Annotated in this window: 31 protein-coding genes; 14 read left to right on the top strand and 17 right to left on the bottom strand. The window is 70.8% G+C overall.

The features are described from left to right. Nucleotides 1-324 precede the first annotated feature (324 nt). The gene (locus AB0M28_RS24425; protein ID WP_365408707.1) at nucleotides 325-1,797 is read right to left on the bottom strand and encodes an ISL3 family transposase; all 1,473 of its coding nucleotides are present in this window, start codon (nucleotides 1,795-1,797) and stop codon (nucleotides 325-327) included. Nucleotides 1,798-1,882: 85 nt separating this feature from the next. Beyond that, nucleotides 1,883-2,437, bottom strand: a complete 555-nt coding sequence (locus AB0M28_RS24420) for a transposase (protein ID WP_365408704.1) — start codon at nucleotides 2,435-2,437, stop codon at nucleotides 1,883-1,885. A 122-nt stretch (nucleotides 2,438-2,559) separates the two neighbouring features. Between AB0M28_RS24420 and AB0M28_RS24415 the strand changes: the two genes are divergently transcribed. From AB0M28_RS24415 to AB0M28_RS24370, 10 genes are all read left to right on the top strand, one after another. Then, entirely contained in the window at nucleotides 2,560-3,777 is a 1,218-nt protein-coding gene (locus AB0M28_RS24415; protein WP_365408701.1) for a protein kinase, read from the top strand. An 82-nt stretch (nucleotides 3,778-3,859) separates the two neighbouring features. Beyond that, nucleotides 3,860-6,703, top strand: coding sequence for an SNF2-related protein (locus AB0M28_RS24410; protein ID WP_365408698.1), 2,844 nt, complete (start codon nucleotides 3,860-3,862; stop codon nucleotides 6,701-6,703). A gap of 66 nt (nucleotides 6,704-6,769) precedes the next feature. Beyond that, nucleotides 6,770-11,920 carry a class I SAM-dependent DNA methyltransferase gene (locus AB0M28_RS24405; RefSeq protein ID WP_365408695.1) on the top strand — a complete coding sequence of 1,717 codons (5,151 nt, stop codon included), beginning with the start codon at nucleotides 6,770-6,772 and terminating at the stop codon, nucleotides 11,918-11,920. Nucleotides 11,921-11,958: 38 nt separating this feature from the next. Further along, complete coding sequence (locus AB0M28_RS24400) at nucleotides 11,959-13,143, top strand: DUF262 domain-containing protein (RefSeq protein ID WP_365408692.1); 1,185 nt, start codon at nucleotides 11,959-11,961, stop codon at nucleotides 13,141-13,143. Continuing rightward, complete coding sequence (locus tag AB0M28_RS24395) at nucleotides 13,136-14,260, top strand: DUF3696 domain-containing protein (protein WP_365408690.1); 1,125 nt, start codon at nucleotides 13,136-13,138, stop codon at nucleotides 14,258-14,260. The genes AB0M28_RS24400 and AB0M28_RS24395 overlap by 8 nt, the downstream gene beginning before the upstream one ends. Before the next feature lie 150 nt (nucleotides 14,261-14,410). Beyond that, nucleotides 14,411-15,265 (top strand): hypothetical protein, encoded by an 855-nt coding sequence (locus AB0M28_RS24390; RefSeq protein ID WP_365408687.1) that lies wholly within the window; start codon nucleotides 14,411-14,413, stop codon nucleotides 15,263-15,265. A gap of 109 nt (nucleotides 15,266-15,374) precedes the next feature. Continuing rightward, nucleotides 15,375-22,226, top strand: coding sequence for a DEAD/DEAH box helicase (locus AB0M28_RS24385; RefSeq protein ID WP_365408684.1), 6,852 nt, complete (start codon nucleotides 15,375-15,377; stop codon nucleotides 22,224-22,226). Next, the gene (locus AB0M28_RS24380; RefSeq protein WP_365408681.1) at nucleotides 22,223-24,454 is read left to right on the top strand and encodes a UvrD-helicase domain-containing protein; all 2,232 of its coding nucleotides are present in this window, start codon (nucleotides 22,223-22,225) and stop codon (nucleotides 24,452-24,454) included. The genes AB0M28_RS24385 and AB0M28_RS24380 overlap by 4 nt, the downstream gene beginning before the upstream one ends. 522 nt (nucleotides 24,455-24,976) lie before the next feature. After that, nucleotides 24,977-25,522 (top strand): winged helix-turn-helix domain-containing protein, encoded by a 546-nt coding sequence (locus tag AB0M28_RS24375; RefSeq protein ID WP_365408678.1) that lies wholly within the window; start codon nucleotides 24,977-24,979, stop codon nucleotides 25,520-25,522. Continuing rightward, nucleotides 25,477-26,079, top strand: a complete 603-nt coding sequence (locus tag AB0M28_RS24370) for a transposase (RefSeq protein WP_365408713.1) — start codon at nucleotides 25,477-25,479, stop codon at nucleotides 26,077-26,079. The genes AB0M28_RS24375 and AB0M28_RS24370 overlap by 46 nt, the downstream gene beginning before the upstream one ends. 606 nt (nucleotides 26,080-26,685) lie before the next feature. Here the strand turns inward: AB0M28_RS24370 and AB0M28_RS24365 are convergent. Continuing rightward, complete coding sequence (locus tag AB0M28_RS24365) at nucleotides 26,686-26,832, bottom strand: hypothetical protein (protein ID WP_365408675.1); 147 nt, start codon at nucleotides 26,830-26,832, stop codon at nucleotides 26,686-26,688. Further along, nucleotides 26,829-27,116 carry a hypothetical protein gene (locus AB0M28_RS24360; protein WP_365408672.1) on the bottom strand — a complete coding sequence of 96 codons (288 nt, stop codon included), beginning with the start codon at nucleotides 27,114-27,116 and terminating at the stop codon, nucleotides 26,829-26,831. The genes AB0M28_RS24365 and AB0M28_RS24360 overlap by 4 nt, the downstream gene beginning before the upstream one ends. 821 nt (nucleotides 27,117-27,937) lie before the next feature. On the opposite strand from AB0M28_RS24360, the gene AB0M28_RS24355 reads away from it, so the two are divergent. The 3 genes from AB0M28_RS24355 (at nucleotide 27,938) to AB0M28_RS24345 (ending at nucleotide 31,257) form a co-directional block, all read left to right on the top strand. Continuing rightward, complete coding sequence (locus AB0M28_RS24355) at nucleotides 27,938-28,639, top strand: LppX_LprAFG lipoprotein (protein ID WP_365408669.1); 702 nt, start codon at nucleotides 27,938-27,940, stop codon at nucleotides 28,637-28,639. Next, nucleotides 28,636-30,180 carry an MFS transporter gene (locus AB0M28_RS24350; protein ID WP_365408667.1) on the top strand — a complete coding sequence of 515 codons (1,545 nt, stop codon included), beginning with the start codon at nucleotides 28,636-28,638 and terminating at the stop codon, nucleotides 30,178-30,180. The genes AB0M28_RS24355 and AB0M28_RS24350 overlap by 4 nt, the downstream gene beginning before the upstream one ends. A gap of 423 nt (nucleotides 30,181-30,603) precedes the next feature. After that, nucleotides 30,604-31,257 (top strand): response regulator, encoded by a 654-nt coding sequence (locus tag AB0M28_RS24345; protein WP_365408665.1) that lies wholly within the window; start codon nucleotides 30,604-30,606, stop codon nucleotides 31,255-31,257. On the opposite strand, the gene AB0M28_RS24340 is transcribed toward AB0M28_RS24345, so the two are convergent. From AB0M28_RS24340 to fdhD, 13 genes are all read right to left on the bottom strand, one after another. After that, the gene (locus AB0M28_RS24340) at nucleotides 31,252-32,040 is read right to left on the bottom strand and encodes a DUF3050 domain-containing protein (RefSeq protein ID WP_365408662.1); all 789 of its coding nucleotides are present in this window, start codon (nucleotides 32,038-32,040) and stop codon (nucleotides 31,252-31,254) included. The two genes, AB0M28_RS24345 and AB0M28_RS24340, sit on opposite strands and share 6 nt — an antisense overlap. A gap of 17 nt (nucleotides 32,041-32,057) precedes the next feature. Beyond that, nucleotides 32,058-33,305 carry an AMP-binding protein gene (locus tag AB0M28_RS24335; protein WP_365408659.1) on the bottom strand — a complete coding sequence of 416 codons (1,248 nt, stop codon included), beginning with the start codon at nucleotides 33,303-33,305 and terminating at the stop codon, nucleotides 32,058-32,060. After that, on the bottom strand, nucleotides 33,295-33,720 hold the full coding sequence (gene paaI, locus AB0M28_RS24330; protein ID WP_365408656.1) for a hydroxyphenylacetyl-CoA thioesterase PaaI: 426 nt from the start codon (nucleotides 33,718-33,720) through the stop codon (nucleotides 33,295-33,297). Before paaI ends, AB0M28_RS24335 begins: the two co-directional genes overlap by 11 nt. Before the next feature lie 50 nt (nucleotides 33,721-33,770). Next, complete coding sequence (locus AB0M28_RS24325) at nucleotides 33,771-34,619, bottom strand: SDR family NAD(P)-dependent oxidoreductase (protein WP_365408653.1); 849 nt, start codon at nucleotides 34,617-34,619, stop codon at nucleotides 33,771-33,773. Further along, nucleotides 34,616-35,875 (bottom strand): MFS transporter, encoded by a 1,260-nt coding sequence (locus AB0M28_RS24320; protein ID WP_365408650.1) that lies wholly within the window; start codon nucleotides 35,873-35,875, stop codon nucleotides 34,616-34,618. Before AB0M28_RS24320 ends, AB0M28_RS24325 begins: the two co-directional genes overlap by 4 nt. Then, nucleotides 35,872-37,092 (bottom strand): AMP-binding protein, encoded by a 1,221-nt coding sequence (locus tag AB0M28_RS24315; protein ID WP_365408647.1) that lies wholly within the window; start codon nucleotides 37,090-37,092, stop codon nucleotides 35,872-35,874. Before AB0M28_RS24315 ends, AB0M28_RS24320 begins: the two co-directional genes overlap by 4 nt. Before the next feature lie 25 nt (nucleotides 37,093-37,117). Beyond that, nucleotides 37,118-38,098, bottom strand: a complete 981-nt coding sequence (locus AB0M28_RS24310; RefSeq protein ID WP_365408644.1) for a hypothetical protein — start codon at nucleotides 38,096-38,098, stop codon at nucleotides 37,118-37,120. After that, nucleotides 38,095-39,456: a lysine 2,3-aminomutase gene (locus AB0M28_RS24305; RefSeq protein WP_365408642.1), complete on the bottom strand. Its 1,362-nt coding sequence runs from the start codon at nucleotides 39,454-39,456 to the stop codon at nucleotides 38,095-38,097. Before AB0M28_RS24305 ends, AB0M28_RS24310 begins: the two co-directional genes overlap by 4 nt. Next, on the bottom strand, nucleotides 39,453-41,153 hold the full coding sequence (locus AB0M28_RS24300; protein ID WP_365408640.1) for a class I adenylate-forming enzyme family protein: 1,701 nt from the start codon (nucleotides 41,151-41,153) through the stop codon (nucleotides 39,453-39,455). Before AB0M28_RS24300 ends, AB0M28_RS24305 begins: the two co-directional genes overlap by 4 nt. After that, entirely contained in the window at nucleotides 41,146-42,591 is a 1,446-nt protein-coding gene (locus AB0M28_RS24295; protein ID WP_365408710.1) for an FAD-dependent oxidoreductase, read from the bottom strand. Before AB0M28_RS24295 ends, AB0M28_RS24300 begins: the two co-directional genes overlap by 8 nt. After that, on the bottom strand, nucleotides 42,507-42,743 hold the full coding sequence (locus AB0M28_RS24290) for an acyl carrier protein (protein ID WP_365408637.1): 237 nt from the start codon (nucleotides 42,741-42,743) through the stop codon (nucleotides 42,507-42,509). The genes AB0M28_RS24295 and AB0M28_RS24290 overlap by 85 nt, the downstream gene beginning before the upstream one ends. Nucleotides 42,744-42,771: 28 nt before the next feature. Then, a complete protein-coding gene (locus AB0M28_RS24285; RefSeq protein ID WP_365408634.1) occupies nucleotides 42,772-44,208 on the bottom strand; it encodes an amino acid adenylation domain-containing protein in 1,437 nt (478 codons plus the stop codon). A 478-nt stretch (nucleotides 44,209-44,686) separates the two neighbouring features. Next, nucleotides 44,687-45,547, bottom strand: a complete 861-nt coding sequence (fdhD, locus tag AB0M28_RS24280) for a formate dehydrogenase accessory sulfurtransferase FdhD (protein WP_365408631.1) — start codon at nucleotides 45,545-45,547, stop codon at nucleotides 44,687-44,689. A 204-nt stretch (nucleotides 45,548-45,751) separates the two neighbouring features. Between fdhD and AB0M28_RS24275 the strand changes: the two genes are divergently transcribed. Continuing rightward, nucleotides 45,752-46,450: a GntR family transcriptional regulator gene (locus tag AB0M28_RS24275; RefSeq protein WP_365408628.1), complete on the top strand. Its 699-nt coding sequence runs from the start codon at nucleotides 45,752-45,754 to the stop codon at nucleotides 46,448-46,450. Nucleotides 46,451-46,552 lie beyond the last annotated feature (102 nt).

Below are 46,552 nucleotides of genomic sequence, written 5' to 3'. Positions count from 1 at the left end.
GAGAGCATGGCCGCGGTCTACACCACCACGGACACCGCAGCCCTACCCGCCACCACCGAGGATTGATCCCCTACACCACGAGAAGGGACACGACCGGGTTGGGCGGAGGCGGTGCCGAACAAGGGGTCGAGCGGATCGCCCTCGTACCCGACTACGAGGCAGGCCGCAGCGACCGGTCCTCGGGAGAGCTCTGCGAGCCGGGCCAGGGAAGCCGCTTCGGACTGTAGACCAGCCGGATCGAGCCCAAGCGCCCAGGCCGGGGACTGTCCTAGATTTGGGTCTTCCAAGATTTTCGTAGGTGTTGATCGGCTTGGTCTGACGGTTTCAGCTGAGCAGGATGCGCTGGCGGAGAAGGGCGTGTCTGGCGCGTCCGTAAGTCTGCCGCTTCAGGAGCTTGATTTTGTTGTTGACGCCCTCGGTGCGGCCGTTGTGCCAGGGCAGGGTGAGCGCGGCGTCGACGGCGGCGCGGTCGCGCTCCAGGCCGTTGGCGAAGGAGTGCAGGAAAGGCAGGTCAGCGGCACGGGTGTCGGTGATCCAGTCGGTCAGGAGCAGATCGTTGCCTGCTCGCGGGTTGAGCAGGATCGCGAAGGCGCGGACCTGAGCGGCAAGGTCCTTCATCTCCTGGCAGGCGCCGGCAAGTTGCCCGAGCAGGGTGTGCTGGACGGCGTCCAGGTGATCGGGGCGGGTGGCCAGCAGCCGGGTGACGCGGCGTGGGGACAAGCTGGCGTGGTCGGCCTCGACGCGGCCGGAGTTGATGTAGCGGACCAGGAGGTTGGCGCTGCCGGGGTAGCCCATGGCGCGGATCTCGGCGAGCAGGCGGGTGGTGGCCACCGACGGATCCGCCGCGCGGCGGGCGCGCAGGTGGTCGCGGTAGGGATCCACCAGGCCGGGACGGTAGGTCGGGGCGCGCACGAGACGGTCCGGCTCGCTGAGGCGGGCATAGCGTTTGACGGTGTTCAGGCCCAGACCGAGCCGGCGGGCGTACTCCATGGTGCTCACCCCGGCGTCGAGGAGCTGGTGGATCTGCTGCCATCGCTCCCGTGTGGTGGCCGCCCGCTTGCCCTCGCGCAGTGGCGGGCCGAACTTCCCCCAGCACGAGGCGTGGGCACCCACCTCCTTCACCGCCGCTTCGATGAGGCCGTGCCAGAGGTGCCACCGGTCCATGACCTGCACGATCGTAGGGTCGGCGTCCGCAATCGCCTGGGCGAAGGAGCCGGAGCCGTCCCGGCAGATCACCCGGATCGCCGGACGGTCCCGCAGCCAGGCGGTCACCGCCGGGGCCCGCCGGTCACACAGCACCTCGATCGCCTCGCCGGTGGCCGCGTTGGTGATGATGACGGCGTAGCGGTGCCCCTTGAGCAGGGCGAACTCGTCGATCCCGGCCACCCGCGGAGTGCGGCGCTCGGGCAGCGCGATCCGCATCAGGCAGTTCAGCACCGTCGCCCCGGCCAGCACCTGGTGCAGCACGGCCAGCAGCCGGGAGCCCGCCGAGCCGGCCAACGCCACCGCGACCGCCTCGACCACCCGGCGCAACATCGGCGTCCGTCGCTGATAGCGCTCCGTCAACCCGTCCACCTGCTCCACGAAGGTCACCTTCGGGCAGGCCGGGTTCTCGCAGTACAACCGACGCACCGACAGCTCGATCACCACCGGCCGTCCGCCCACCGCCTCGTCCGCGACCCGGCGCACATACCGCGAGTGCGTCCACTCCGACGCCTGCCCGCACCCCGGACACAAGCGGGACTCGCCCTCCCCGGTCAGCGCTGTGATCCGCAGCACCCCACCGCTCGCGTCCACCCCACGGATCCGTAAGCCCGCCAGCTGCGGCAGCAGTTCCTTAACCACAACGACACACACCGCCAGCCTGCCAGGAACAAGCAGATCACCACGACCGATCACCAGAACGATCAACGCCTACGAAAATCTTGGAAGACCCAAGATCCAGACACTCCCGGGTCAGGGTGAGGCCGGTCTCGGCGATGAAGCCGTCGAGCAGGTCGGGTCGGTATTGCATCGTCTTCAGCCGGGTGCGGGCCAGGTCGGCGAGGGTGTCGATGGTGCAGGCGGCGAGGTGGCCCAGGTCGTTCTTCAGGTGCGCCCAGATCCCTACGGCTGGGTTGAGGTCCGGTGCGTACGGCGGGAGTCGGAAGACCGTCAGCCACCGCTCGCGGCCACCAGAAGCTCGCGCATCCACGTGCTGGGTGGCATTGTCCCACACCAGCACGATGTTCCCGCCGAGCTGGACGCGGGCGGCATCCAGCAAGTCGGCGAAGTCCTGCAGGGCGCACAGCGCAGGCCGCCGCAGGTGCGGGCGACACCGGCCGGGCGCGGGGCGGGCGGGGGCGCCCGGTCTTGATTCGGGCGGGGCGGGGCAGGCGGAATCCGGCCGGCTGGCGTGGATGAGGTGGATGAGGTGGCGGCTGGCTTGGCCGGCCACACTCGCCCCTCACCGGCCACGAGGCCAGGTCGCAGCGCACCAAGGACGCCCAGCCGTGCGGTGGACTACCTTTGGGGACGAGCGCGCATATCGACTGACCTGGCCGAAGGGACACCACTCACGTGAACGTGGCGCCGCTGAGCCCCGAGGATCCCACCGAGCTCGGCGGATTCGAGCTGCTTGGCCGGATCGGCCACGGCGGCATGGGGCAGGTCTACCTCGGCGAGTCGCCGGGTGGCGAGCCGGCGGCTGTCAAGGTCATCAAACCGACGCTGGTCGACACCGAGACCCGCAGGCGTTTCGCGCAGGAGACCGAGGTCCTCAAGACGATCTGGGGTCCGCGCATCGCCGCCTTCCTGGACGCGGACCCGGAGGCCGAGCGCCCATGGCTGGCCACGGAGTACGTCGACGGGCCGGATCTGCGCAAGCACATCCACACCCACGGCCCGCTCCCACTCCCGCTGGCTGCATCGCTGGGCGCGACGCTCGCCGAGGCGCTCATCGGGGTGCACAAGCAGGGGCTGCTCCACCGCGACCTGAAGCCGGCCAACATCCTCCTCGGGCCGAACGGGCCGAAGATCATCGACTTCGGCCTTGCGGTCTTCACCGAGTCGAGCGCCTCACTCACGGCCCCGCACACGGTGATGGGCACGCCCGCTTGCATGGCCCCTGAGCAGGCGAACAACGTCAAGCCGCTCGGGGGTCCGGTGGACGTGTACGCGCTGGGCGCATGCCTCCTCTTCGCGGCGACCGGCCACTACCCCTTCGCCGCCGACAACATCCACGTGCTCTTTCACCAGCTCACCGACGACTCCAAGGAGCCGAACCTCTCCGACGCCCCCGCTGAGCTCGTCCCCCTGCTCACCTCGATGCTGCGGCACGCCCCCGCCGACCGGCCGACGCTGCCCCAGATGGTGGCGGCCTGCCGGGGCGTCATCGAAGGGCAGGGCCTGACGGTGGCCCAGGCGCGGCGCCGGCTCACGGCGCAGACGGCGGCGCAGGGAACGCCGACCGGTCCGGCCGAGGAGAACCCGGCACCGGCGCCCCCGCTCTCCCCGGCCGAGCTGCCGACCGTCCCGGCCGGGAACCCCGCGACCGCGCCGACCGTCCCGCTTCCCGCGGACCACCCCGCCACCGCACCGACCGTCCCACTGCCGGCGCCCGCCCCCGCCCCCTACACCCCGACGCTCCGCACCGAGCCCGCACCGCAGGACCGCCCCCCGGACCGCCCGCAGCGCACACCCGCGCCCGCCGGCAGGCCCGCCGTACGCCACTCCCCGCAGGCCCGCAGGGTGGCCCAGCAGCTGCGCGAGGTTTACGCCCAGCGCGCGGCATTCTGAGGCTCCACCGGCCGACAGCAGGCACCGACAGCGTGCACCGACAGCAGAACAGCAGCGATTCAGGACCCAGGAGGTACCCCGCGTGACCGTCAAGGCCGACACCCGGGCCACCGCGTCCGACGAGGCGGCAGCCCAGTACCCGCCGGGCGCGCAGATCGTGGTGCGGGACGAGGAGTGGCTCGTACGCAACGTCACGCGCAGCGCCAACGACGGGGACCGTATCGAAGCCGTCGGTATCGGCGAGTTCGTACGCGATCAGGAAGCGGTGTTCTTCACCGAGCTCGACGACGTGGAGCTGATGGATCCGCGGCGCACGAAGTTGATCGCCGACGACTCCCCGAACTTCCGCCGCAGCCGCCTCTTCCTCGAAGCGGTGCTGCGCAAGACTCCGCTCCCACAGTCGGAACGCGGCCTCGCCCTGGCAGACAGCTTCCTCCTCGACGCGCTCCCCTACCAGCAGCGGCCGGCCCAACTCGCCCTCTCCGGACGGAACCTGCAGCCCCGCATGCTGATCGCGGACGTGGTCGGCCTCGGCAAGACCCTCGAGATCGGTCTGACCCTCGCGGAGCTGATCCGGCGCGGCCGCGGCGAGCGGATCCTCGTCGTCACGCCCCAGCATGTGCTGGAGCAGTTCCAGCACGAGCTGTGGACCCGTTTCGCGATCCCCCTGATCCGCCTGGACTCAGCGGGCATCGAGAAGGTGCAGCGCGAAATCCCCGCGGGCCGCAACCCGTTCACGTACTTCAAACGAGTCATCGTCTCGATCGACACGCTCAAGAACACGGACCAGTACAAGCACCACCTGGAGCGCATCAAGTGGGACGCGGTCGTCATCGACGAGTCCCACAACCTCATCAACCGCGGTTCGCTGCGCAATCAGCTCGCCCGTGTCCTCGCACCGCAGACCGACGCACTGATCCTGGCCTCGGCGACCCCGCACAACGGAGACGCCCGTTCCTTCGCCGAGCTGATCAGCCTCCTCGACCCGGCGGCGATCCCGGACCCTGAGCGCTACGCGGCCTCGGACATCGAACACCTCTTCATCCGCCGTACGAAGGTCAGCGCCGAGGTCCGCGACCAGATGAAGGGCCAGTGGGCGGACCGCGGCCCGAGCGACCCCGTGCACTGCCCGGCCACCCCGGCCGAGGAGCGGGTCTTCGAGGAGCTGGCGCAGGTGTGGCTGCCGTCCGACACCGGCACGTCGGTCAGCGATGTCCCCCTCTTCCCGTACACCCTTCTGAAATCCTTCCTCTCCTCGCATGTGGCCCTGCGGGCGACGGTCGCTGCGCGCACCAAGACGCTGGTGAAGAAGGACGAGCCGGCGGCGACCGCCGCCGAGCTGGCCGCGCTGCGCCGGCTGGACGAGCTGACGGACGAGATGACGGAGGCGGACTCGGCGAAGTTCGCCTCCCTGGTCGGCCGACTGAAGGCGATCGGCGTCGGCCCGCGGAGTGAGCAGCGGGTCGTGGTCTTCTCCGAGCGGGTACAGACCCTGGAGTGGCTGCGCGAGACCGTGCCAGCCGCACTCGGCTTCAAGGGGGCGGCGCTGAAGCAGGCCGCCCGGGTCATGCACGGCGGCCTCTCCGATGAACAGCAGATGCAGTGCGTGGAGGACTTCGGCCTCGCGGACACGCCGGTACGGATCCTGTTCACGGGCGATGTGGCCTCCGAGGGCGTCAACCTGCACCGGCAGTGCCATCAGCTCGTCCATTACGACGTCCCGTGGTCCCTGATCCGTATCGAGCAGCGCAACGGCCGCATCGACCGCTACGGACAGGCCTACCAGCCGCAGTTCCAGGCGCTGATCCTCACCAGCGGGGTTCCCGGTGCGAGGGACGACCGCACGGTCGCGGAACGGCTCCTCGAGCGCGAGGACGAAGCCCACCGCTCCCTCGGCACAGCAGAGGCTGTATCGGGTCTGTACCGGGCGGAGGCCGAGGAGAAGTCGCTGATCAAGGACCTGCTGCGGGGCCGTACGGTCGACGAGTCACTCGAGGCCTCGGGGGCTTCGGCCGACTCCTCGGATGCGGACGGCGGGGAGGACTTCCTCGCGGACTTCTTCGGCGCGGTGGGCGACGACACGGCGCAGGACGGCCCGGGCAGCGTCCCGGCACCCGCCGACGTCCCCCGCCTCTTCAGCGGCACCCGCGAGTTCCTCGACGAGGCGCTCCGCGAGACCTTCCCCGACGCCCAGCGTCAGCTGGACATGGACCGGGACGCGGAGACGGGGCTGATCTCCTTCCGCCCGCCGGCGGATCTGCTGCACCGCATGAAGGCGCTGCCACCCGACTACCGACGCGAGCAGCGGCTGAGCGAACGCCTGCTGGTGACCCTGAACCGCAAACTCGCCGACCTGTCGCTCTCCCGCGCCCGCGACTCGTCGGCGTCGAGCTGGCCGGAGATCTCCCTCCTCACCGACCTCCATCCGGTGGTGGAGTGGCTGACGGACAAGGTCCTCGTCCGCCTGGGCCGCCAGGAAGCACCCGTGATCACGGCGGATGTCGTGGCACCCACGTACCTGATCCAGGGCATCTACTCCAACGGCGTCGGCCGCCCGACCGTAGTGAAGTGGATGGCCGTGAGCGATGCGCAGGACGAGCCGGAGGACATGGTGGAGGTGCTGCGCCGTGCGGGAGTCGGCCCGACCATGGCGAATCCGCGGGCGCGCCATGACCTGGACGCGCTTGCGGCCGGCATCCGCGGCGCCCTGGATACCGCGGGCCGGTTCCTCGAGCAGCACCGCACCGAGTGGGACGACGCCCTGCACGCGCCGATCGAGGCGTACAAGCACCGCCTCGGCAAGTGGGAGCAGCCGACGCTGGCGGGCGGCCAGTCCAAGGACCGCCTGACCGAACTGGCCGACTCCCTCCTGACGACAGGCCGTCCGCTCCTGCGGGTCCTGGCCGTCCTCGACTCCGCCGCCTGACACGATTTCGCCAAGCGCCTACGCCCGTACGCAGCTACGCGCCACGCAGACGAGGTTCACCCAGCCATGACGTACGACTCACTGGTCAACCGCGGCGACTACTTCTCCGCGCACTATCTGGCCGAGGTCTTCCCCAAGGACCTCAAGTCGGGGCTGCTCGGGCAGTGGAAGGAACGGGAGGAAGCGTCTTCGGCGTCATCTGGTGAGCGCGAGCCGGACGCACTGCCCGTAACTCCGCGGGCGGGCCTGCGGGAGCTGCGGCGCGCGTACTTCAAGGCTCGGGCGTTCTTCGCGGAAGCGGCGGTGGACGGCGGCGGGGAGGGCGCCTCAGCCGGGGACACCGACGACTCCGCGACCTACGACCGCCCGGAGTGGCGCGAGCAGGCGACCGCACTGAACGCCTCGGTGCTGCGGGCACTCGGCTACGACGCGAAGCCGGCGACGCTGACGGTGACGCGAGCGGACCACGAGTACGAGGTCGTGGTCGCGCACTGCGAGCCCGGCCTGGTGGCCCTGGACTGCGGCTGGGCGGCGGAGCCGGACGCGGCCCTGGACCCGGACGGCGCCGGCCGCCTCCTGCACCCCGTACAGCTGGATGCGTCGTCGCGGGTGCTGACGGGCTCGAAGCTGGCGTCGTTCCTGTTCGCCTCGGAGGACGCCCCGCGTTATGTCCTGCTGCTGGTCGGCGGCGTCGTGGTGCTCGCGGACCGCGCGGTCTGGGGTGAGGGCCGCTACCTGGCGGCCTCCCTGGACGCCGCGCTGGAGCGCAACGATACCAAGGCGGGCGGCGAACTGGACACGGTGGCCGCGCTGTTCGGCGCGGACTCGCTGCGCACACCCGAGGAGGGCGGCGAGAACCCTCTCGCCTCGCTGGTGGACAAGTCCACGAAGCACGCCGTGGGGGTGTCGAGCGACCTGCGGGACGGCTTGCGGCTGAGCGTGGAGCTCATCTCGAACGAGGTCCTGGACCGGGTCCGGTCGCAAGAGGGCGTACGGCTGGAGGATGTGGCGGAACTGCCGGAGCTTTCGCGTGAGCTGACGCGCGAGTCGCTGCGGTACCTGTACCGGATCCTGTTCCTGCTGTACGCGGAGGCGCGTCCGGAGCTGGGGATTCTGCCGTCGGACTATCCCGAGTACCACCAGGGATACGGCCTGGGTCGGCTGGGGGAGCTGGTCGCCGAGCGTGACCTGGTTGGCGAGAAGGCGCGCGAGGGGTTCTATCTGTACGAGTCGCTGGACCTGCTCTTCCGGAAGGTCCAGGAGGGGTACCGTCCGCGTCGGACGCACGGAGAGGCGGCGGATGTCGAGGGTGAGTCGGAGGACATCGGCCTTCGCTTCGAGCCTCTGCACTCCAAGCTGTTCGAGCCGGAGTCCATCCGCCTGATCGGCCGCACCTCCATCCCCGACCCGCGGGTCGACGAGGACGCGACGGACGGGACCCAGTACCTGGACACCCGCCTGCGCAACGCGACCCTCTACAAGGTCCTGCGCCTGCTCATGCTCACGCGGGGCAAGAAGGGCGAGCGCGGAGGCTTCATCTCGTACGCCCAGCTCGGCATCAACCAGCTGGGGGCGGTGTACGAGGGCCTGATGTCGTACTCGGGCTTCGTCGCGGGCGAGGAGCTGTACGAGGTCGCGAAGGGCGGGGACCCGAAGGACGGGTCGTGGCTGGTCCCGGCGTCGAAGGCGGACGAGTACGCGGACGGCGTGTTCGTGCACCGGCGGGACGAGGACACGGGCGCGGACGTTCGGGTCCGGTACCGCCCCGGTTCGTTCGTGTACCGCCTGTCGGGCCGCGACCGCCAGACGTCGGCCTCGTACTACACGCCGGAGTCGTTGACGAAGGTCACGGTCCAGTTGGCGCTGCAGCACCGCCTCGACCAGGACGGAACGGTGACCCCGGCCCGGGAGCTGCTGGACTGGAAGATCTGCGAGCCGGCGCTCGGGTCGGGCGCGTTCCTGAACGAGGCGATCAACCAGGTGGCGGCGGAGTATCTGCGACGCAGGCAGGAGGAGCTGGGGACGCCGATCGACACGGAGTCGTACGCGATCGAGCTGCAGAAGGCGAAGGCGTATATCGCGCTGCACAACTCGTACGGCGTGGACCTGAACGAGACGGCGGTGGAGCTGGCGGAGGTGTCGCTGTGGCTGAACACGATGCATCCGGGGATGGAGGCGCCGTGGTTCGGACTGCATCTGCGGCGGGGCAACTCGCTGATCGGCGGACGGCGGGAGGTGTACGCGGCGGAACGCCTGAAGAAGGGTGGATGGCTGGGGACCACGCCTGAGCGCTTCCCGCTGGCAGAGGCGGTCGCGGGGGCTGAGCTGCCGTCTGGTTCCGTCCACCACTTCCTGCTTCCGGCGAAGGAGTGGGGGGCGGTCGCCGCCGAGAAGGAGGCGAAGGCGCTGGCGCCGGAGGCGGCGAAGGCGCTGGGTGCGTGGCGGAAGGCGATCACGAAGTCGCCTAACGCCAGGCAGACGGCGCGGCTTCAGGGGCTGGCGCGGAGGGCGGAGTACCTGTGGGGGCTGGTGGTACGCCGCCTTGAGATCTCGGAGCGGGAGATCTCGCGGCAGATCGAGGTGTGGGGGGCGGAGGAGGGCTGGCTCCGGGCGCCGCGGGAGGCTGTGCCTCGGGAGAAGGTCCTGGCGGATCTGGAGGCGGTGGATACGCCGTACTGGCGGCTGAAGACGGTCATGGACGCGTGGTGTGCGCTGTGGTTCTGGCCGGTTCAGGAAGCTGCGCTGCTCGATGGGTCGGCTGCGGTGTACGGGCGGGGGGCGGAGGCGGTACAGGCCTCGGGCACGTCGGAGGCCACCTCGGCGACGGCCTCCGTATCCGCTTCCGATGTGATCCGCACGTACGAGGAGGTCGACCTCCTCGGGAACGTGACGGTGAGGGAGGTCAAGCGCGGCGATGTCGAGAAGCGCCGGGTGGGCCGCCGCAAGGAGGAGATCAAGGGCGAACGCCGGTCCGTCATCCCCCTGGCGGACCTGGACGACTGGCTGGACTTCGCGGAGTCGCTGCTGGGCACGCAGGATGTGCCGGCGGGGTCGCTGGTGACGTCGTTCGACACGCTGGACGAGCTGGAGGCGTACGAGGACGAGCTGCCGGACTGGATGGGGATGGATCGGTCGTACTGGCTAGAGAGTCGGTATCCGTGGGTGGCGGTGGCGGGGGATGTTGCGGAACAGCAGGGCTTCTTTCACTGGGAGTTGGAATACGCCGGGGTTTTCGCGGAGGGCGGCTATGACTTGCAGTTGGGGAATCCGCCATGGGTTCGTCCGGATTGGCAGGAAGGCGCAGTCCTTGCAGAGCTAGAGCCATGGTTCATGTTGGCAGAAAAGCCCGGGGCCGCAGATTGGAGGCTACGTAAGGAGGAGCTGCTGACAGGAAGCCTCGACGGTCCCGAATATGTACTTATCGAATTGACTGCCAACACGGGAATCCGAACCATGTTGAGCAGTCGAGCAGTATATCCACTCCTGGCCGGAACCCGTGGCGATCTATACAGAGCGTTCATGGCGCAGGTCTGGCGACAAAGTGCTACCCCGCGAGGAATCGCTGGGCTCATCCATCCGGACACCCACTTCAGTGGAGTGCGCGAGGGCGCCATTCGCGCCGACGCTTATCGCCACCTCCGGGTACACGGACACTTCGTGAACTCGTCCCGCTGGGCCTTCGACGACCTGAACTGGTCTCAAGAGTTCGGAATGCATATCTACGGGGCGCCACAGGAACCCAACTTCCTGCATCTCAGCGAACTGCGTGACGCCGAGGTCCTGCCTGACTCCCTAACACATGACGGCGCAGGGGAGATCCCCGGCATCAAACACAACGGCTTGTGGGACATCCGCCCGCACCGCAACCGTGTGATTCACGTCAACGCGGATCGGTTGGCGAGCTGGCATGCGCTGACCGAGGCACCTGGTCCCCCATCTCACGCTCCACTGTTGCACCCGGTTCTCGCCCGCGAGCAGGATGCCATCGAGGCATTCGCTGCCTATCCGCATCGCCTCGGCACATATGGGCCGAGAATCACCATCGGACTCCTTGAAACCGATGCCAAGAAAATCGGCCTGATCCATTGGGTCAACCAGCCCTCCGCCAACATCGCCGACGTCGTCCTCCAAGGACCTCACTTCGCCGCAGGCCAACCGTTCGCCAAACAGCCGCGCATCCCCTGCCGCAGCAACCGCGACTGGCAACTCATCGCCCCAACCGCGTTGCCTCACGACTTCACCCCAGTTACCAACTACACCCGCGCAACGTCAGAGGCTACCTACAAATCTGCCCAAGACCTTTGGGGCGATCGCCGGTCGACAGAGTATTTCCGTCTGGTGTGGCGTCGCATGATCCCGTTTGACAGTAGTCGTTGCTTGCATGCTGCTCTTATCCCCCCGGGCCCCGCCCACGTCCATACCGTCCAGTCCTTGGCGCTGCCCGACGACCGCCTCACCTGCCTCACGGCGGGCTTCTGGGCCTCCCTCCCGCTGGACTACTTCCTTCGCATCACCGGCCGATCCGATCTCCAGGTTGCCGAGGCCCGCAAAATGCCCGCCCCGGATCCAGCCCACCCACTGGCCTCTCCTCTCCTCCTCCGAACCCTCCGGCTGAACGCCATCACGAGTCACTACACCCCCCTCTGGGAAGACCTCTTCGACCCCCGCTGGGCAGGCTACGAGGACTGGGCCAACCCCACCTGGCCCGCCCTGAAGCCCCTCGCTGCTGGCCTCAAGGCGACTTGGACTTACAACACCCCACTCCGCACCGAGCACGAACGCCGCGCCGCCATGGTCGAGCTGGACGCCCTTGTCGCCGTCTGCCTCGGCATCACCGCCGACCAGCTGGCCGCGATCTTCAAGTCCCGCTACGCCATCCTGGCCGACTACGAGGCCAAGACCTACTTCGACGCCGACGGCCGAAAGATCGCAGCCAACCCCAACTACTTCGGCCACGGCCAGTCCAAGCAGGACTACGCCGACCTGCTCGACCACCTCGCCGCCCTCGAAACGACCCCACCCCCCACCGGCTACACCGCCCCCTTCTACAAAGCCGACCGCGAAGCAGAAATGCGTGCCGCCCACGCCACCTTCCAAGCCCGCCTCGATTCCGAGATCGCCGCCGGCCTATGGACACCCCCCGCGCGATCCGCGCAATCGCCACCCGCCGACGCCCCCGCCCTGGCTACCATGCACACCAAGGACGACGGATCATGACCGCCCGCGACGACGCAGAGAGGCAACCACCCCTCCCCATGCCTGAAGGCCTCTTCGACGTCTCAGTGCCCAACCGCCAAGCGAAGATCAGCGTTGAACTGGACGACGCCGGCTTCAGCACTGACGTGGAGACCGAGGACCTCGGCGAGCGGATCGACAGCCCCTTCGACCCCGACCTGATCGAGGTCCAGACCCGCAACCCCACGGTCGCGCTCCTCCTCAACAGGATCCGGCGCAACACCATCGACCTCGCCCCGGACTTCCAGCGCCGCGCCGGGATCTGGACGCAGAAGGCGCAGAGTCGACTCATTGAGTCGCTGCTCCTGCGCATCACCCTGCCCACCCTCTACGCCGCGGAGAGCGACGACGACACCTGGGCCGTCGTCGACGGCGTCCAGCGGCTCTCGACGATCGCCCGGTTCGTGGCGCCGGAGACGATCGACGCCGAGCCGCTTCGCCTCACCGGCCTGGAGTACCTCGCCGAATACAACGGCTACACGTTCGACGACCTCCCGGGACGCCTCCAAACCCGCATAGAAGAGACGGAGTTGGTGGTCCTCCTCATCCGGCGCGGGACGCCGGAGGAGGTCAAGTTCAACATCTTCGCCCGCATCAACACGGGCGGCCGTCCCCTCACCCGCCAGGAACTTCGACACGCGCTCATCCCGGGCGAGGCCCGTCACTTCCTCGCGGCTCTGGCCCGCTCGGACGCCTTCCAGATGGCCACCGCGCAGAGCGTGTCGGCGGAGCGCATGTCCGACCGGGAGATGTGTCTGCGTTTCCTCGCCTTCTCCCTCACCTCACCGGATGACTACACAGGGCAGGACTTCGACGGGTTTCTGCGCGAAGCCATGCACAGCCTCAACCGCCGGTCGGACGACGAGCTCGGCGAGCTCTGGGCGACCTTCAGGGGCGCGATGTACGCGAGTGCCGCCGTGTTCGGCCAGCACGCCTTCAGGAAGCGGTTCCGCGACTACACCCGCCGCAGCCCCGTCAACAAGGCCCTCTTCGAGTCGCAGTCGGTCACGCTGTCGCGGTATTCGAAGGACCAGGTCCGCACCCTCTCCTCACGGAACGCCCAGGTGGAGGAGGGATTCCTGCGCCTGATGGAGAACTCCGACTTCTTCAACGCCGTGTCCGCCGGCACCGGCGACGCCGGCAAGGTCAAACTCCGCTTCCGTATGCTGGACGAGATGTTCCAGGAGGTGCTGAAGGATGCTTGAGCGCATCAGCATCACCAACTTCAAGGCGTTCGCCCGCCAGGACATCGGCCTCGCGCCCTTCACCCTCCTCACCGGGCTCAACTCCTCCGGCAAGAGCACGGTGCTCCAGTCCCTGGCCCTGCTGCGGCAGTCGCACGAGGCGGGCCTGCTGGACGAGGCGGACGACTCCGGTGGCCTGCTGCTCAACGGCGACCTTGTCAAGCTCGGCACCGGCCAGGACGTGCGGCACGAGGCGTACACCGAGGACGACCCGGACATCACGCTGGCGGTCGTCAAGGGCAACATCCCCTATGCCTGGCGTGCCAGGTACGGCCGCGAGGACGACCTCCTCAGCCTCCTCGCAGGCCCCGGAGGTCCCGCGTCCTGGGCGACCCGCGACCTGCCCTCCCTCTTCGGCCAGGGATTCCAGTACCTCAAAGCCGACCGCATCGTCCCCGACGTCAGCTACCCCCGCTCGCACGACGCTGCCGTCCGCCGCAGCTTCCTCGGCGCCCGGGGCGAGCACACCGTCAACTTCCTGCGCGCCCATCAGGACGACCGGGTCACCGCCATGTCGCTGCGGCTTCCTGAGGGGTCCTCCACCTCGCTCCTCGAGGCGACGGACTACTGGATGCAGCGGCTGTGTCCCGGCGTCAACGTCGCCGCCGACGACATCCGAGGCACCGACACCGTCCGCCTCAGCTACGGCTTCGGCTCCGGGGTCTCCGCCTCCAACCGCTACCGCCCGACCAACGTCGGCTTCGGCCTCACGTACGCGCTGCCCATTGTCGTCGCCTGCGTGTCAGCCCAACCCGGCTCGCTGATCCTGCTGGAGAACCCGGAGGCCCACCTCCATCCCCAGGGCCAGACCTGGCTCGCCTACCTCGCGGTCGCCGCCGTATCGGCAGGCGCCCAGGTTGTCATGGAGACGCACTCCGACCACGTGCTCAACGGTCTGCGTATCGCCGTCAAGGACGGCCGGATCCCCGCCGCCTCCACCGCCGTGCACTTCTTCCGGCGCAACGGGCAGACCGCCGAGGTCGTCAGCCCCGCAATGGGCCCCGACGGCATGCTCGGCGACTGGCCGAAGGGCTTCTTCGACGAGTGGGAGAACTCCCTGGAGCAGCTCCTCGACTGACCCGCGAACACGCCCGCTCCGCCGCGGGACCGACCTGCCGATCTGAAGACGCTCTTGGGGGGCGTAGTGCCGCTGTCGCTGTTCCTGAACGAGTTGTCCTGTGCCTCGGACGCCGGCCCGAGACGTGTCGACGAGGCAATGGCGACCTTCGTGGACACGCTCAGGCACCTCAGCTCCTGGCAGAGCCTGTCCTTAACGACGCAGAGCCCGCTGCCCGGCACCGAACTTGCCCGCGGGTACGTCTACGAGCAGTGGATCCACGCCTCACCCCGCAACCGCGACCGGCACCGCTACCTCCTCGCCCTCCGCAACCGGCGGTCGCCCTTCGACCCCGTACTCGAGGAAGCCGGACACGAACCCTCAGGGATCGAGTACTTCCACGACGGCACGCCCGCCAAGGGCATCGGCGCCGCCCATCTCATGGACGGTCTCGCCCTCAGTCTCCCGGTATCCCCGAAGTGGGCGACCTCATGGCTCGACGTCGACATCGAGCGCCTCGGTGAGGACGACATCGAGTATCACAAGGACCGGGTCCGCCACTGCTCCAGCCCTGCCGAGGCCGACGAACACGAGCCGTGGGCGCGCAGCACCGGACTGACCGCCCTCACCAACCCGTCGGAGCTCCTCGCGGCCTGGGACGAGTTCTTCCCGGCTCTGGAACGGCTGCCCCGTTTCGACCGCGACCTGCTGGGCCTCGACGTGAAGTGGTTCCGGCCGGTCCGCGGGCTCCTCGCCGAACTCCAGTCGACCGCCGCCGACCACTGGGACCTCGACCGTTCGCCCGAGCCAGACTGGCAGAACCCCCACATCACCCCGGAGTCGCAGAGCCGACGCCACCTGTGCACGTTCGCCGACCCCGCGTCGGACGGGCTGGAGGAGGTCTTCTCCTGGCACGGACGCATGACACCAGGCAAGGGGCGCCTGTACTTCCGCCTGGTGCCCGAGCGGATGGCCTTCCGGCTCGCCTTCGTAGGACCGAAGCCGGGCAGCGACCGCGAGTCCTGACCTGGGGACGGTCCGCGCAGCGCCACGGTGATCGAACCGGGGGACGGGATTCGCGCGGGGATATACGGTTGACAGAGCTCAGCCCATCCCCGGCACCAGGGAGACCGAAGTGAGGCCCACGCTGGCCGCCGCGCAGGTGCGTGGCAGTCTGACCCAGTACCTCACGACGACCTACGCCCTCACCGACGACCCCGCGCGTCGCGCTCTGGAGAGGTTCCTCGGGGACCCGGATACCGGCATCTTCCGCGGTCCCTTCATGCGGATCCGGACGCCGTTCCACCCCGCCGCAGACGGATGGCAGCAGTACCTGGAGTGGACGCCGCCGTTCCCTCCGTACCGGCATCAGGCCAAGGCGTGGGAACGGCTGAGCACCCTGCGCGGGGCCGCCCGGCCGACGCTGATCACCACCGGGACGGGGTCCGGCAAGACGGAGTCTTTCCTCGTGCCCGTGCTGGACCACTGCCGGCGTGCGAAGGCGCGCGGGCACCGCGGGGTCAAGGCGGTGCTGCTCTACCCGATGAACGCACTCGCCACCGACCAGGCGGGGCGTATCGGCGACTATCTGGCCCAGCCCGAGCTGGCACAGGTCACCGCGGGCCTGTACATCGGTGACCGCCCCGACACCGACTTCCGGCGCGTGCTGACGCGGCGCGAAGCGATGCGTCAGTCCCCGCCCGACGTTCTGGTCACGAACTACAAGATGCTCGACCTGCTGCTGCAGCGCGGCGAGGACCATGCGCTGTGGGAGGGCGCCGAGATCGCGTACGTCGTCCTCGACGAGTTCCACACCTATGACGGGGCGCAGGGCACGGACGTCGCGATGCTCCTGCGCCGGCTGGCCTCGGCGACCGGGCGCAGCGAACCCGGGCGGCCCCTCGGATCGATCTGCCCCGTGGCGACCTCGGCGACTCTCGGTGAAGGACCGACCGGCGGCGGCGAGATCCTGGAGGTGGCGGCTCAGGTCTTCGGCATGCCGTTCGCCGCGGAGTCCGTCGTGGGTGAGGAGCGGCTGACCGCGGGCCAGTTCACCGGCGAGGTGGACTACGAGCTGCCGGAGCCGCCCACGCCGAAGGAGGTCATCGAGGCGTCCGGGGGTCCGGGGGTGGAAGCCCAGCCGGACGCACTGGACCTCGACGGGCTCGCGGAGCGGCTGCTGGGGCGGCGCGGTCTTGACGCCTTTCAGATCGGCCGGCTCCTCAAGCGGCATGACTTCACCCACGGCGTGCTCTCCCTCCTCGACGGCGAGCCGCACGGGGAATGGGAGCTGCGAGACCGGATGGGCCGGTTCGGATACGCGTGGGGGCGTACCGCCCGGGAGAATCCGCGGCTGGTGCTGCAGGCCCTTGCGCGCTTCGTGGCACTCCTCTCAGCCGCCCGGGATCCGGAGTCGGATGAGAAGCGCCCCCGCCCACTGCTCCACATCGAGGCGCACCTGTGGGTGCGGCCGGTGACGCGGGTACTGCGCGGAGTGGGGCAGAGCCCCGAGTTCCGCTGGTACGAGGACGATCGCACGGCTGCCCGACGGGCGGCGCTCGCCGCGGCGCCCACCACGGACGAGAACGGGGAGCAGTCCTCGGCCGGTTGGCCTGCCGGCAGCGCGCGGCGTGCCCAGGCCGTACCCGGGACGGACACAGCCATAAGACCGGCCGCGGTGCACCTGCCTTCGGTCTACTGCCGCCACTGCGGGCGCTCCGGATGGGCCGCGCTCTCTCCCGAGGCCGATCCGCAGGCACTGGCCATGGCCCAGGACAAGGTGTGGCGGGCCGGAGTGGGCCGGGACAAGCGGCGGATCCGGTATTTCATCGCCGCGACCGAGGCGGAGAAGCAGGCCGCCCTCGACGCGCTCAGCGGCCGCAAGAGTGCCCCCGGCGCGATCGACCCGATGTCCGTCGTGGTGCTCGACGGCGCACAGGGCACCTACCGGATGCCGGTCGCCGGCGACGACGGGGAGTTGCAGGACGCCTGCTTCGCTCTCGCGATCCTCGACAAGAAGACGGCGGACAAGGCGGCCGTCGACGACCGCTGCCCGGCCTGCAGCACGGACAACGGAATCCGCTTCCTCGGTACGTCGCTGGCCGCCCTGGCGTCGGCCACGGTCACCCAGCTCTTCACGGGCGGCGAGATCGCCCTGGTGCCGGAGGAGCGCAAGACGCTCCTCTTCAACGACTCGACTCAGGACGCCGCCCACCGGGCCGGATATGTGGCGAACGCCTCGTACAAGTTCTCGCTCCGCTCACTCATCGCGCACAACCTCGAGGACTCGGGGGCGCCACTCCCGCTCAACGAACTCATCGGCAACATCCTCGACTCGGTCGACGACGGCTCGACGCTGGCCGCGGTGGTACCGCCGGATCTGCACGACGAGCCCGGCGTGGACCGCCTGCTGTCGGGACGCGGCACCGGGGACGCCCGCACCTGGAAGCTGATCGGAGAGCGGCTGGCGTTTGCCGCCGTGATGGAGTTCGGGCTGCGTTCGCGTCTCGGGCGCACGTTGGAGCTGACCCGGACGGCGGCAGCCGAGGTCGCCATCGAGGCCCCGGACCGGGTGACGGAGCTCGCCCGGGACGTGCACCTGGCGCTGCCGGGACAGCTGGTCGTGGCGGACTCGCTGCCGACACCCGAGCGGTATCTCGCCTATGTGCGCGGACTGCTGGAGCGGCTGCGGATGCGCGGCGGTGTACGGCACCGGTGGCTCGATCCCTGGATGAGGGACGGCGGAGTCACCCGGTTCAGGATCTGGGGCGGCCGGCCGGACGGCATGCCCGCCTTCCCGGACGGCGTGGCACCGCCCCGCTTCCTCCTCGACGGACAGAAGGACAGGTCGACTTTCGACACCGCGACGGGTCGTCTCGGCTGGTACCAGGACTGGACCCGGCGCTGCCTCGGCCTCGACGCCGCGGGGGCCACCGAATACCTGCGGCGGCTGCTGCCGGCGCTCGCCGACGAGCACGTCCTGGCCGTACGCACGGCCCAGGACCGTGCGACCAAGGTGTACGGACTGCAGCCCGGCCACATCGAGGTCCGGCTGCTCGACGACGCGGTGGTCAACAAGGCCTTCGTGGCGTGCGCGGACTGCGGCTGGCAGCAGGTGGTGCCGCCGGAGCGCAAGACCCGCTGGTACGGGCACCCCTGCCCGCGTTACCGCTGCGCCGGGACGCTGCGCCCGTCCGACGCCGAGGTGTCGGTCATCGATTCGTTCGGCAGTTCCGGGCTGCGTGACTACCGGGGCGACTACTACCGGCGGCTCTACCGCACCGGCAGCACCTTCCGGGTGGTCACGGCCGAGCACACCGGCATGCTCACCCGGCCGCAGCGCGAACGCGTCGAGCGGACGTTCCGCGACGGCACCCACTACACCGACCCGAACGTCCTGTCCTGCACCCCCACCCTTGAACTCGGCATCGACATCGGCGATCTGTCGGCCGTCCTGCTCGGCTCCCTGCCGAAGGGGCCGGCGAACTACGTCCAGCGCGCCGGACGAGCGGGCCGCAGGACGGGCAACGCGCTGGTGGTCGCCTTCGGCGGCCGTCGCGCCCGCGATCTGTACTACCTGGACGAGCCGCGCGAAATGATCGCCGGGGATATCGTGCCGCCGGGCTGCTACCTGTCCGCCGTCGAGATCCTCCGCCGCCAGTACACCGCGCACCTCCTCGACCTGGCGGCGCGCTCCGCGCTCACCACGGCGGACGGCGAGCGGCTGCAGCCCGTACCGCGCCTGGTTTCGGCGCTGTTCGGAACCTCGGGTTGGTGCCAGGACCTGTCCGATGCGGCACTCAGCCGCGGCGCGGCGCTCGTCGAGGACTTCCTTGCGCTCTTCCCGGCCGTCGGAGCCGACGGCTCCTCGGTCACCGAGCACGCGACGGCCGAACTGAGGGCCTATGCGACCGGCGGTATCGCCCGTGCCCTGCAGGAGGCGGAGGAGAGCTGGACGGGGCGGCGTGAGGAGCTGCGTCGTCGCATCGCCGCCATCGACGTCGCCATGGACGGCCTCGTACGCAGCGACCCCGAACAGGACAGGGAGTACCGGGAGCTGCTCGCGGAGCGCCGCTCCACGGGCGATCTACTGCGTGAGCTGAGCCAGACCAGCGCCCATGGCGCTCTCGTCGATCTGGGCCTGCTCCCCAACTACAGCCTCGCCGACACGACCACCCAGCTGGAAGCGACCCTGTACTGGACGGAGGAGCCCGGAGAATCGGCCGTCGAGGGCGCCAGGAAGACGTACCGCAGCGAGGTGCGCGACTACGAACGCTCCCGGAAGCTCGCCCTCGCCGAACTCGCCCCCGGCAACAGCTTCTACGTCAACGGCTACAGACATCTCGTACGCGCCCTCGACATCGGCAGCCCTGAGCGCCGCGCCTGGTCGGTGTGGCGCCTGTGCCCTGGCTGCGGCTACGTGCGGACAGAGAACGCGCAGGCAGACGCCTCGCCGTGCCCGCGCTGCGGTGGGCGGGAGATCGCGGACGCCGGCTGCGTACAGCACGTACTCGAACCGAGGCGGGTCATCGCCCGTGACAAGCGCGACGACGCGCGGGTACGGGACGACCGCGACGAGCGGGAGCGCAGGCGGTACGCCATGCTCACCACCGTCGACATCGACCCTGTGCACCTGGTCCCCGGCTCGTGGCGGCACGACACGGCGGTCTTCGGTGTGGACTTCACCCGGCGGGCCGTCATCCGCACCCTCAACCTCGGACTCGACCGGCAGGACGGCAGCAGCACCGTACCCATCGCCGGGGATGACGTACGGCTCAACCCCTTCCACGTGTGTACGAGCTGCGGCGGCGCCACCGCCGAGGGTCAGCCGGTGGCCGACCGTCCGCACGACGCACTGACCGAGTCGCTCGCCGCCAGCACCAGGGCCAGCGCCCACCACCTCCTGTGGTGCCCGCGCCGCAAGACCCGCGTCACGGGCGACGACAACCAGGGCGGGGGTCAGGACGTACCGCTGCTGCTGGCGCACGAGTTGACGACAGAGGCCGTACGCATCCTCCTTCCGGCGTCCGTCGCACGCGCCAAGGAGCGGCTCGCGTCCTTCACCGCCACCCTGTTCGTCGGCATCGCCGCGCGCTACGGCGGCGACCCCGACCACATCGACATCGCCGCGGCATCCATGCCGGACGGAGGCCACGCCGACTGGCCCCGCCGCTTCCTCGTCGTGTACGACAGGCTCCCCGGCGGCACCGGCTACCTGCACCGGCTCGCCTCGGCAGACGGCTTTCGCGAGGTGCTGCTCAAGGCACGCGAGGTCATCGAGGGCTGTCCCTGCATCGAGAAGGGCCTCGACGGCTGCCACCGCTGTCTGCTGCGCCGCGTACCGGCCGCCGACTACGACAAGGTCAGCCGCAACGAGGTCCGGCAGATGCTCGACGAGCTGCTCGGGAAGGGCGGGGAGGCCTGGAAGTGCTCGCCGCTCGTCTCGACGCACCAGATTCCGCTGGAACAGCAGGCCGAGAGCGATCTCGAGGTCATGTTCATCGACACTCTCAAGGAGTGGGTGCAGCAGCCGGACGCCAAGGCGAGCGCGGACGCCTACACGACCGCGGCCGGAACCTACTCACTGGACCTGCGCCTCACCGGGACCGACGGCAAGACTCTGAGCTGGCGGGTCTCGCAACAGCGCGTCCTGGACGGTACCCGCCCAGACGTCCTCTTCGAACGCCTCGATGCACCGGGGCCCCGTGTCGCCCTCTACCTCGACGGATACGAGTTCCACGCGAGCGAACGGCACAACCGCCTCACCGACGACGCACGCAAGCGCGCCCGGCTGCGCGCGAACGGGCTGCGGGTCTTCCAGCTGACCTATTTCGACGTCAAGGAGTGGCGCACCCGCGTACGCGACACCGGATTCGCCGCCTCCGGCCCGGCCCATCCCGTCTGGCGGCCCTACGGGGAGCGCGCCCAGGCACAGGCGCGCGGCTACTACTCGAAGGTCGGCGGGAGGCTGCCGGGTGAACTGGCCGAATCGGTGTGGATCAATCCGGCCGACATGTTGTTGGCCTATCTGCGCTCGCCCGACGCCGACCTGTGGGGGGCGCGTGCGGAGGCGGCGGCGGCCGGCCTGACGGGCGTGCAGGGGCACAAGGCCGCTCTGCCGCCCGAGGCGGTGGGCGCTCAGATCGACGCGGCGCTGCGGGGCGCCCGACCCGCCGGCGCAGGGGGACCGCTGCAGCTGCTCGCGGTGGCGGACGACTCCGGTTGCAGGCTCGTGGCGGTGGCGGACGGCCGGCGCAAGCCGCCGGCGTGGACGGCGCTGACCCTCCTCGACGACAGTGCGGCCGCCGTCGCGGACGAAGCGCGGCACAGGAAGCGCTGGCGGGCCTGGCTGTACTGGAACAACCTCCTGCAGTTCCTCGAGCGGGGCGGCGGTGACAGCGCCCAGCTGACCACTGGCATGCTGCCCGGGTTCGCCGTTGAGGAGCTGGCCGTCACCGGCGGCTCCGGATGGCTCGCCTCCAGGCGGGTGGAGCTCGTGCCCGACCGGGCGGAGGCCGCTGCCGAGGAGCCGACCGCCTACGCCGTCGCCGAGTCGGCGCAGCCGGTGCGGACGGAGCCGACTGAGCCCGTACCGGCCGGTGCGGCGGCCTCGGGGACAAGCGAGAACTGGGCCGCAGTCCGTGAGTACCTCGACCCCGACGACCCCGACCTGCAGCACTTGGCGGCCGGCCTGGCCGCACTGGGCGTGCCCGTGCCGGTCGACGGCTTCGAACTGGACGCCCACGGCTGGATGGCCGAACTCGCCTGGCCCACCGCGAAGATCGCGGTCGTACTGCCGCACCGGACCACTTGCGCCGAGCCCGACTTCGAGGCCGAGGACCGCGACACGGCCTTCGCCGCAGCAGGCTGGGACGTCAGACCCGCACGGTCCTGGACGATCCAGGAACTAGCGGATCGCCTCACGGCGCCCAGCACCCGACACAACCAGCAGAAGAACGGCCCGACCCACGGGGAGCACCACCGATGAACACGACGAGTGTGACGCTGCGTCTGCTCGACAAGGCGGACAAGGAAGTCCTCAAGCTCCCCCGCACGGTCAAGGGCGCCCTGTACGACTTCCAGCACAAGTTCAAGGCGAACCCGCGGGCCACGGGCCTGCAGCTGAAGCAGTTGAAGGGCGACAACCGGCTCTGGTGCGCCCGGATCAACGACGAGTACCGCGCCCTGCTCCTTCGTCTCGCCGACGATGACTGGCTGATCGTCTCCGTCAAGCACCGCAAGGAGGTCTACGAGAACCTCGACCGGCTCGCCTACGGCATCAACCAGATCACCGGCGGAATCGAGTACGTCGACCTGCAGGTCGTCGAAGAGAGCATGCTGCGGCGGTCCGCTCCCCCGCAGCCGACTCCCGCGCCGGCGCCGCCGGCCCAGCCCCAGCCGTTGTTCGCCCACTTCACGAACGACCAGCTCACCGACCTCGGCGTGGCCGCGCCCCTGGTACCCGTGGTCCGCACCCTCACCACCGAGGAACAGCTCCTCGGCCTCATCGAGTACGCGCCTCAACTGACCGGCGAAGTCCTGCTCTCGCTGTTCGACGGCAAGTCTCACGAGGAAGTTCTGGAACAGGTGACGGCTCCGGTCGCCGCACCGGACCCGGTGGACACCGAAGACTTCCAGGCGGCGGTGGAACGCCCGGCCACCGTGGTCACCACCACTGACGAGGCGTTGCGCGATGCGCTGGAGGGCGGAAACTTCGGCCGCTGGAAGGTCTTCCTGCACCCCACCCAGGCCAAGCTGGTGGCGCGTGACTATTCAGGACCGGCACGGGTGGGCGGCGGCCCCGGTACCGGCAAGACCATCGTCGCCCTGCACCGCGTCAAGCACCTGGTCCAGCAGCTCCCGCCAGGACGCAACAAGCCGGTCCTGCTGACCACTTACAACAAGAACCTGGCCGCCGACCTGCGGGCGCGGCTCGTCGAACTCGGTGGCGAGGAGCTGCTCGCCCGGGTGGACATCAGCCACGTCGATCAGCTGGCCCTGCGCGTGGTACGGGAGGCCGAGCCCGGAAGCAGCAAGCAGACGATCGATGACAACCAGGCGCTGCGCGAGTGGCGGTCCATGCTCGACGAACGCGGCGGGACGGGCTGGGACGCGGAGTTCCTGCATGACGAATGGACCCAGGTGATCCTCGGCCAGGCCGTGGCGTCCCGTACCGACTACTTCCGAGCCCGCCGGGCCGGACGCGGCCGCAACGTCACCCGGCCTGAGCGGGCAGAGATCTGGCAGCTGTCCGAGGCGTTCACCCAGCGGCTAGACCGCCTCGGCCGGCAGACCTGGGCACAGGTGGCCGAGCGAGCCGCCCGGCTCGAGCTGGAACGGGAACGACGGATCCAGCAGATCGAGCGGCAGCGCGAGGAGGCCGGGGGGCTCGACAACATCCACCTGATGGGCGGCTCGGCGGGCTGGCTGCGCCATCGGTACCGGCACATCGTCGTGGACGAGGCACAGGACCTGCGCCCCGGCCACTGGAAGATGCTGCGCGCCATGACCCCTCAAGACCGCAACGACATCTTCCTCGTCGGCGACACCCATCAGCGCATCTACAACAACCAGGTGACGCTCGGCAGCCTCGGCATCAACATCCGCGGCCGTTCGGCCAAGTTGACGCTCAGCTACCGTACGACGCGGCAGATTCTCGGCTCCGCACTGGAGGTGCTCAGCGGAGAGTCGTTCGACGACCTCGACGGCAGCGACGAGAATCTCGCAGGCTACCGGTCGGTGCTCAGCGGGGCTCGGCCGGAACTCCACCCCAGCGCCGACTGGGAGTCCGAGCGCGCGGCCATCGCCGAGCTGATCGCCGCATGGGAGGACATCCCGCTCGAGCAGATCGCGATCTGCGTGCCGACGAACACGATGGCCCAGGAGGTCGCCTACTCACTGGCGCAGTCGGGCATCAGCGCCGTGGAGATCGGACCGGACGGCCCGCGGGGCGATGAGGGTGTGCACATCGGCACGATGTTCCGCTTCAAGGGCCTCGAATACCAGCGCATGATCATCGCTGGAGTCACCGAAGGCCTGGTACCCCGCGACGCTGTACTCCGGCTCAAACGCACAGACGCCCTGCGCTACCGGCGCGAAATCCAGCGAGCCCGCTCTCTGCTGTTCGTGGCGGCCACCCGGTCGCGTGACTCCTTGGCCATCTTCTGGCACGGAACCCCTAGCCGCTTCCTGCAGCCGCTGCTGGGCGGGGGGTGACGTCCCCCGGAAGTGCGGGCCTTCTGGCCACTGCACTCACGAGACCGAGCGTACCCATCGGTAACCTCGACGTGGTCACTCCACGGAATAGCACACCCGCTCGACCTTGAACAGAGGCCCCCACGGCTGGGCATCCTCGACCCGCGCTCGGATTACCCCGGCTGGCAGCATCTATTGCTGGCTCACTGGCGAGGCGGATCCCAATCAGTGGCCGGTTGCAGTGTGGAAGCGCGGCGATCTCCGATGGGAATTCCATGAACCGGATCTCGCAAAGTTCCTCGTGCGGCTACTCCAGAATGACTTCGCGCATCGGGTAGGTGCGAACGGAACGCATCGATTTGTCCATGTGCGGGTAGCCCAGCGGTTGATGGCGGCAGGATTCACCCCGGACACCGGCGAGCCCGATCCATTCGCTGGAATGTTCGGTCCATCGCCGGAGTCGCAGTCTGGTGAGTACTCAGGTTGAATCCGCGATGTCCGGTGGGTCGTGACGGGGCTTGATCCCTGCGGTACGACCGCTGCATGCGGTATGCGCAAGGAGGCGGGCTGACGCTGGCCGAGCAGGGCCGGCGGGAAGCGGTGCGTTTGGAGGCGGCCAAGCGGTTCGAGGCCGGCGCGGGTACCTCGCAGATCGCGGTGGACCTACGGGTGACGGACCGGTCGGTGCGCCGGTGGCGGGCTGCCTGGCGGCAGGGCGGGACGGCCGCGTTGGCCCCGGCAGGACCGCCGTCGGTGGAGAAGCTGTTGCCGCAGCAATGGCAGCGGCTGGAGGCCGAGCTTCGGCGCGGGCCGCTGGCGCACGGCTTCGATGATGAGCATCAGGGCTGGACCCTCAAGCGGGTCAAGCTGCTGATCGGCCGGCTGTTCCACGTCGGCTACACCCTGCAGGGGGTATGGCGGCTGCTCAAGCGGCACGGCTGGAGCTGCCAGGTGCCCGTCCGGCGGGCGCTGGAGCGCGACGAGGCGGCGATCGAGGTGTGGAAGGCCGAGGTGTGGCCCCGGGTAAAAGTACCGCGCACGACCTGGGCGCCCACGTCTGCTTCGCGGACGAGTGCGGCCAGTCGCTGATCCCGCCGCGGGGGCGGACCTGGGCTCCGCGCGGGGCCAGACCCGTCGTGCGGGTGGCCGGCCGACGCGGAGGCCGGGTCAACATCGCGGGCGCGGTGTGTTTCAAACCCGGGCAGCGTCCGCGGCTGTTCTTCAAGCTGCACGGCTACCACCGGCGCAAGGGCGAGGTGAAGACGTTCGCCTGGAGCGACTACCGGGACTTCATCCGGACGGTGCACCTGCAGCTCGGCACCCCCGTGGTGTGGGTCTGGGACAACCTCTCCGTGCACCTGCAGCAGGAGCTCTTCGACTTCGAGGCGGAACACCGGGACTGGCTGGCCATCTTCCACCTGCCGCCGTACGCGCCGGAGATCAACCCGCTGGAGGGCATCTGGAGCCTGCTCAAGCGGGCACTATCCGCCTTCGCCGCGGCCGATCTGGTGCACCTGACCCAGGTCATCAAGCGGAAGCTGAAGAAGATCCAGTACCAGCCTCATCTGGTCACCGGCTGTCTGCCACCCACCGGCCTGGACCTCACGGGCCTGATCGACCCACCGGACACCACGGATTCAACCTGAGTAATCCGCCGCGGCCGGGGACGGCCTCGCGCGCTGCCCAAGCTGACGCCTTTACGGAGCGAGCGGAACCCGCCAAGGGCGCGGGCCTATCCAGATGCCGACCTACTGTGGCAAAGTAATTTCACCGCGCATGACTGGAATGTGCGTTTCGCGAGTGTCTGACCTCGGACACGTATTTTCCCCAGGCTGTCTGGTTTCCGGGCAGTCTGGAGCGGCACCCGTTTCTGACCTGTGGTCGGGGCGGGTGTTTCTGCTTTCCACCCTCGGTAGGTGCGCAGGTGGTGGGCGGGTCAGTTGAGGCGAATCCTTTCTCGGGTCCGGGTTTCGGAGGTGAGGGTCTGGTCGGCAGGGTCGTAGATCAGGTTGATGTCCAGCGCGCGGAGGCGATCGGCGGGCGCGAGCGCGTCGCTGCCCGGAGGTGTCGGGGCACCTGCAGGCGCAGTAGCAGGGCCGGCAGGTGGGGCAGTGCGTGGTCCTCGCGCAGGTAGGCGTTGCGGGGGCCGTCGGTGGGGCGTGGGGTGGCGCTGGAGTGGCCGTGGCGGCAGCGGTAGGCGGGGCGCTGAAAGACCCAGCAGGATTCCATCCGGCGTCCGCAGATCGCGCACGTCAGCGGGGGTTGGCCAGGATGGCGCTGACCGCGGTGAGCGTCCAGGCGGTGCCGGAGCGGTGCGGGTTGCGGTCGGGGTCGGCGGCGGACGGGCAGGGGACGTGCGCGTCGTTCAGGGCGCGGGTGAGGCGGGCGTTCTTCTTCACCGGCACCAGGCGGCCTGCGTGACCCGCAGCAGCCGGGCGGCCTTGAACCACTCCACGAGAAGGTTCAGGCGGGGCAGCTCTTCGCTGGACTTGGTCCTGAACATCCGGTCGCCGATGCGTTCGTCCATCTTGTCGCCGGTGTCCAGGTGGGCGATCAGGATTCGGGCGTCCGTCAGGGCGATCCGGCCGGTCTGGGTCGGCTTGCGGCCCGGGCCGATCCACCGGAAAAGGGCCGGGATCGGCTGCAGGGGAGCGATGTCGGAGTGGGGGCGGGTGGTCGCCATGATGTTGCCCTACTGGCCGTGTCAGTCGAGGATCATCGTGAGAGTGCGCGTGCGCCGCTGGTCGGCGCGCAGCGCCGGGCGGCAGTCGGCGACGGACTGCCGTACGCCCAGCGCCGTCTCATCGAATCCGATGTCTTGCAGGCGACCTCGGTGATCCGGCGGTGGCGTGGCTCCATGGCGGCGCGCGGTCAGGCGGCTTGGGCCAGGCGGCGAATCTGGGCCAGCTCCGGGGAAGCGGCCCTCCCATGCCTCGCGCACCGGGGCGGGCAGCCACAGTTACCCCCACAGCCGGCGCAGGGTCGCGGCGTCCAGATACGCATGCAGGTCCTTGGGGGCTATCGCCTCCACGATGACGGTGCGATACAGATCCACGACGCGGCCCGGCGCGTCGAGGTCGTACTCGGCGTGTCCCGATCAGTCCAGGTGCCGCGGCATGCGCAGCGCGCCGGAAACCGGGCCGGCCAGCGCGGCCAGGCTGTCGGGGGTGGCGTACGGCCGGGCATAACGCCGGCCCGCGGGGGCAGCTGCCATACCTCCCATCGTGGATCATCCGACTGGGCCCTAGGGATCCCTCCCGCGGGACGGGCGGTGGGCATCCGGGTGTCGAATCGGGTTTTCCGCCCGGACACGGCTCGCCGGCGCCTGAGCCTCGGCCTCGACGTCGCGACCGTGTGGCGAGCTCCCTCGGAACCCATATCCGGCCCGCTGGCGCGAGAGTTACTTTGGCGTGGTTTGACTGTCAAGTGATGCCACGTCAGCCGAGGGCCTGTTGTGCCCTGGAACCGCTGCCGCTGACGCCGAGCGACGTCTAGCATCCGACTATGCGAACTCCCCGGGCACTAGCGGCCGTCATGGCCGTACTCGCGCTCCCGCTCGCCGGCTGCTCCAGTGGCGGCAGCGGCAGCAAGGAGGCCACCAACCTTCCGGCAGCCGCGCAGTTGCTGAGTAGCGGTGCGACGGCGATGACCGCGGTGCAGTCGATGCGGTTCTCGATCAACACGAGCGGTCAGATCACGGGTCTGGCCGTACGCAAGGCCACCGGCCAGCTGACCCGTGCCGGGAACGCGCAGGGCACGGCGTCCGTGTCGCAGAGCGGCGCCCTCGTGGAGATCGACTTCGTCATCGTGGGCTCCACGGCCTACGTCAAGGGCGCGACCGGCGGCTACAGCAAGGTCCCGCTGCAGGTCGCCACCGCGGTCTACAACCCCGAGGCGATCCTGGACCCGGACAAGGGCGTCGTGAAACTGCTGCAGACCGCGACGGGTGCCCGGACGGTGGACCGGGAGACTCTGGACGGGCAGTCGGTCTACCACATCAAGGCGCTGCTGGCGCAGCCGGTGCTGGCGACACTGGTGCCCGGAGCCTCGGAGAACGAGCAGGGCGATCTGTGGCTGACGGTGTCGTCGTCGCAGCTCGTGCGGGTCGCGTTCCCGGTGCGGACGGCAGCGGGAGGCAGCGGATCGGTGACGGCGTCGTTCTCCGATTTCGACGCACCGGTCACGATCACCGCCCCGCCCCCGTGAGCGCCGTCGACGCCAGGAGGGCGCTCACCGGGCGGCACGCTGTCCTCGGTGTCACCGGTGTGGTCGCGCTGCTCGGGTCGCTGGACGCGTACGTCATCGTCACCCTGCTCAACTCGATCACCAATGACCTGGGCATCCCGCTCAACCATCTGGAGCGGGCCACGGGGATCGTCACCGCGTACCTGCTGGGCTATGTCGCTGCCATGCCGCTGCTGGGGCACACCGCGGACCGGTTCGGGCCGCGGCGGGTGCTCCAGTGGTGCCTCGTCGTCTTCGCGGCCGCCTCGGCGCTCACCGCGAGTGCGCACAGCCTGCCGTTGCTGGTCGCGGGGAGGCTGGCGCAGGGCGTGGCGGCAGGTGCGCTGCTTCCCGTTTCGCTCGCGCTGGCCGGGCGTCTGTTCGAGGGCCGGGCAAGGCCCGTGGCGCTCGGTTCGGTGGGCGCCGCGCAGGAACTCGGGAGCGTGCTCGGCCCGCTGTACGGGGCCGGCGTAGCGGCGCTTGCGGGCTGGCGCGGGGTGTTCTGGGTCAACGTCCCGATCGTGCTGGTCGCGGCGGTCGTCATCGAGTTCACGGTGCCCGCCGCGGCGACTGCTGAGCAGGACGCGCCGGCCGGGAGCGCCGCTGCCGCAGGGGCCGCCCGCGTACGCGCGGACCTGGTCGGCGGCGGTCTGCTGGCGGTGGCGCTGGCGCTGCTGGTGGCGGCCCTGGACAACCAGGACCCGCAGAAGTCGGTGCTGCCGCGCTGGGGGTTGCCCCTGCTGCTCGGCAGCGCGGTGGCGCTGGCGGCCTTCGTGCTGTGGGAGCGCCGCAGTCAGACGCGCCTGATCGACACCCGGCGGATGCGGCGGCGTCCCTTCGCCGCGGCGATGGCGACGAGCTTCTGCGCCGGCGTGGCGCTGCTGGTCACGCTGGTGGACGGGCAGTTGGTGGCGCAGTCGCTGCTGGGCAAGAGCTCGGTGGGCGGCGCGCTGCTGCTGATGTGGTTCCTGGCAGCGCTGCCGGTGGGTGCCGTCATCGGAGGTCTGGCAGGGCGTCGGCTGGGGCATGCCGCCGTGGCCGCCGTCGGCATGGCGGTGGCAGCCGGGGGCTACTTCCTGATCGCGGCCTGGCCCTTGCGGGCGCTGGACGCGCATGTCGGCCCGCTTCCGCTGGCGCAGACCGACCTCGTGATCGCGGGCCTGGGCCTGGGCCTGGCGATCGCGCCGGTGGCGGGGGCGGTACTGGACTCGACGGAGCCCAGCCAGCACACGGTGGCCTCGGCCGCGGTGGTGCTCTCCCGGACCATCGGCATGCTGGTCGGCGTGGCGGCGCTGTCGGCATGGGGGCTGCACCGCTTTCACACGCTGACGGCTGACCTCGACATGCCGGTCCCGGGCACGGCCGACTTCGACAAGGCGTGGCCGGCCTACCAGCATGCGCTGGACGTGGCGCTGCACACGGAGTACAGCGACATCTTCCGGGTCACGGCCGTGGTCTGCGCGCTCGGCGCCGCGTGCGCACTCGGACTCGGCGGCCGGACTTTCGACGAGTCGGCGCAGTGAACCGCCTGCCGACGCCTCCGTCACCAAGTCCGACAGTCGATTCAGGGCAGTCTGAGACCGCGGCGCGGCGTCGGCTACCGGAGTTTCAGCCGGCCAGGCAGCAGGGGCATGTGCGTAAGGAGCGTGTCTGACCTCGAGCACTTTCCATACGCACATGAAGAGGGCTGTGACATCACCGTCACGGCCCTTGTTCGTAAGTCAAAGACCAGGCCGAGGCCGAACGCGTCCTTGTCGGTCGGAAACCCGCCCGGCACGTCTCCGTCAGGGCGCCGTAGAGCGTCGCACGGCCGTCAACACCCCCGGGTAAGCGCATCCATCGGGATCCCCTTTGCGTAGCGGTCATGACAACTCGCCGGAACGGTGGTGCGCCGGTGGTGGTGGGAAGAAACTGCGGGCCGCAATCCCTACGCTGAAAGGGGAAACGTGACCATCTCACTCGCGCTCCGCGGAGACCGGGCCGTCCGCCCGGTGCCCGTCACCGCAGTGGTCATCGACGACCAGCCGGCCGTCATCGCAGGGGTCAGGGCCTGGTGCATCCGGGCCGGGATCAGTGTCGTCGCGTCCGGAGCGGAGCCGCGGGTCGCCTTCGCCGGGGCCGGCCGCGAGGCGCAGGTCGTCGTCTGCGATCTGCAGCGCGGCCTCGCCGGGCCCGCCTTCGCCGAACTGCGGCGCCTCGTCGACGACGGGCGGCGGGTGATCGTCTACACCACCCTCGACGCGCGGGAGTGCGCGCACACCTGTCTGGACATCGGCGCGTTCGCCTACGTCCCCAAGGCGGAGGGCCGGGCCCGGCTCGTGGCCGCCATCCAGGCGGCGGCCGCGGACCTGCCCTACACCCCGCCGACGTTCGCCCGTCCGCGGCTGTCCGTGCGCGAGACCGACGTCCTCATCGAGTGGTTCCTGTGCGGGTCGAAGCAGATGGTCGCCGACCGGCTCGGGCTGTCGGTCCGCACGGTCAACGGCTACATCGAGCGCATCCGGATCAAGTACGCGAACGTCGGCCGGCAGGCGCCGACCAAGGCCGCCCTGATCATCCGTGCCCTTCAGGACGACCTGGTCCGCATCGACGACTTATGACAGCGCCCGCAGGATCCCGTCCCACAGGGCGACCCGGGCCGCCAGCGCGCTCTGTACGGTCACCGCGCACGCGTCCCACTTCGCCTGGTCGTCACCGCACAGGTCGATGAGCATCTGCATGGCCATCGGTGTGTGCTGCTCGCCGTCGACCTCGATGTGGCGGGCCAGATAGTCCTTGAAGGTGCCAAGCAGCCCGTCCGGGTCGGGGATCCCGACGACCTGCTGGAACATCTCCGGGATCAGGTCCTCGCGGCCGAAGGCGAACGCGGCCGCCTGGCAGTGGATCGGGGCCGTCTCGATGATCTGCCAGGTGGTCGCGGCGAACGAGGCCGCAGGCCCGGGGACGTCGGCGAGTTCGGCGGCGGCCGCCACCGGCTCACCCGCGCGCAGGTGCTTCAGGAACGCCTCCACGACGGACGTGTCGGCGCCGGAGGCGGTCATGCCGTCGAGGTAGAGCTCGAAGTGGCTGATGTAGCCGTCGCCGAGTTCGTCGCTCTCCTCGACCAGGACGATCTCGTTGATCAGGCGCCGGCTCGCGGTGGGGCCGCTGGGGACCCAGGGCAGTTCGACGCGGGTGAGCGCGCGCTGGAGTGAGGTGAGCAGGGACATGAAGTCCCAGACGGCGAAGACGTGGTTCTCCTGGAAGGTCCGCACCCGCGGCAGGTCGTCCAGCGCGCGGTAGACCGGATGCGTGACGACCTGGCGCCGGACCGGCTCGATGGCGTGCTGCAGGCTGACGAGGCCGGGGTGGGTGCGGTTCCAGTTGTAGCGGCTGGTACTCATCTGGATCACTCCTTCGATCAGCGTTCGTCCAGGACCTGGACGAGCTTTCCGGTACGGGGATGGGTGGCCAGGTGCGCCGGCCGGACCCACTCGATGGCCAGCGGGTGGATGAATCCGTCGGCGACGGCGTCGGGGTAGAGCGGGCGCGCCGCGTGGACGGCCTCGATCAGCCGCCGGGTCAGCCCGGCCGGCGGATCGGCGGTGCAGGCCAGGCGCAGGGTGAGGCCGTCCTTGCCGTCCCAGCGCCGTTCGACCATCTGCATGCCCGACATGACCTGGTCGTCGTCCGCCGCGACGAGCGCGGCGCGGACCTCCTCGTACGACATCGCGACGTTCGCGACGCGGGCGCCCTCGATGGTCCGGCCGACCAGCCGGAACGTGCGGCAGCCGGGATCGGCCCACTCGGCCAGGTCGCCGACCGGGTAGCGGATGACCGGCATCAGGGTGCGGAAGAGATTGGTGACGACGACCCGGCCGCGTACGCCGGGTTCGGTGACGGGTTCGCCGGTCACCTCGTCGAGCAGCTCCACCACCGTGCGGTCCGCGAACGCCTCGTGTACGCGCACGTCGTCGCCCGGAACCGGGCCGCCGACCAGGCCGGCGTCCACCGTCGCGTAGCCGAGCGAGGCGATCGCGGCGCCCGGGAACGCCTTGGTGAGCCTTGGCCGCAGATCGTCGAAGAGCAGGTCGCCGGCGAACAGGAGCAGTTCGACCGAGCCCGCGGCGGTGCCCTGCGCGAGCACCGCGTCGGCGACGCCCGCGAGCTTCATCGGCGTACCGGCCAGCACGTGGACGCCGAAGTTCCCGATCAGCTCGGCGACGTCCTCGTCCGGTGTGTGCCCGGCCACGGGCAGCCGGACGTTCTCCACCGGCGCGTGGTGCAGGGCGCCCTCGATGTACAGGAATCCGCCGTACAGATGGCCGGCGAAGAACAGGTTCGCCACCCGGTGTCCGGGCCTCAGGCCGGCCCTGACCATGCCGGCGCCGAACGCGGTGACGGAGTCGGCGTGCTCGGTGCGCGTCCACGGGGAGACCTTCGGTCTGCCGGTGGTGCCGCCGGAGGTGTAGACGCCGGCGTCGGTCAGCGGGCCGGTGAGCAGCCGGTTGTCGGGCCAGGTGTTCGCGGCCCAGTAGGCCGCCTGGTCGATGACCGGCAGCTGGGCGAGGTCGTCGACGACCGCGGGCACGTCCCGGTACAGCTCCGCGTAGTACGGCGAGTTGCGCCGGGCGAAGTCGACCAGGTCCCGGAGGGGCTTAGCGGGCATTGTTCTCCTTCCCCGGGGCGGCGGCGCGCATGACGCCGTGCCCCCGGAACTCGGCGATGATCATGTCGGCGGGGCCGCGCACGGTGACGTCGTAGACGCCGTACCGGCCGCCGCGGGCCCGCTCCACCGCCTCGGCCACGAGGTCGTCGCCTGCCTCCGCGGGGCGCAGGAAGGTGATCTGCGCGCTCTGCGCCACCGCGAGCGGGCCGTGGGAGTTGCTGGCGGAGGCGAAAGCGGCGTCGGCGAGCAGGAACAGGTAGCCGCCGTGGGCGGTGCCGTGGGCGTTGAGCATGTCCTGGGTGATCAGCATCCGGGCCCGGGACCGGCCGGGCCCGACCGCCTCGACCGCGATGCCGAGGGCGCGGCAGGTGGGGTCGGGCGCGGTGGTGCGTCCGCCCTGAGCCGGCGCGCTCACAGGTCGCGTGGGGTCGGTCGGGCCGGTCCGACGGCCCTGGGCCGGCGCGCTCATCCGCCCGCCCCGATCCAACCCCGCGCCAGCGTCTGGACGGCGGCCCCGTCCGGGTCGGCGAGCTTGGGTTTGACATAGCCGGCGACCCAGGCGCTGGTCGGCACCCGGAACGGCGGGTCGGGGTCGGTGAGCGTCCGTACGAGGGTCTGCGCCACCTCCCACTTGGACTGGCCGGCTCCCTCCAGATCGGGGCCGCACACCCAGTCGAGGTAGGCGGCGAAGTCCGGCGCGTAGGGCCCGGACGCGGCCTGGATGGTGGTGCGGTTGATGTCGGGGAACCGGCCGAACCGGGTGTCCCGCACGAAGCCCGGCACCACGAGCGACACCCGGACCCCGTGGGCGGCCGCGACCGGTGCGAGGCCCTCCATGAACCCCTCGACGGCGAACTTGGCGGCCGAATAGGCCTCGTTGAAGGGCTGCCCGACGATCCCGTGCACGCTGCCCACGGTGAGCAGCCGGCCCCCGGCGGCGCGCAGCAGCGGCATGGCGACCCGGCTCACCGCGATCACCCCGAAGAAGTCGACCTCCAGGGTGGCGCGCAGCGCCTCCATGGTCGACATCTCCATCGTCGGATCGGAGTTGGAGACACCGGCGTTGTTGACGAGCGCGTCCAGCCGGCCGTAGTCCTGCCGGACACCCGCCAGGCAGGCGTCGATCGACGGCCCGTCGGTGACGTCGAGTCGGCGGACGTCGAGGGTGACGCCCGCGTCGTCGGCCGCTTCGCGCAGTTCGGCGGAGCGGCTGGTGTCGCGCATCGTCGCCACCACGGTGCAGCCGGCGCGGGCCGCGGTGACCGCGGTCGCCAGTCCGACGCCCGACGAGGTTCCGGTGATCAGCACGATCATGAGGTGACCTCCGCGAGCCGCGGCTCCTTCGCCCGGTCCAGGAGCGGTTGGATCCGGACCGCCGCCAGGAAGGAGAGCGCCGCGAACAGGGTGCCGGCGACCATGGCCGTACGGGCCGCGTCCAGGACGCCGAGGGCGTCGGTGAGCAGGGTGACGGCCGAGCCGCCGGCGAGGGCGGCCAGGGGAATCACGCCCCAGGTGGCGGTGCGGAACGCCGCGTGCATGACGCCCTGGTTCTCGGCGTTCATCCGGGACTGCCGGATGGGAGCACTGCACACGTTGATGCAGGACATGAAAAACCCGTAGCAGCCGAAGGTGACGCCGATGACCAGCGCGGACGGCAGGGTGGGGGCGGCGAGGACGCCGAGGCCGACGAGGCAGTGCAGCAGCAGCGACCAGGCCATCGTCCGGCCCAGGCCGAGCCGCTCGCCGATCCTCGGTGCGACGAGCGCACCGAGGACGGCGCCGCAGGCGGCGAGGGACATCGCGGTGCCGAAGGCGCCCACCGAGACGCCGAGGCCCTGGTACGCCAGCACGGGCAGGACCGTGACGAAGACGGGGCCGCCCGAGTTCAGGGTCACCGCGGCGACCACGACCCGGCGCAGCACCGGGTCGGCCCAGTTGAGCCGGAAGCCCAGGGACAGGCGCGACCAGACGGTGCCCTGCTGGACGGTCCTGGTCCCCCACGGGCGCATGGCGCGGAAGCAGGCGGCCGAGACCAGATAGCTGGCGGCGTCGACGATCAGCGCGGCCACCCCGAGCAGGTGGTACAGGCCCGCGGCGATCGACGGACCGGCCACCTCGGCGGTCGTCCTGCTCCCCTCCAGCCGGGAGTAGGCCCCCACCAGGCGGTCGGAGTCCACGGTGGTGGGGACGGCGACGAGGTAGCCGACGTTGAAGAAGATGGTGGCGCTGCTGATCAGCGCCACGCAGACGAAGACCACCGGGGTGCTCAGCAGGTCCAGCCAGTACAGGACGGGCATGGCCAGGACGGCGGCCAGCCGCACCAGATCGCAGGTGATCATCGTGCGGCGTTTGTCCCACCGGTCGACCAGCACCCCGGTGATCGGCCCGAGCAGCGGGATGCCGAGGTACTGGGCCATCGCCACGACGCCGACCTCGAGCGGTGTGGCGTCCAACGCGAAGATCATCAGGGTGGGGACGACGAACACCGTGATCCGGTCGCCGACGAGGCTCACCGACTGGCCGGTCCAGAACCGGTTGAACTCCCCGCCCAGCGACGCCGGGAGCCTCATCGCCCGTCCCGTTCTTCCCGGACGACGAAGTTGGCCGTCTTGCCCGTGCGCTCGTTGCTGATCAGCGCGTCCACGACGCGGACCCGGAAGGACTCGGGGTCGTGCAGGAACGCCGTGCTGAGCGTGAAGGTCGAGGACAGCAGCTCCTGCCGGAGCCGGTCGGCGAGATCGGGTGCGGCGCCGGACTCGGTGAGCAGCGCCACCTCGACGGCCGCCACTCGGCCCCGCCGCTCGGTGATCAGGATCTGCGCACGCGCCACGCCCGGCTCCCCCTCGACCCGCGCGACGATGTCGTCCACGTGCAGGCCCAGTCCGCGCACCTGCACCACCGAGTCGCGCCGGCCCAGGATGCGCAGCGCCGGGTCCGGCCGGCCGCAGGGGCACGCCGTGAACGTGCCGGCGTCGCCGGTCTGGTAGCGCAGCACCGGGTTGAGTACGTCCGGGTCGAGCGTGGTGAAGTCCAGCAGGTCGTCCGGGCCGACACCCACCAACTGCTCGGGCAGCGTGTGGAAGACGTCCGGCGGGCACTGCGGGGTGTTGGTGCCGACCACCCAGGTCTCGGTGCTGCCGAACATGCCCCAGCGCTCGGCGTCCGGCGCCACCGCCGCCATGTCGTCGTCGAGCTGGGGGTGCCAGGCCTCGCCGAGCCAGAGCACCTTGCGCAGCGAGGGCAGCCGGAGGCCGGCGGCCCGGGCGTGCGCGAACCACAGGCGCAGCACGCTGGGCGTGCCGCCGAACGCGGTCACCTCGCGGGCCGCCATGAAGGCCAGCCAGTCGCCGTACTCGTCGCGGGTGACCGAGCCGAGCGAGATGACCTCGCAGCCGGACAGGTCCGCGAACGCGCCGGCCAGGAAGTGCGCGCCCCACATCCGCCCGGCGCCCCATCCGTTGACGAACACGTCGTCCCGGTCGAGCGGACGCCAGTGGGCGTGCACGCCGGCCATGTAGAAGCCGGTGGGCGCGTAGCCGACCTTGGGCGCACCGGTGCTGCCGCCGCTCTGGAACAGCCAGGTCGCGCCGTGCGCGGCGGTCGGGCGCAGGTGCGCCAGTGCCACGTTCAGCTCGTCCTTCACCAGGGTGGGCAGCGCGGCGAGGTCGTCGAGGGAGGCCGTCTTGTGGTGGTCGGCGTAGCGTGCCGCGAACGCGGGTACGGTCTTCAACCGCTCCAGGTTCCGGTTGGGGGCGTCCAGGGACGGCTCGGGCAGGGAGAACTTCATCGGGTCACCTCGGGCAGGGAGGACTTCATCGGGTCACCTCGGCCAGGAATCGGGTGTGGGCGTCGCGGCAGGCGGTCCAGCGCGCACGGGTGACGTCCCGCTGCAGCGTCCGCGCCGGGTCACCGAAGTCCGGGGCGATCACGCCGTCGGGTTCGAGTTCGGAGAACCAGAACCGCTCGCCGTCGTGCAGGAAGTCGACGCAGAAGAACGGGATGGGCAGCTTCTCGGCGAAGTAGGCGGTGGCGTCGACGAGTTCCGGTGGCACGGGCGGGAACTCCATCGATCCGCCGCGGCTGGCGTTGGCGACCGGCGATCCGGGTTCGGGGGTGCGTTTCATCACGGCGTAGGGCTCACCGTCGATCACGTAGACCCGGTAGTCGACCGTGCCGTCACCCAGATACGGCTGCGCGACCAGGGTGGTGTCGCCGCCCTGGGCCAGGCTGACCAGACCGCGGATCTCCTCGGAGTCGCGGGCCAGGTTGACGCCGCCGCCCCCGCACCAGCCGGCCGGTTTGACCAGGGCCGGATACGGCAGGTCGGCGAGCGCCGCCTCGTACAGGTGCTTGCTCACGTCCCGTCCGGTGCCGATCCGGACGGTCGGGATCGGCGGCACGGGGGAGTCGCGGAAGTACAGCAGCGTGGCCAGCTTGTCGTTGGCGATCGGCGACAGCCACGGCGGGAACGGCAGATAGAAGCCGGCCTGTTCCAGCACGGCGTACAGCGACTGCTGGTTGAAGATGTCGGCCGACTGGTACGGCAGTGAGTACAGGGCGGTGAGGAAGAGCGTGTCCTGCGGCGTGACGGGCTCCTCGTCCACGTAGAAGCGCGGCTTGCCGGTGTCCAGGCCGTCGACCGTCACCGCGTCGGGTGCGTTCCTGGTCCAGGTCAGGCCGAGGGCGGCGGCCTCCTCGGCGTACAGGTCCCAGAAGAACGGGTGCCACATCGCGGTCGCCCGCGTGGACTCCCGGTCCGGGAAGATCCAGCAGATCCGTCGTAGCGTGCTCATGGTGCCCCCTCTTGGCCGGCCCACCAGCGGCGGCCGGGATCGGGCAGGGTGTCGATGGGGTCGTAGAACGGGAACCGGCGGCCGGGGTCGTCCTGTTCGTGCCGGCCGATGCCGTGGTTGCGGGTCCAGTACGAGATCCCGCGCTCGCGGTCGTAGGCGACGGGCTGGTGCACCCAGCGCTTGCCGACGTAGGGGACGTCGCACACCAGGCGCGGGGTCGCGTAGCCGGGCAGGTAGCCCATGATCGCTTCCTGCAGCCGCTGCGCCTCGTGGACGGGGATCCGCCAGTGCTCCGCGTTGGGGATCATGTCGCAGAGGTAGAAGTAGTAGGGCAGGATCCCCGCTTCGCCCTGCAGGGCGAAGCACAGGTCCAGCAGGTCGGCCGGGGTGGTGTTGACGCCGCGCAGGAGGACGCCCTGGTTGCGGACGTCCCGCACGCCGGCATCCAGCAGCCCGCGGGTGGCCTCGGCGACCAGCGGGGTCACCGACCGCGCGTGGTTGGCGTGCGTGTGGACGGCCAGGTTGACGCCGCGGCTGCGGGCCAGGGCCGCCACCCGGGCCATCCCCGCGGCCACGTCCGGCCGCAGCCAGTGCTGCGGCAGGCCGACGAGCGCCTTGGTGGCCAGCCGGACGTCGCGGACGGACTCCAGCGTCAGCAGCCGGACCAGGAACGACTCCAGCCGGGGCCAGGGGACGTTCGCCAGATCACCGCCCGAGACCACCACGTCGCGCACGGCCGGCGTGCGCTTGAGGTAGTCCAGCATCAGCTCCTGCCGGTCCACCGGCCTGAGGGCCAGGGTCGCCTTGACCACCTGGGGTGTGGAGTTGCCGACCAGGTCCATCCGGGTGCAGTGCCCGCAGTACTGCGGGCAGGTGGACAGCAGTTCGGCCAGCACCTTGGTCGGGTAGCGGTGGGTCAGACCCTCGACGGCCCACATCTCCGCCTCGTGCAGCGAGTCCCGCTGGGCCCGCGGATGGCTGGGCCAGACCGGGTGCCGGTCCGAGGCGACCGGCAGCATGTACCGGCGGACCGGATCGGCCAGGAACGCCTCCGTGTAGTCGCCCTCCGTATGGTCGCCGTCGGGATCCGCCGCCATCACGTTCAGCAGCTGCGGTGTGATCAGCACGGACATGGTCGCGTACCGCGCCGCGTCGGCGGCGAGGTCGTGGTAGAAGGACTCCCGGAGCAGTCCGCCGACGACCGCCCGCAACTGCCCGGGGTTCTTCACGCAGTGGGCGCGCTGCCACTGGGCGTCGCGCCACTGCGTCTCGGTGACACCACGCCAGCCGGGCAGCCGGCGCCAGTCGGGCTCGACCAGCTGTCGGCGGGCGTAGGTGTACGGGGTCGGGGGTCTCATCCGGCCAACAGCGCCGCGTGCCGGGTGCGCAGCTCGCGCTTGAGCACCTTGCCGGTGGGGCCGAGCGGGAAGTCCGCGTCCGTACGGGCGATGAGCACGGCCGCCAGCGTCGCGAGACCGGCGTCGGCGAGGGCCTTGTTGGCCTTCTCCCGCACCTCGTCGGCGGTGGCGTGGGCGGCGTCGGCCTGCAGGCGTACGACGGCGATCGGGCGCTGCGCCTCACCCGGCCTGCCGGGCACACCGACGACGGAGCAGTCCTGGACGAGGTCGTCGCAGTCGGCGAGCAGCACCTCCTCGATGGGCAGGCTGTAGACCGGTCCGGCCGCGGTGTCGATGACGTCGACGGTCCGGTCGAGGTGGTAGAAGCTGCCGGCGGCGTCCCGGTAGGCGACGTCGCCGGTGAGCCAGTAGCCGGCCAGCTCGAAGCTGCGGGTCAGCCGGTCGTCGTTCCAGTAGCCGGGGGTGCGGGACGGGGTGATCACGCCGAGCAGCCCGACGGTGCCGTCGGGCACCTCCCGGCCGTCGTCGTCCAGCACCGCGGCCTTGATCACGGCCGGCTGGGCCGGGCCCACGCAGCGGTCGTTGCGCGGGGTCTCCGGCGCGAACACCTGGCCGAAGAGCGCCATCCCCATCTCCGACGAGCCGAGCCCGTCGACGAACTGGGAGCCGGGCAGCGGCTCGTGCGCGGCCTCGCCGGTGGGCAGCAGCCAGGCCTTGATGAGACCCGCGGGCCGCTCGCCGAGCTGGATGAGCCGCCTGATGTGCCCGTAGTGCGCGCTGTCGCCGGTGTTGAACCACGAGTGCACCCTGGCCGCGCCCTTGACCGGCAGCTCACCGGTGGCGAGTTCGACGAACGTGCGCGGGAACGACGCGAGCATCGTCGGCTGGAAGGCCTCCATCACGGGCTCGACGACGGTCCGACGCCAGTCGGCCATCACGACGGTCGGCAGTCCGAGGAGCACGGCGGTGAGGAAGTAGCTGAGCCCGCCGGCGTGGGTGTGCGGCATGAGCGACATCAGCCGGTCGTACGGCTCGGCCGGGAAGCGCGTCATCCGCGGCTGCTTGCCGTCCCAGAACGACCGGTGGCTGAGCGTCGTGGACTTCGGGGTGCCGGTGGTCCCGGAGGAGTGGATCAGCGCCACGATGTCGTCCGGGGCATGGCGGTAGGGGTACTGCCCGGGCAGTTCGCCGGCGCCGCGGTGGGCCCGTACCTCGGCGGCCAGGGCGAGGAAGCGCGGGCGGCTCTGCGGGTCGGCGCGGTAGGCGGACTGCAGCCGGGTGGTGTCGTCGGCGACGACGCCGACGACACCGACGTGGTTGAGGTAGCGGACCATGATGTCGGGCCGCATCGCGTCGTTGACCATGGCGGGGACGGCGCCGAGGGCCGACAACGCCAGGAAGTGGATGAGCGGTTCGAGCCCCTCGGCGACCACGATGCCCACCGGCTCCCCGGGCCTGACGCCGTTCGCCCAGTACCACTCGGCGTAGCGGTCCCGCAGGGCCGCGAGATCCTCGAGGCTGTGGCCGCGCAGGACCACCTGGCCGCGGTGGTCGGTGCGGTGGCTGAAGACGAACGGGACCGACCGGTGCGGGTTGGTCTCGAGTGCGTACTGCAGGAAGTTGCCGGCGCCCAGTTCGGGCTCGGTCATCAGCCGCTCCCGTACGTCCAGCGGCGCGATCGAAGTGCGCTCAGACATGGAGGTTCCTTCCGTACGTCGTGACGATCTCCGCGGCCACCCGGTGTCCGGACCGGATGGCGCCTTCCATGAGGCCGAAGAATGCGGTGCTGGTCTCGGTGCCGGCCCAGTGCACGCGCTGGTGCGCGGCCGTCAGATGCGGGCCCAGGCGCAGCCAGTCGCCCGGCCCGAAGAGCGCGGCGTAGCAGCCGCGGCTGTACGGGTCGCCCACCCAGTCGGTGACGTGGACGCCGAGGGGCTCGGGCAGTCCGGGGAACAGGCGGCCGGCCTGGGCGAGGGCCTGCGCGCGCTGCCGTGCGGGGGACAGCGCCGCGAACCGGTGGGCCTCGCGGCCGGTGACGAAACCGGTGAGGACGCCGACGGAGCCGTCCGGCGGTGAGTCGTCGACGGTGGACAGCAGCGGACCCCGGGCGTTGACCGACCAGCCGGACAACCCCTGGTCCCGCCAGGCCGGCTCCGGGTAGACCAGGTGCACCTTGACCGCGCAGCCGGGCGCCGTGCGGTCGGTGGACCGGGGGGCCGGCAGCCCGGGCTCGTACGCGATGGCGTCGGCGAGCAGCGGCGGCAGGGCGACGACGGCGGCCTGGCCGCGGAGGGTGCCCGCCGAGGTCTGCACGGTGACACCGCCGGCGTCCTGGCGGATCGCCCGGACCGGTTCGCCGAGCCGCACCCGGGGCCCGAGGCGCCCGGCGAGCCGCTCGCACAGCTGGTGCGCGCCGCCGTCGATCCGGTCCTGCTGCGCACCGCCCTCGAAGGCGTTGAGATAGCGGACGCCGCCGCCTGAGCGGAGGTAGAACGCCAGGTGCAGGACGGACACGTCGGCCGGATCGGCGGCCATCATCTCGCCGAGGAACAGCGGGAAGAACAGCCGCGCGTCCGGGTGCCGCAGCCGCGTGCGGGCCCAGTCGGCCGCCGTGCGGGTGTCGAGCGCGGCGGCGTCCGGCGAGGCCCACGGTGTGTCCGGGTCGACGGAGAGCGCGTCCAGGGCGTCGAAGAGCTCGCCCAGGGCGACCGCGTTCAACGGCGGGAAGCGGCCGGGCCGTCGTGCCGTACGCCCCAGCGCGAAGCGGCCGGCCCGTCGTGCCGTACCCCCCAGCGCGAAGCGGCTGTCGCCGGTCATCGCGGTGGGGGTGGTCTTCAGGTCGAGCTCGGCCAGCAGCGCCGTCAACGCGGTGTGGCGTTCGCCGAGATAGGCCGCGCCCGCGTCCACCCAGGTGCCGGGCACGACCTCGATGCCATGGGTGCGGCCGCCGACGCGGTCGCGCGCCTCGAGGACGACGACGTCGGCGCCGCGTGCCGTCAGCTCGGCCGCGGCGGTGAGGCCGGCCAGGCCCGCGCCCACCACGATGACGTTCACGCCGCGCTCGCGATCTTCTTGGCGAGGGCGCTGGGCGTCGGCGCGTCGAGGAAGTCGTCGAAGCCGAGCTCCACCCCGCAGGTGCGGGCGACGGCGCTCAGCACCCGGGTGGCGAGCAGCGAGTCGCCGCCGGCTTCGAAGAAGTCGGTGTCGGCGGCGAATTCCTCGGCTTCTTCGGCTTCTTCGGCTTGCAGGATGCGCCGGAAGAGCTCTGATACGGCGTCAACGGTCACGGTGGGCTCCTTCGGGTGACGGGCGGACTCAGGCGATGAGCTCGTCGAGGCGGCCGCGGTCGACCTTGCCGCCGGCGGTGTGGACGAGTCGGGGCACGACCGTGATCCGGCCGGGCACGAGATGGCCCGGGACCCGGGTGCGCAGATAGGCCAGGACGTCCCCGGCGAGCGTCGAGGTGTCGTCCTGCGGGCGCGGGACGACGTAGGCGGCGAGCACCGTGCGGCCGGCGACGGTCACCCCGGCCACCGCCACCGCCCGTACCCGCGGATGGCCGGCGATCTGGGCCTCGACCTCGCCGGGGTCCACCCGGATGCCGCGTACCTTGAGCTCGTGGTCGAGCCGGCCCTCGTGCACGAGCGCACCGCCGGCCGCCCTGCTCACCCGGTCGCCGGTGCGGAACCAGCGCTCGCCGTCGAGTTCGACGAACCGTTCCGCGGTGGCCGCCGCCAGGCCCCGGTACCCCGACGCCAGCGCCGGGCCGCCGATCAGCAGCTCGCCGTCGCCGGTGACGCGCTCGCGTACATGGGGCAGGGGATGCCCGATCGGCACCCGGTCGGCGGGGGCGGTCGGCGCGAACGGGCCGTGCAGGTCGACGGCATGGGTGATGAGGGTGGTCTCGGTGCACCCGTAGGTGTTGAGCAGCCGGATCCCGCCGGTGTCCAGCGCCCGCCAGTCCGCGAGCCGGCTCGGGTTCACCGCCTCGCCGCCGATCACGACGAGCCGGACGGACGGCGGCAGCGTGCCGCGCTCCTCGACGAGGTGGAGCACCAGCTCGTGCCAGAAGGCCGTGGGCAGGTCGAGCACCGTGACGCGCTGTTCGTCGATCATCCGCAGCAGGCGCGGAAAGGACCCGGCGTAGGCGTCGTCGTGGAAGACCAGCGCGGCGCCGGCGGTGAGGGCGGGCAGGATCTCCTCGAAGCAGGTGTCCCAGTTCAGCGAGGCGAACTGCAGCACCCGGTCCTCGGGGGCGAGGCCGAACAGCTCCCGCAGGGCCGCGGTGACGGTGGAGATCGCGCCGCGCGGTGTCACCACGGGCTTGGGCCGGCCGGTCGAGCCGGAGGTGAACAGGATGTACGCCGGGTGGTCCGCGGGCACCGGCACGGGTCCCCGGAGGCCGTCGTGATCGGGCGGCGCGTCCGGCTCGGGACCGATCACCGTCCGGCAGCCGCTCAGGTCCAGCACCTCGCGCCGCCGCGGCAGCGGATGGGCCGGGTCTACGGGAAGATAGGTGCCGCCCGCTGCCAGGATGCCGAGCATCGCGCTCACGACTGCGGCGGACCGGGACGTGAGTACCCCGGTCACCCCGGGATCCGACCCGAGCCGATGCGCCGTGGCCCGTACCCGGGCGAGGAGTTCGGCGTATCCGAGCTGCCGGCCGTTGTGCACCACCGCCGGCCGCTGCGGATACCGGGCGGCCGTCCGGCAGAAGGCGCCGACGATGTCTTCCCGGGCACTGGATTCCATTGATCCCCCAGGCCTACGGCCCGATTGACGCGTCCGGCTCAAGTGCCGCTGGACGGGGACCTTAGGAGACTTCGCGCGCACGGAATGAGAGTCGAACAACCCTCAAACGGCCCTCGCGCGGAGCGCGCCAACCGCACCGCGGCGCCGGACCCGTCCCCCTGGCATCCCTCAGCACCTTCGTCAACTCCCGTGCGCTGGATGCGGGATGACGGACGGATGTGACATCGGGGACGCGGCTGGCGGGGCCTGATAGGGACCGTGAGCGGCGCGGTCATGGCGGTGGGGGCCTCGGGCGCGGTGCCCGTTCGGTGATGCGCCTCGCTGTTCTGAGCGCTCCGAGCCTTCGAGCGCTCCAAGCACCCCGTCCCTGACCCTGTACGACGCGGACGCCCAGGTCGTGGGCTGCGGCGGGGTCCTCGTGGCGCAGGGGGCGCACCCCGCCTCTTCAGGACCCCGCCGCCGTGCCGCGGGACGCCGCTCAGCCCGAGGAGGCCGCGGCCCGCAGGGTGATGCGGTGCTCACCCGCGTACACGTTCATGGAGTCGCCGCGCAGGAAGCCGACCAGGGTGAGTCCGGTCTCGGCCGCCAGTTCCACGGCGAGCGACGACGGCGCCGACACCGCGGCGAGCACCGGGATGCCCGCCATCACCGCCTTCTGCGCCAGTTCGAAGGAGGCCCGGCCGGACACCAGCAGGACGGTGTCGCGCAGCGGGAGCGCGCCCGACTGGAGGGCGTGGCCGACCAGTTTGTCGACCGCGTTGTGGCGGCCCACGTCCTCGCGGACGTCGAGGAGTTCGCCCCGGGGGGTGAACAGGGCCGCGGCGTGGAGCCCCCCGGTCCGGTCGAAGACCCGCTGGGCCGCGCGCAGCCGGTCGGGGAGGGCTGCGAGCAGTTCGGGCGTCAACCTGACCGGGGGAGTAGAGCCGTCGTCGGCGTCGATCGTCCAGCGGGCCGTGGTGCGGACCGCGTCGAGACTCGCCTTGCCGCACAGGCCGCAGGACGACGTGGTGTAGACGTTGCGTTCGAGCGTGAAGTCGGGGAGCGCGAGGCCGGGCGCGGTGCGGACGTCCACCACGTTGTACGTGTTGGAGCCGTCGGCCGTCGCCCCCGCGCAGTACACGATGTTCCTCAGTTCGTCGGCGCTGCCCAGCACGCCCTCGCTGACCAGGAATCCGGCTGCCAGTGCGAAGTCGTCGCCCGGCGTGCGCATCGTGATGGCGAGGGACCTGCCGTTCAGCCGGATCTCCAGCGGCTCCTCGGCGGCCAGGGTGTCCGGGCGGGTGACCGAGGCGCCGCCCCGGATGCGCAGCACGGGCCGGCGCTGCGTGACGCGTCCCATGTGGTGCCCTCCTCCCGGCCGTTGCCGACGTCGGCGGCGTTGTCGACGGAATATTGTCTACAGGATGGAATCGACGGCGGGCAAGAGGTCGTACGCCGCCGGCTGGAAGATTGTGTGCCGTAGACTGTAGGCGAAAGCCAGGCGAAGGCCCGGGCGTTGACCGGCAGGGGTCAGGCGGGGCCGGAAGTGGGGGAAAGGGCCGCGATGTTGCCGACCGCGCGACTTCCCCAGGGCGCCGTGCCCAGGCTGGAGCGGCCGGGGCCCCTGCGGGCCCGTGTGTACGAGACGCTCCTAGGCCTCATCGTCACGCGCACGCTGCAACCCGGCGCGCACCTCATCGAGGCCGACCTCGCGGGCCGGCTGGGCGTGTCGCGGCAGCCCGTACGCGAGGCGCTGCAGCGGCTGAGCACCGAGGGCTGGGTCGATCTGCGGCCGGCGCAGGGCGCGTTCGTCCACGAGCCGACCGAGCAGGAGGCGGACCAGCTGCTGACCGTCCGTACGCTGCTGGAGGCCGAGGCCGTACGGCTGGCGGCGCCCCGGATGGACGCCCAGGCCGTGGCGGTGCTGGAGGAGTTGTGCGTGGCGGGCGAGCGCGCCGTCGCCGAGGACGACGTGGAGGCCGCGGTCGAGCTCAACGCGCGACTGCACGGCGAGGTCATGGCGCTGGCCGGCAACGCGGTGCTGGCCGAGCTGGCGGCGCGGGTCGACCGCCGGGTGCGCTGGTACTACACGCCGGTCGCCCGGCAGCGCGGACGCCACTCCTGGGCCGAACACCGGGAGCTGGTCGCCGCGTTGGCGGACGGCGACGCGGAACGGGCCGCCGCGGTGATGCGGGCGCACACCGAGCACACGCGCACGTCGTACCGCGAACACGAGAGCCGGCGGACCCCGGGACGGGAGTGACCCCGGGACGGGAATGCCCGCCCGACGGCGCCCCCGTCGTCGTCGTGTCGCACAGCGTCCCGGAGGGGTGGGCGGAGCGCGAGACGGCCGTGCCGTTCGAGT

Origin of the sequence: Streptomyces sp. NPDC051940, from assembly GCF_040680895.1 — a bacterium.
In the GTDB taxonomy this organism is placed as follows: domain Bacteria; phylum Actinomycetota; class Actinomycetes; order Streptomycetales; family Streptomycetaceae; genus Streptomyces.
Note: the sequence above shows the minus strand (reverse complement) of the source record. Positions and strands in the feature narration are given on the sequence as shown.

Excerpts from the sequence above, each read along its gene's own strand:
- AB0M28_RS24395 (WP_365408690.1), top strand. The coding sequence starts at position 13,136 with ATGCTTGAGCGCATCAGCATCACCAACTTCAAGGCGTTCGCCCGCCAG.
- AB0M28_RS24325 (WP_365408653.1), bottom strand. The coding sequence starts at position 34,619 with ATGATCGTGCTGATCACCGGAACCTCGTCGGGCGTCGGACTGGCGACC.
- fdhD (WP_365408631.1), bottom strand. The coding sequence starts at position 45,547 with ATGGGACGCGTCACGCAGCGCCGGCCCGTGCTGCGCATCCGGGGCGGC.
- AB0M28_RS24305 (WP_365408642.1), bottom strand. The coding sequence starts at position 39,456 with ATGAGACCCCCGACCCCGTACACCTACGCCCGCCGACAGCTGGTCGAG.
- AB0M28_RS24285 (WP_365408634.1), bottom strand. The coding sequence starts at position 44,208 with ATGGAATCCAGTGCCCGGGAAGACATCGTCGGCGCCTTCTGCCGGACG.
- AB0M28_RS24340 (WP_365408662.1), bottom strand. The coding sequence starts at position 32,040 with ATGAGTACCAGCCGCTACAACTGGAACCGCACCCACCCCGGCCTCGTC.
- AB0M28_RS24315 (WP_365408647.1), bottom strand. The coding sequence starts at position 37,092 with ATGAAGTTCTCCCTGCCCGAGCCGTCCCTGGACGCCCCCAACCGGAAC.
- AB0M28_RS24380 (WP_365408681.1), top strand. The coding sequence starts at position 22,223 with ATGAACACGACGAGTGTGACGCTGCGTCTGCTCGACAAGGCGGACAAG.
- AB0M28_RS24375 (WP_365408678.1), top strand. The coding sequence starts at position 24,977 with ATGCGGTATGCGCAAGGAGGCGGGCTGACGCTGGCCGAGCAGGGCCGG.
- AB0M28_RS24310 (WP_365408644.1), bottom strand. The coding sequence starts at position 38,098 with ATGAGCACGCTACGACGGATCTGCTGGATCTTCCCGGACCGGGAGTCC.
- AB0M28_RS24300 (WP_365408640.1), bottom strand. The coding sequence starts at position 41,153 with ATGTCTGAGCGCACTTCGATCGCGCCGCTGGACGTACGGGAGCGGCTG.
- AB0M28_RS24400 (WP_365408692.1), top strand. The coding sequence starts at position 11,959 with ATGCCTGAAGGCCTCTTCGACGTCTCAGTGCCCAACCGCCAAGCGAAG.
- AB0M28_RS24320 (WP_365408650.1), bottom strand. The coding sequence starts at position 35,875 with ATGAGGCTCCCGGCGTCGCTGGGCGGGGAGTTCAACCGGTTCTGGACC.
- AB0M28_RS24335 (WP_365408659.1), bottom strand. The coding sequence starts at position 33,305 with ATGCCCGCTAAGCCCCTCCGGGACCTGGTCGACTTCGCCCGGCGCAAC.
- AB0M28_RS24355 (WP_365408669.1), top strand. The coding sequence starts at position 27,938 with ATGCGAACTCCCCGGGCACTAGCGGCCGTCATGGCCGTACTCGCGCTC.
- AB0M28_RS24405 (WP_365408695.1), top strand. The coding sequence starts at position 6,770 with ATGACGTACGACTCACTGGTCAACCGCGGCGACTACTTCTCCGCGCAC.
- AB0M28_RS24360 (WP_365408672.1), bottom strand. The coding sequence starts at position 27,116 with ATGGCGACCACCCGCCCCCACTCCGACATCGCTCCCCTGCAGCCGATC.
- AB0M28_RS24275 (WP_365408628.1), top strand. The coding sequence starts at position 45,752 with ATGTTGCCGACCGCGCGACTTCCCCAGGGCGCCGTGCCCAGGCTGGAG.